The 44,045-nt window shown below is 46.9% G+C and carries 30 protein-coding genes and 2 pseudogenes; 15 read left to right on the forward strand and 17 right to left on the reverse strand.

Annotation, left to right across the window (positions count from 1 at the left end; all coding sequences use genetic code 11):
• Window positions 1–85: 85 nt before the first annotated feature.
• Window positions 86–349 (reverse strand): response regulator, encoded by a 264-nt coding sequence (locus tag H6F88_RS30570; protein ID WP_206756475.1) that lies wholly within the window; start codon window positions 347–349, stop codon window positions 86–88.
• Between the two features lie 405 nt (window positions 350–754).
• Here H6F88_RS30570 and H6F88_RS30575 point away from each other — a divergent pair, with 405 nt between their 5' ends.
• From H6F88_RS30575 to H6F88_RS30585, 3 genes are all read left to right on the forward strand, one after another.
• On the forward strand, window positions 755–1,165 hold the full coding sequence (locus H6F88_RS30575) for an NUDIX hydrolase (protein ID WP_190646600.1): 411 nt from the start codon (window positions 755–757) through the stop codon (window positions 1,163–1,165).
• 1,124 nt (window positions 1,166–2,289) lie between these two features.
• The gene (locus H6F88_RS30580; RefSeq protein ID WP_190646601.1) at window positions 2,290–6,915 is read left to right on the forward strand and encodes a PAS domain S-box protein; all 4,626 of its coding nucleotides are present in this window, start codon (window positions 2,290–2,292) and stop codon (window positions 6,913–6,915) included.
• A 216-nt stretch (window positions 6,916–7,131) separates the two neighbouring features.
• Window positions 7,132–7,545 (forward strand): response regulator, encoded by a 414-nt coding sequence (locus H6F88_RS30585; RefSeq protein ID WP_190646602.1) that lies wholly within the window; start codon window positions 7,132–7,134, stop codon window positions 7,543–7,545.
• Window positions 7,546–8,155: 610 nt separating this feature from the next.
• On the opposite strand, the gene H6F88_RS30590 is transcribed toward H6F88_RS30585, so the two are convergent.
• The 3 genes and pseudogenes from H6F88_RS30590 to H6F88_RS30595 form a co-directional block, all read right to left on the reverse strand.
• Window positions 8,156–8,401, reverse strand: coding sequence for a hypothetical protein (locus H6F88_RS30590; protein ID WP_190646603.1), 246 nt, complete (start codon window positions 8,399–8,401; stop codon window positions 8,156–8,158).
• A 187-nt stretch (window positions 8,402–8,588) separates the two neighbouring features.
• A pseudogene (locus H6F88_RS33715) lies at window positions 8,589–8,758 on the reverse strand (NYN domain-containing protein); the annotation flags it as partial.
• 41 nt (window positions 8,759–8,799) lie between these two features.
• On the reverse strand, window positions 8,800–9,777 hold the full coding sequence (locus H6F88_RS30595) for a tyrosine-type recombinase/integrase (RefSeq protein ID WP_190646604.1): 978 nt from the start codon (window positions 9,775–9,777) through the stop codon (window positions 8,800–8,802).
• 186 nt (window positions 9,778–9,963) lie between these two features.
• Between H6F88_RS30595 and H6F88_RS30600 the strand changes: the two genes are divergently transcribed.
• From H6F88_RS30600 to H6F88_RS30615, 4 genes are all read left to right on the forward strand, one after another.
• On the forward strand, window positions 9,964–11,037 hold the full coding sequence (locus H6F88_RS30600) for a PDDEXK nuclease domain-containing protein (RefSeq protein WP_190646605.1): 1,074 nt from the start codon (window positions 9,964–9,966) through the stop codon (window positions 11,035–11,037).
• 122 nt (window positions 11,038–11,159) lie between these two features.
• Entirely contained in the window at window positions 11,160–12,353 is a 1,194-nt protein-coding gene (locus H6F88_RS30605) for a metallohydrolase (RefSeq protein WP_190646606.1), read from the forward strand.
• The gene (locus H6F88_RS30610) at window positions 12,304–14,655 is read left to right on the forward strand and encodes a Mov34/MPN/PAD-1 family protein (protein WP_190646607.1); all 2,352 of its coding nucleotides are present in this window, start codon (window positions 12,304–12,306) and stop codon (window positions 14,653–14,655) included. Before H6F88_RS30605 ends, H6F88_RS30610 begins: the two co-directional genes overlap by 50 nt.
• A gap of 29 nt (window positions 14,656–14,684) precedes the next feature.
• Window positions 14,685–15,347: a hypothetical protein gene (locus H6F88_RS30615; RefSeq protein ID WP_190646608.1), complete on the forward strand. Its 663-nt coding sequence runs from the start codon at window positions 14,685–14,687 to the stop codon at window positions 15,345–15,347.
• Window positions 15,348–15,387: 40 nt separating this feature from the next.
• Here H6F88_RS30615 and H6F88_RS30620 read toward each other — a convergent pair whose 3' ends face one another.
• From H6F88_RS30620 to H6F88_RS30665, 10 genes are all read right to left on the reverse strand, one after another.
• Window positions 15,388–15,666 carry a hypothetical protein gene (locus H6F88_RS30620; RefSeq protein WP_190646609.1) on the reverse strand — a complete coding sequence of 93 codons (279 nt, stop codon included), beginning with the start codon at window positions 15,664–15,666 and terminating at the stop codon, window positions 15,388–15,390.
• 89 nt (window positions 15,667–15,755) lie between these two features.
• Window positions 15,756–16,082 carry a hypothetical protein gene (locus tag H6F88_RS30625; protein WP_242050778.1) on the reverse strand — a complete coding sequence of 109 codons (327 nt, stop codon included), beginning with the start codon at window positions 16,080–16,082 and terminating at the stop codon, window positions 15,756–15,758.
• Between the two features lie 67 nt (window positions 16,083–16,149).
• Complete coding sequence (locus H6F88_RS30630; RefSeq protein ID WP_190646610.1) at window positions 16,150–16,464, reverse strand: hypothetical protein; 315 nt, start codon at window positions 16,462–16,464, stop codon at window positions 16,150–16,152.
• 239 nt (window positions 16,465–16,703) lie between these two features.
• Window positions 16,704–17,579, reverse strand: coding sequence for a pentapeptide repeat-containing protein (locus H6F88_RS30635; RefSeq protein ID WP_190646611.1), 876 nt, complete (start codon window positions 17,577–17,579; stop codon window positions 16,704–16,706).
• Window positions 17,512–18,117, reverse strand: coding sequence for a hypothetical protein (locus tag H6F88_RS30640; RefSeq protein WP_190646612.1), 606 nt, complete (start codon window positions 18,115–18,117; stop codon window positions 17,512–17,514). The genes H6F88_RS30635 and H6F88_RS30640 overlap by 68 nt, the downstream gene beginning before the upstream one ends.
• A 45-nt stretch (window positions 18,118–18,162) precedes the next feature.
• On the reverse strand, window positions 18,163–19,374 hold the full coding sequence (locus tag H6F88_RS30645) for a hypothetical protein (protein WP_190646613.1): 1,212 nt from the start codon (window positions 19,372–19,374) through the stop codon (window positions 18,163–18,165).
• An 84-nt stretch (window positions 19,375–19,458) separates the two neighbouring features.
• On the reverse strand, window positions 19,459–21,375 hold the full coding sequence (locus H6F88_RS30650) for a type IV secretion system DNA-binding domain-containing protein (protein ID WP_190646614.1): 1,917 nt from the start codon (window positions 21,373–21,375) through the stop codon (window positions 19,459–19,461).
• A gap of 12 nt (window positions 21,376–21,387) precedes the next feature.
• A complete protein-coding gene (locus H6F88_RS30655) occupies window positions 21,388–21,825 on the reverse strand; it encodes a hypothetical protein (RefSeq protein ID WP_190646615.1) in 438 nt (145 codons plus the stop codon).
• Window positions 21,826–22,373: 548 nt separating this feature from the next.
• Window positions 22,374–23,087, reverse strand: a complete 714-nt coding sequence (locus tag H6F88_RS30660) for a mobilization protein (RefSeq protein WP_190646616.1) — start codon at window positions 23,085–23,087, stop codon at window positions 22,374–22,376.
• A gap of 23 nt (window positions 23,088–23,110) precedes the next feature.
• Window positions 23,111–23,548 (reverse strand): hypothetical protein, encoded by a 438-nt coding sequence (locus tag H6F88_RS30665; protein ID WP_190646617.1) that lies wholly within the window; start codon window positions 23,546–23,548, stop codon window positions 23,111–23,113.
• Between the two features lie 530 nt (window positions 23,549–24,078).
• Between H6F88_RS30665 and H6F88_RS30670 the strand changes: the two genes are divergently transcribed.
• Window positions 24,079–27,525: an NB-ARC domain-containing protein gene (locus tag H6F88_RS30670; protein ID WP_190646618.1), complete on the forward strand. Its 3,447-nt coding sequence runs from the start codon at window positions 24,079–24,081 to the stop codon at window positions 27,523–27,525.
• 11 nt (window positions 27,526–27,536) lie between these two features.
• Here the strand turns inward: H6F88_RS30670 and mobF are convergent, their stop codons facing one another.
• Window positions 27,537–30,065, reverse strand: a complete 2,529-nt coding sequence (gene mobF, locus H6F88_RS30675; protein WP_277882255.1) for a MobF family relaxase — start codon at window positions 30,063–30,065, stop codon at window positions 27,537–27,539.
• Window positions 30,066–30,667: 602 nt separating this feature from the next.
• On the opposite strand from mobF, the gene H6F88_RS30680 reads away from it, so the two are divergent.
• The 3 genes from H6F88_RS30680 to H6F88_RS30690 all read left to right on the forward strand — a co-directional run bounded on the left by H6F88_RS30680 (window position 30,668) and on the right by H6F88_RS30690 (window position 32,463).
• A complete protein-coding gene (locus H6F88_RS30680; protein ID WP_190646620.1) occupies window positions 30,668–31,075 on the forward strand; it encodes a hypothetical protein in 408 nt (135 codons plus the stop codon).
• Between the two features lie 358 nt (window positions 31,076–31,433).
• Window positions 31,434–31,925, forward strand: a complete 492-nt coding sequence (locus tag H6F88_RS30685; protein ID WP_190646621.1) for a hypothetical protein — start codon at window positions 31,434–31,436, stop codon at window positions 31,923–31,925.
• Window positions 31,926–32,019: 94 nt separating this feature from the next.
• Complete coding sequence (locus H6F88_RS30690; protein WP_190646622.1) at window positions 32,020–32,463, forward strand: DUF6876 family protein; 444 nt, start codon at window positions 32,020–32,022, stop codon at window positions 32,461–32,463.
• A 442-nt stretch (window positions 32,464–32,905) separates the two neighbouring features.
• Here the strand turns inward: H6F88_RS30690 and H6F88_RS30695 are convergent, their stop codons facing one another.
• On the reverse strand, window positions 32,906–33,148 hold the full coding sequence (locus H6F88_RS30695; RefSeq protein ID WP_190646623.1) for a hypothetical protein: 243 nt from the start codon (window positions 33,146–33,148) through the stop codon (window positions 32,906–32,908).
• 727 nt (window positions 33,149–33,875) lie between these two features.
• Here H6F88_RS30695 and H6F88_RS32880 point away from each other — a divergent pair.
• The 4 genes from H6F88_RS32880 to H6F88_RS30725 are packed head-to-tail and all read left to right on the forward strand — an operon-like array spanning window position 33,876 to window position 43,937.
• The gene (locus H6F88_RS32880) at window positions 33,876–37,982 is read left to right on the forward strand and encodes a PAS domain S-box protein (protein WP_199333871.1); all 4,107 of its coding nucleotides are present in this window, start codon (window positions 33,876–33,878) and stop codon (window positions 37,980–37,982) included.
• Window positions 37,979–38,179, forward strand: a complete 201-nt coding sequence (locus tag H6F88_RS30715) for a hypothetical protein (RefSeq protein WP_190646624.1) — start codon at window positions 37,979–37,981, stop codon at window positions 38,177–38,179. Before H6F88_RS32880 ends, H6F88_RS30715 begins: the two co-directional genes overlap by 4 nt.
• A complete protein-coding gene (locus H6F88_RS30720) occupies window positions 38,176–41,589 on the forward strand; it encodes an ATP-binding protein (RefSeq protein WP_206756476.1) in 3,414 nt (1,137 codons plus the stop codon). Before H6F88_RS30715 ends, H6F88_RS30720 begins: the two co-directional genes overlap by 4 nt.
• Window positions 41,586–43,937 (forward strand): PAS domain S-box protein, encoded by a 2,352-nt coding sequence (locus H6F88_RS30725; RefSeq protein WP_190646626.1) that lies wholly within the window; start codon window positions 41,586–41,588, stop codon window positions 43,935–43,937. Before H6F88_RS30720 ends, H6F88_RS30725 begins: the two co-directional genes overlap by 4 nt.
• A 3-nt stretch (window positions 43,938–43,940) precedes the next feature.
• Here the strand turns inward: H6F88_RS30725 and H6F88_RS30730 are convergent.
• Window positions 43,941–44,045: pseudogene (locus H6F88_RS30730) on the reverse strand (IS1 family transposase); the annotation flags it as partial.

The raw sequence follows: 44,045 nt of genomic DNA on the forward strand, positions 1-44,045 counted from the left end.
TGCTCGCTTGCCTTGTTCTTGCAGACGAATTGCTTGTTGGCGCAAGTAGTCTTGGGTAGTGGGATTGAGTAATCGAGCGTCTGGCTTATTCATACTCCGATTCTACCGATTTTACCTCTCGTCCTGTAGGCTCTTCGATTGCCGGGTTAATAACTAGAATGTCTGGTTGCCGTTGTCCTAATTCTCCCAAAGCTTCAAGCGCAGAGTTCGCAAGGACAACCTCTGCTCCGTACTCTTCCAGAATGAACGTAAAAAGTTCAGCAATATCAGGTTCATCCTCAACGAGAAGCACTGTCAGTCCTGCCAACAGAAACCTTTGAGAATGAGGCTCATTCTTTGTATTTCGCATAGCTGTAGTAGAGAGTACAACTGCCTTCATGAAGGCTTACAAGGCAGTTGTCCTGTCTCTCCTATCCGATAGAGATCGCAAAATACTGGGTTAAAAATTGTGACTAGCAAATGTCTCGTCTAGGCACCTTACACTTCACCACTGCGGATAAGGCTGGCACCACAACTGATCACCCTTGATGTCAGTGTGCATGAGAATTGTTGTACGGCAACCTCGCTTATAATTGTAAATTGCAGCGCACTATACTCTGCTCTGTGTAACTAACGAAACTGAGAGACTGGAATGCAGTTGAGGACGATGGATTCACGTTTAAAGGAATCCTCATGTTGTCGCTGGGAACCAATAGCAGGTTGGGGATCACTAAATGTCTGTCTCTACTACTGACGCAATACATACGCGAGAAACATGCCCACAGTTTGGCAATCGGGGATCATTCCCTATCGAATTAATCAGGGAAAGATAGAAGTATTACTTATTACTACTTCCAGCGGTAAACATTGGGTGATTCCTAAAGGTTGGATCGCGCCCTGGATGACATCATCGTCCTCTGCGGCAAAAGAAGCGATAGAAGAAGCAGGAGTTATCGGAACGGTTACTACCCCTGCAATTGGTCGCTACTCTACTCAAAAATTGGGATATTCCTATCAGATCGAGGTGTTTTCCATGCGAGTGGAGGAAGAGCTAGAAACCTACCCTGAAGCTAAGCGCCGACAGCGTCAATGGATGAGTCCTTCTCAGGCAGTTAAAAAGGTGCGATCGCTTGAGCTAAAGCGCCTTCTTATACAATTCCGTGAATCCTATACGAGTGGTGAATAAACTACGAGAACAGCGTTGCATCGCATTGCCTTCTCAATTCTAAGACTTCTACAGTCGCAGTTAGTTGTGTCATCACCGATTGCAACTCTTGACTTTATATCTTGGCTAGATCCCTATAAGAAACTCCAACAAGCAACCGTTGGTCTGACGCTACACAAACCAATAAGTGACCAACCGGATTAATCGCAGTAACAGTCAAAATTCTTCTTCCGTAGTCTGAAGCGACTTTAGGGTCATTGCCAACGTAGCAAACCTGGTCACCTCTCTGGAAACAAGTTGGCTTTGAAGACATAATGAGTCAGATAACACATCTGAAACTCATTGTTAGCTCTTGTCAAAGCATCAACATTCACCTTCAGAGGTAAAGATCAGATTAAGGTTTTTTCTGATAAAAGTTCAATAGAGTTAGTTGTCCATATTCTCACACCCGTCATATTCAGCCACCAATGCAGCTTCAATTAGCAGAGTCACCGCAAAGCTGCTGCTAATTCTGCACTCAATTGTCCATGACATCGCCCCGCAGCCTCTGTGATACGCTATGGAACACCTCAACGATGAGTTTAGGCGTGATGGGCTAAAAGGAGCGTAGATTTATATTGTTCTAAGAGATTTGAAGCAGTAGACAAGGCTTCACTTGTGAGATTCAGTAGCTCTAGTTCATCAAAGTCAATGTTGAAAACCAACCGTGCTAAAGCATCATTATTCGATGGATAGTGCATCTATCTGAAGATAGATAATTCAACATATAAATTTTGGCATTCCTGAATCTGCATCAGCTTATTTAGTTTCGTGCTGAAGGAAATAACCGTGCTAAAGCAGATCGCAAGTTGCTGTCCTAATTCGCCGCCTTCTAGCAATCAGCAACGCTCAGCCAGTAGCGGTTTGTAACAGTGCTAGAAACCGCTTATAGCATCGTGCGTTAAGAAGAAGTTGACATTCAACCCTTCACATTGGCGCTCAAGCTAATTAGCACTTTATTCTAAAGATCGAGCAATGCATTCAGCGGTATCTTCCAAGAGTAGGGACGAATCATCAGGGAAAAAATTCTCATAATACCCAGGCTCTATCGTCCACATGTTTTGCCCCTAAAGAGGTTTATTTTCTGAAGACGGAGTTGAGAGCGGATGACTGAGGGAAATTCAGAATTGTTTCGGGGTCTGCAAGTGCGAACGACAGCATTACCCGATCAACTGTTGCACCATGGTGTAGCGTTGCTATCAGTTGCCTTAGCCTTAGGAACTACTTTGCTGTTAGGCTCCTATCTTGAGACAACACCGACTTCACTATTTTTTGTCGCTGTGATGGTTAGTGCCTGGTATGGAGGGTTAAAGCCGGGAATCGTTGCGACGGTTTTGTCTACGCTTGCGATTAACTATTTTCTGACTGAGCCAATCTATGTGCTAAGTATCCCCGATTTAGGAACTTTAGTACGGCTAGGCGTTTTTGTGATGGCAGCGATTCTGATCAGCTCGCTCAATGCTGCACAACGACTCGCACAAAGAAGGGCTGAAGTAAATCTTAAGTCCCTGCGAGAAAGTGAAGCTCGGTTTGGCTGTTTAGCAGAGTCCAACATCATTGGGATGATGGTAGCGGAGTTGGACGGAGCCGTTCTAGAAGCCAACGATGCTTTTTTGCAAATGCTCGGCTATACCCAGGAAGAGCTGCGATCGGGGCGATTGCGTTGGAATGAGATGACCCCTCCAGAATCTTTAGAAGTGAGTAACAAAGCAGTTCAGGAACTGATTACGGCTGGAGCTTGTTCTCCATTTGAGAAGGAGTATGTTCGGAAGAATGGTTCTCGTGTTCCAGTTTTGCATGGGGCAATCATGACTGGCGAGACGACCATAACAGGGTTTGTGCTGGATTTAAGCGAACGTAAACGTGCCGAAGAAACACTTCAGCGCACGAATCAGACACTACAAACTCTGCTAGATGCTTGTCCAGTTGCCATTGCTTTTTTCGATCCACAAGGAATTGTCAGAGTGTGGAACCGGGCAGCCGAGCAAATCTTTGGTTGGAGCGCAGCAGAAGCGATCGGGCAGTTTATGCCGACCGTTCCCCATCGCCGCCAAGAATTTCTTGCCAGTATTCAAACCGTTTTAAGCGGACGATCGCTAAATGGATTAGAGGCTCAGCATCAGCACAAAGATGGGCGCATGGTGGATTTAGAGATTTGGGCAAATCTAGCGCATGATGCTGAAGGAAATCCAGGTTGCCTTGGTATTGCTTGGGACATTACCGAACGTAAGCAGGCAGAGAAAGCCTTGCGTCAAAGTGAAGCCAGGTTCCAAGTGCTCGTGAGCAATATGCCCGGAATGGTTTATCGCTATGCTCCCGGTGCTGATGGTGCGCCTACCTTTACCTACGTCAGTTCTGGTTCCCGCGAACTGGTTGAATTGGAACCCGAAACGATTCTTCAGAATTCAGATGCTTTCTTCAGATTGGTTCATCCCGATGATTTGCAATCCTTTCAAGATTCAGTAGCGATCGCCACTGAAAACTCTGCTGTCTGGCAATGGGAAGGGCGACTTATCACCCCATCAGGACACCTGAAGTGGGTTCAAGGTCGTTCTCGTCCACAGGAAACTGAATATGGAGAGGCTTGGGATGGTTTGCTATTTGATATCACAGAACGCAAACAAGCTGAAGAAGCTTTGCACCAGAGCGAAGAGCGGCTGCGCGTTGCCTTAAAAAGCTCCCCCATTACCGTTTTTAATCAGGATCAAGACTTGCGTTACACCTGGGTTTATAATCCAACGTTTGACTTCCACTCAACAGAAGTGATTGGTAAGCAGGATCAGGATTTTTTGCCAGAAGAAGATGCCACAATCCTCACTCGCATCAAGCGTCACGTTTTAGAAACAGGAAGCGGTGTGCGCGAAGAAATCAAAGTCACGATGCAAAATCAAGTTTTCTACTACGATTTGGCAGTTGAGCCATTGCAAGCTGAGGATGGAGAAACAGTTGGCGTTACCTGTGCTTCTGTAGACATCACAAAGCGAAAACAAATGGAATTGGCATTGCAGCAGAGCGAAACAACCCTCAATGCTTTAATTGCCAGTTCACCAATCGGCATTGCATTTTTTGATCGTGACTTACGCTATATCCATGTGAATGAAGCTTTGGCTGCAACGAACGGTATTCCCTTAAACGAACATATGGGACGAACACTTGGGGACGTACTGCCGCAGTGGGCACCCGCTATTACACCCGTTTTGCAACAGGTGATGGATACCCAAGAGCCATTGTTAAATCAAGAGATTGTAGGTGTCACTTATCCATCCGATCGGATGCGATATGCCTTGGTCAATTATTTCCCTGTTTGCCTGACCAATGGGGAGGTTTTGGGTGTAGGGGTGACATCAGTTGATATTAGCGATCGCAAGCGCATTGAGGACGAACGCAAACGAGTTCAGCAAGAACTCCAACAAACCTTGCAGACGTTACAGACGATCGTTGCTGCTTCGCCACTGCCGATTGTAGTGATTGAACCTGATATGACTGTGCAACTGTGGAACGCCGCCGCAGAGCAACTATTTGGTTGGAGTGAAGCTGAAGTTCTAGGTCAACTGCTGCCTCTAGTTCCAGAAGAAAAGCAGGAAGAATGTCGCCAGCTTCGAGAAGCAGTCACGAATGGAGAAGTCTTTTTTGGTGTGGAAACCTATCGCCGTAAGCGCGATGGCTCGAAGGTAATTCTGAATATCTCAGCCGCTCCACTGTATGACGATCCCGGTAGCGTTAATGCGATTTTGCTGATTTTGCAAGACATTACGGAACGACAGCGTGCAGAAGCCGCCCTGCGAGATAGTGAAGAACGGCTGCGGCTAGCATTAGTAGCAGCAGATCAGGGGCTTTACGATCTCAATGTCCAAACCGGAGATGCGATTGTCAGTCCAGCTTACGCTCAAATGCTGGGCTACGATCCAGATGAGTTTCAAGAAACCAATACTAAGTGGCGCGATCGCCTGCACCCTGATGATGTTGCGGTGGTCTATCAAGCCTATGAAGACTATGTTGCCGGAAAAATAGATACCTATCGAGTCGAGTTCCGTCAGCGCACGAAATCTGGAGATTGGAAATGGCTTCTTTCGATTGGCAAGATTGTTGCATGGGATACTGATGGGCAACCTCTACGAATGTTAGGAACTCATACTGACATGACTGATCGTAAACAATCTGAGGAAGCTCTACGACAGAGTGAGGAACGGTTGCGATTAGCATTAGATGCTGGCTGTATGGGAGCATGGGAATGGAATCTGGAAACAAACGTTCAGCAATGGGATGTGAATCAGTACAAACTATTTGGCATGGATAAAGACAGCAATCGGTTAAGTGCTGATGCTTTTTTCCAGTTCATTCATCCCGATGATCTGCCTCTTGCTCAACAACTGACAGAACAAGTGTTGGAGCAGGGAGGGAGTTTCCACACTGAATTTCGCATTGTTAGACCTGATGGAGGCGTGCGCTGGCTATCGAGCCAGGGAATTGTTGTTCAGGACAAGCACAATCAACCCGTTCGGATCATTGGTGTAAACTTCGATATCACTGAACGGAAGCGAGAGGAGGAGGAGCGGGAGCGGCTCTTAGCCAACGAACAGCTTGCAAGGCAGGAGGCAGAAGCCGCCAATCGCATTAAAGATGAATTTCTCGCCGTGTTATCTCATGAGTTGCGATCGCCACTCAATCCTATCTTGGGCTGGTCAAGGCTCTTGCAAACTCAGAAACTAGATGAACAGAAGACACGGCAGGCTTTAGCCACCATTGAACGAAACGCCAAACTACAAACCCAATTGATCGAGGATCTACTGGATGTTTCTCGGATTCTGCGCGGTAAGCTTGTGCTGAACATTACACCCGTCAGTCTGATTAACACCATCGAAGCTGCATTAGAAACAGTAAGACTTGCTGTAGAAGCCAAAGGAATTCAAATTCAAAGAACATTTAATCTGGATCTAGACCAAGTTATGGGAGATGCGGCTCGTCTGCAACAGGTAATCTGGAATTTGCTGACCAACGCCGTGAAGTTTACACCGGCCGGAGGAACCGTAGAGATTCGACTAGAGCAGAGCAATAACCAGATTCAAATTCAAGTCAAGGATACAGGTAAAGGCATCCGCTCTGACTTTTTACCCTACGTGTTTGATTACTTCCGGCAGGAAGACGGCACGACGACTCGCAAGTTTGGTGGATTAGGGTTGGGATTGGCGATCGTGCGTCACATCACCGAATTGCATGGTGGCACGGTCTGGGCAGAAAGTCCGGGTGAGGGCATGGGAGCTACGTTTACGGTGCAACTGCCTCTAATGCCATCCCCAGTCAGAGTTGATGAAGAAGATGAACCTTCAATCATCGCCAACCTGTCTGGATTGCGAGTTTTAGCCGTCGATGATGATAATGACATCCGCGAGTTGCTTGAATTCATCTTGCAACAAGCCGGAGCAGAGGTGCGTGTTGTGGCTTCTGCAACTGAGGCACTACAACAGTTAAAAGTGTTCTCACCAAAAGTACTGATTTCAGATGTGGGAATGCCTGATATTGACGGATATATGCTGATACGGCAAATCAGAACCCTTGCACCAGAGCAAGGAAAGATACCGGCAATCGCCTTAACTGCTTACGCCGGAGAAATTGACCAGCAACAGGCGATCGCCGCAGGTTTTCAGATGCACCTTGCTAAACCAATCGAGCCGGAGAGATTAATTAGCGGGATTACCAATCTTCTAAAGGAGAATAGCATCGGTGAACTTTAGCAGAATAACCTGGTAGCTTCTGAATTCACCAATTCATAACCGGAAAACCCCATGAGTAGCAATCAGTTATTCGATTAAATCGAGCAGGGTAGTAGAATCAACGATACTAAACACAACAACCTTTAGATAGAAAAGCTCATTCTTAAGTGAGAGTGAACTGAGCAACTCCAATGGTGAGAATGGAGTTGTTTCCTCTGTCCAATTTGTGATTGTTTGATGAACAGCCCGTCGTTTGAATCCGTTACTAATGGCGACCGCATCTTAGTGGTTGATGATCTGCCTGATAACTACGTTCTACTACAAACGGTTTTAGAGACTGAGGGTTATCAGGTCGAAGTTGCTGATAATGGTCATGCAGCACTACAAAGGATTGCATCTTATCCACCAGATTTAGTGTTGCTCGATGTCATGATGCCGGGGATGAATGGGTTTGAAGTTACTCGTCGGATTCGACAAAACCCATCTCTCCCGTTTATTCCCATCCTCCTAGTAACAGGCTACAGTGAACCTACGCCCGCAGATGGATTTGATGCCGGAGCCGATGGTTTCATTCGCAAACCTATTGACTTTGACGATTTACTTAAAAGAGTCCAGACAATCCTACAGCCCAAGCAACTCATTGATCCATAAGGTTAAAGGGGTAAGCAGGGGTTCAACACCCTCTTCGGTATCGGACAGAAGGGCAACTATAGTATTCAATTGCAGATGAAAAAAGATTGCCTAAACCGACAAGATTTAATTACTCTCTAATTCTTGTCAGTAATCCCTTAACAAACTGAACTTCAAGTCAAGCTTTTGCTACAGCAAGTATCATGAATAATTCGTATCAGGATAACTTTACTCTAAAGCATTTGATATTGAGTTCTAACTTAAAAGAGTTTTCACAGCGCATACAACATATTTGCTGCTTACTCGACTACGGGGAGATGACTGAAGAAGAAGCAGAAACGGAAATTGAGAAGCTTTATCAACAGTTAAAAGGAAGTGCAGAACACTTGAGAATTGAGTTTTAGCGTAGGCTTGTGTCACCAATTGGCGGTTGAGTATTTTCTAGTTTGATGAATTCACAAAAAAGGCAGTCCTCCTCAAGACTGCCCCATGACCACAACGGCGACGCGAACGCGCTACCATCGTCTTCATCGTTTAATACTTCTTTGACATCACTTGGTTAAAATTAAAGTGAAATCCTTTCGTAATTCTAACTTTGTCCTGTTTGAGTGATTTCACCAACGGGCCTGAACTAAGCGCTGATTGCTAACTCAGAGGAAAAGGTCACTGTTTGAGGAGTCAAATCAACCTCATTCAATAGAATAGTCGTTTCGTAGCCAATTCTACTCATTTCTAGCTCTGGTCCCATATCCATTTCAACTGCATAGGTCCAGCTACTCGCTTCTAGTTGGTAGCTCTTAATGGTGCCAACTCCGCCCGCAAACCTAACTCTCTCACCTTTGCGAAACTGGGGTACTTTTGTAATAGTTGCAGCCATAATGACCTCATCCTCGTGAAGTGATGTCCTCATAGCTAATGTTGTACTGGTTAAGCCAGCTTTTCTTTCTCTATCAAGAGCGTCACTTTTAATTGGGGATCGTATTACCTTAGAAGCAATTTACATTCGTGGCGGACTGTAGCAATCTCAAATTAACTGTAAAACTCTACAACACTATGTAGCTCCCCTACCGTTTGTGAATCTGCTCTTTTATTTGCGCTAAATCGATATGAGCATCTGCTACAGTCAGTAACGAGTCACTTGTCATGGAGCGAAGACTAACAACTTCTACCCGTACTCCCAGGTAGCTGACGTTATCACTGCATAGGTGAGCATTCCGTTACCACTGACTAAAATTTGTAAAAGGTGAATGATGGAGTGTTTAGATCCACTAACACCTACAATCGAATCTGCTCAATCTCATCAAGACTGATAGTATCTCCACGTCGGTCATAGAGTGCAGTAGTACGGATGTCTTCATGTGCTGCTATCCGTTGCGCTGAATCTCTGCTGCCGCCATTCCGAAGAAAGTTAGTGATGCCACTTGCTCGGAAGGAGTGGTTACATGCATCCGTAGTCACTCCAGCCCTGCTTGCCCGTCGCTTAATCATAGCCCATGCTTCCTGGCGCTGAAGGCGATCGCCCGTCAGCTTCCGGCTCTTACCAGGAGAGGTTTGAAAAAGGGGAGCATCCTTTTGCTCTCGTAAACCTGCTTCGTCCAGGTAAAGGTCAAGATATTCCTCAGCCTTGTGATGCACGGGCAGCTCATGATACCGGCCGCCCTTCTCGTGGAGTCGAAACCAATAGCGCTTTCCCTTGGGAAAATAGTCCTTCACGTTCATTCCTAAAACTGCACTGATTCGAGCAAAGCTGTAGAACATCGCGCCAATCAAGGCGCGATCGCGAAGCCCAATAACAGATGAAGTATCAATACTTCCTAGAAGCTCTACCATCTCTTTATCAGAAAGCACTGGGGTCTTCCCACACTTCACCCGATGTTTCACGCCTCGCACTTCTTCCCCTGCATTACTGCTCAAAACCTGCCCCTCTACTAACCAGGCAAAAAGAGAGCGAATTGCAGAGAGATGCTGGTTGACCGTTGGTGGAGAGCCTAGATGACGTTCTATATAGGCAGCGATCGCCAGTGAACTTATATCCGTAAGTTCCATTCCCCGTCCTTCACACCACTCAAGGAACTGTCTGATTGCCTGTGCATAAGCTGCTCGTGTGTTTTCATTGCGAATGCTAACCAGGAAGAACTCGACAAAGCGGCGGCTTGCTCGCTCACCCGCATTCAGAACGATTGGCGGAATAGCAGAACGAACATCTTTGTACGTTACGGAATGAGAAGAATGTATTACAGGTTCGTGAACCATAAGCGCCCTTTGAAAGAGGTAAATTTCTTACGGGTAGAGACTATTACATAAAGAGGGATTATGTAAGAGAAAAATGTCGTGAAGAGGCTGGTGACGATGGATTAGGGAAATAACAAACTTCTACCAATGCTCCTCTTTGAGAGCTGTCGGCAGAGTTATAGATAGTCTGCTGAACAATTGACTGCTATGGTCAACACCATGCCTCGACAGTCATCTCTCTTTCTCGATAGTCACTACGCCGATTTTCTGGATGGGCTAAAACAGCGTATCCGGTCGGCTCAAGTGAAGGCGGCACTTGCAGTTAATCGTGAGCTAGTCTTGCTCTATTGGCAGATTGGACAGGAGATTCTCAGTCGCCAACAAAGGAATGGCTGGGGTGCGAAGATAATTGACCAACTGGCGAAAGACCTAAAACGAGAATTCCCTGATGTTAACGGCTTTTCGTCTAGGAATCTCAAGTACATGCGAGCGTTTGCAGAGGCGTATCCCGATGAGCTAATTGTGCAAGAGGTGCTTGCACAAATTCCCTGGTACCACAACATAGCTCTGCTAGAAAAGCTGAAATCTAGGGAGCAGCGTCTATGGTATGCCCAAGAGACGGTGAGTAATGGCTGGAGCCGCAATGTTTTGGTACTTCAAATTGAGAGTAACTTGTATCAGCGCCAAGGAGATGCAATCACCAATTTTGATCGCGTCCTTCCCTCTCCTCAGTCCGATCTAGCTCACCAGCTCATCAAAAGTCCCTACAATTTTGATTTTTTGACCATCAGTAAAGACGCTTACGAGCGAGAACTTGAGCGTGGTTTGACTGATCACATTCGTGACTTTTTGCTAGAGCTTGGGCTTGGTTTCTCCTTCCTGGGCAGTCAATATCCTTTAGTGGTGAGTGATAAGGAATATAGACTCGACCTCCTCTTCTATCACGTCCGACTTCACTGCTATATCGTGATCGATCTCAAAATGGGCGAATTTGAGCCGCAGCATTCAGGACAGATGAGCTTTTACGTGGCTGCTGTCGATAACTTGCTTCGGGGCGATCGCGATGATCCCACAATCGGTATTATTCTCTGCAAATCAAAAGACAAGACAATAGTAGAGTATGCGCTTCAGGGAAGCCAGCAGCCCATTGGCGTTTCAACCTATCAACTTCAAGTTCAATTGCCGCCCAACATTCAAGAAAATCTTCCTACCGTTGAGCAACTTGAGATGGAATTGAGCAATGCTGTAAAGGCAGTTGAGGACAATCCAGAAGACGAGTAACAGGAAGTTCAGTAGTTTTGCTTTGCTTGTTCGGAAATCCACACTACATCAAGCGGAACCATTTGTACTAATACGCTATATATTGACCATAACTAAATTAGCTCTGTTGAGGATAAAAAGCGATGGCAGCAAAGCTTTCTTTCTTTCCAGTAGACAATGGGGACATGACGCTCATCAAGTTTGATAGCGGTAAAACGATTCTGATCGATGTTAAGATTCGCACTGCTGCTGATGATACCGAGGACGACACTCCCGACGTGGCATCTAAATTAAGAGAACGTCTACAGAAGGATCAAAAGGGGCGTTATTACGTAGATGTATTTCTTTTAACTCATCCTGACCAAGATCACTGTTCAGGCTTATCCAAGCACTTTCACTTAGGCTCCCCACCCGACTACAATAAGAAGGATGATAAGATTTTCATCCGGGAAATTTGGTCATCCCCAATTATCTTCCGCAGAAAAGAACGGCAAGCTAAAGCGGAAGGTATCGTTTTATGTGACGATGCCCTAGCCTTTTGGTCTGAGGCAAGACGACGAGTAACCTACTTCCGTGAACACAGTAAAAGTGATATCGGAGATGGCAATCGGATCTTGATCTTAGGAGAAGATGAAGATGGCAAGACCGACAATCTATTGGACATTGTCATCAAAATTGATGAACTCATTACCACGATCAATGGTGTACAAGATTCGTCTATGACTGCGAGGTTGTTAGGGCCTCTGCCAAAATCGAATGACGAAGATGAAGAAGAAGCATTAGAAAAAAATCGTTCAAGCGTCATCTTGGCTTTTTCTTTTAATATCAACCAAACTACCGATGTCTGCCGTTTTCTCACTGGTGGTGATGCAGAAGTAGCAGTTTGGGAAAGGCTTTGGAAGAAACACAAAAATAAAGGCTGGCTTCAGTACCATATTCTTCAAACTCCCCATCACTGTTCCTGGCGTTCTCTCTCTTCTGATAGCTGGAGTGATTTAGGTGAGAATGCCAAGGTTAATCAAGATGCCCTCAACGCTCTTTCTCAAGCCAAGGATGGGGCACACATTATTGCCAGCAGTAAACCAGTAAAAGCAGAAGATTCTGATCCTCCGTGCATTCGAGCAAAACGCGAGTATCAATCTATTGTTAAGCGGGTCTCTGGTGCTTTCAAATGTACAGGAGAATATCCGAGTGAAGGTAACCCGGATGTCATGGAATTTGAGATTACCGAGAACGGCCCTCGACTACAAAGCCAATCAATGAAGGCACCCGCAATCATCTCAAGCGGTGCGATCGGAAGACAGCCCTTATCTCACGGTCAATCGCTATTGCAATAACCAAGGAGAATGTCTTCTGGATACTGTAACAAACAAAGCGATAAGAAGGGCAATCCAGTCAATTGCAGATCTCTATTTAGTAGAACAAATCTCTAACATCGAAGTAAATTCTGAGACTGGAATAGTAAAGGTCACAGCCTACATCAATCTGGGGCTTCCTTTTCAGTGGCTTGCCCAGGGACAAAGCCCTAATGGTGTTCTGGCTATTGAACCCGTCACTTTTTCCTTCCCCCCAACTTATCCAGTTCATGCTCCAACGGTCATGCTTCGGGATGATTTTAATCGTGCTCTTGCACATGTACAACCAGGAGCTGCAAGCGGGCCTGTTTTCCCCTGCGTATATGAAGGAAATGTAGATGAATTACTGCATTCAGAGGGACTTGTTGCCATTGTAGATCAGGTGGTTTCATGGCTTGAAAATGCCGCGTTGAACAAACTTATCGATCCTCAGCAAGGATGGGAACCAGTTCGCCGGGACAACCTTAAAGATTTTGTCATTGCTGATGCTCAGCATTTGAAAGGGCTGATCTCAAGACGTGAAGAGTACTTTTTCTTTCCCTTTGAATATACGAAGATCACTTCATCTGACAGTCAAAAAGAATTCTGGATTCACGGTGAAATAGGCACTAAGCAGACCAAACTTAATAGTGAAATAAATGAGCTGTTCTCCTACTGGAAGCCTGGTAAACACCTTCTTTTTGGAAAGAGCCTTGCTCTGGTGATTACGCCAGGGAAACTCCCCTCAGGAAAGCTTATAGTTGCAGACCAATATCGGCCAGAGACAGTTACTAATTTTACGGAACTCTCGGAGCGTGCCAAAGAATATGGTTGTCTCAATGCACTTCAGGCAGGCTTTCAGTCATTAACGAACCGTTTGAAAGGTTTTCAGACACTTAAAAACGATGGAATTCCACTAGTGCTAGTTCTTTGTGTTCGTCGTCCCTATCCTCTCATAGGAGACTCCTCGAATATTGAACTTGTCCCTTACACCTTAAACATTCATGCTCCAACGCTCTTACCGCAGGAAGGTTCAACTCCTGTATTTCCTACTGGTCATCTGCATTCGATTACGCCAAAGTTGCTTCACGCACTATCTGGCGAAGCATCACTCCCTGATAACCGTGATCTAGTTCTCCTAGGCTGTGGAAGCCTTGGTTCAAAAATAGGAATCCATTTAGCTCGATCTGGTAAAGCTCCCAGAAATGCCATCGATAAAAGTTACTTGTCTCCCCATAACGCTGCTCGTCATGCGTTGCTTCCTGACTCTGTAAACAATCATCTTGTATGGCTTAAATCGAAAGCAAAGGCCCTCTCTTCAGCGATCGCTGGGCTTGGTCAAGATACAACTTCGTTTACTGAAGATATTACCAAAGCAGTAAGTGACACGAAATTACTCAGAAAATTGATACCTCACAAAACTTGGAGCATTATTAACGCCACAGCCGCCCTTCCTGTGAGGGAAGCTCTGGTGTCGGTAGGCATAAATCATCTTAAAGCACGAATTATTGAAGTAGCTCTTTTTGCCAACGGGCACGTCGGCACTCTTACGGTTGAGGGACCAGAACGAAATCCTAACTCAGTAGATTTAATCGCCCATTTCTATGAAACTGTTCGCCAAGACGCGCATCTTCGTGACCTAATCTTCACTAAGGACAGCCCAATGCAACAGCGATCCATCGGACATGGATGCAGTTCGACCACGATGGCTATTTCTGATGCTCGAATATCTTTATTTGCTGCTGCTATGGCTGAAGGAATTGCAAAGCTGCGAACCGACAACTTTTCAGATAGTGCTGGAAAAATCTTACTAGGAGAGTTGGCAGATGAAGGAATGGGTTTGCGATGGCGCTCTATCACTGTATCTCCGGTTAGAATTATATCAACTGAAGGCAAGTCTTCTTGGACTGTCCGGCTCTCAGAACATGCTCACCAGCAAATTTTGGAAGAGTGCGCTCGTTATCCCTCGGTTGAGACAGGAGGCATCCTGATGGGCAGAGTCTCAGAAAGCCAACATGCGTTTCTTGTGACCAATATCCTTCCAGCTCCGCCCGATAGTCATCGTTCTACCTCTAAGTTCAACTTGGGTAGGAAAGGGGTGAAAATTCAAATTGAAGAATATGTTAAATCTTGCAACTATACCTTATACAGCTTAGGCACATGGCATAGTCATCTTGGTGACTCTCGCCCTTCACAAGCTGACTTTCAGACAGCGACAACACTTGCAGACGGACGAGTTACCCCCTCTGTTATGCTGATTCGATCGCCAACAGAGTATCGTGCAATACTTGCTACAAAAGAGTAAAGCCACTCTCTATCTATCCTCAAATCGCTATGTCGAATGAGCAAAAAACACTAAAGCAACAAAACAGCTTACAAATTGGTGCTTATGTAGTAATCAATGTCCTAGTTTTTTGGGGCTTAGCTAACGGAATTGGAATTAACTTTCAGGATTCAAATTCCTTGCCAGAGCAGCTATTTACATCAGCGTTATGGTCGGTCGTCATTGGTACGTTGACCACAATCTTAAGTGGTCAAATGGATCAAAACTTCAAATATTTCTTGATTTTTTGGAGACTGAAAGATAGGCTTCCTGCATGTCGAGCCTTCTCATATTTTATGATTCAAGATCCGAGAATCGATCCTAAAACTATTGAAGCAAAGTTGACTACTATCCCCACTGATCCAACTGAACAAAATCGCACTTGGTACAAAATTTACAAGAAACATCAGGACAAAAACTCTGTCATAGATGCCCATAAGAATTTCTTGCTTACAAGAGAGATCACTGGGCTAAGCTTTCTACTTTTAATCACACTAGGCTCAGCAAGCTTCTTCCTCTTTCCTAGTTGGAAACTAAGGATCTTTTATTTAATTGGCCTTCTAGTTTTATTCCTTCTAGCCTCTCAAGCAGGAAGAAACTATGGTGCTAGGTTTGTGACAAACGTTCTCGCTGAGGAATGTACCGATACGAGTACAAGTACAGCAAAACCATAAATTCCTCAGTTAGCTTATGATGTTTACGAATTTGCAATTCCTACTTCAGATCAAAATCCTTAGAGAGCTCTTTCAATAGCTCATTTAGTTTTGTGAGCGCCTCTTCTGAGGGGCGTGATTCTCCGGTTAGTTCAATTCGCACTTTGAATTCGAGTTCCAGTTCACTTTCCGTTGCTGCCCGTTGGAGATCATCAAGTTGCTCCTCAAGGTTCTGGATCTCGTTGGTCTTGTCCGGTTCCCCCACTCGGTGTGGGGTTAGGGGGGTGGGGAGCCGCGTTGGGAGCGCAGGACGGCAAAATCGTCTGTCACTCAGAAACACAAACTCTCAAGCCGTCCGAGTACCCAATACAATCAATCAGCGGAGCAGAGCGACGGCCCTATCCAGTGCGGCGGGAATCAAAACCTACGCTACCTCTGCCTCCCTCGCTTCTTCGCTCGTTTGCTCGATTGAGCATGAAGATAGAACTCAATCGTGCGCTGATGCTGTTCAGGATCAGCACGAGTTGCAACCCAATCGGAGAGAAGCTCCACATTGTAGAGAATCGTGCGGCGGCCAGAATTTACGTACACCCAGTGAATGCCCTCAATCAGAAACTTCTTCTTAAGGCGATAATTCTTCAGGCAGGAGGGTGAAAGCCCAATCAGTTTAGCAGCATCGGCTGTTTTTATCCATGCTGAGTGAGTTGTTGTGGGCTGATTAGCCGGTGCTGCTGGAGATGTGCGAAGCCTGGTCATGTATCTTCCTGGTTGAAGCAGAACCCAATGCAAAAAACAAAGTAGAAAGCATTCTCCTCAGCACTTTTCAACTTCGGAGATTTGTAGCAATCCAGCTTTGAGCCTCCTCTGGATCTAGATCCGTTAATTCAGTCAAGAATTTGTAGAGCACCCAGGAAAGATCGTGTCGTAGGTCACTAATCGCCGCGTCAATGTCTTGCATATCGCTTTGCAAATCAATCACCTGATCGCGTAGGTCTCTCTCCGCCAAAGCATCAAGAAACAAATTGCGTGCGTATTCATGCAGACTCTGCCGTTGCGAGAGACCTTTCTTCTTCAGCTCATTGGCAAGTGTGCTGTCAATCCGAAAACTAATTGTTGTAGACGAAGGTTGTTTCTTCATCGAAAAAAACATGCAAGCACGGTAAAAGCCTTGATGGTGATGCAATGAGGAGTGTGAAAATCGAATCTGTGTGCAGCGTGCAAGCACCCTACAGGCAACACAGAGTGAGGATTGCGAGGATCGCACGAGAGGTGCATCAGGTGTCCTCCCAATCCAACTCTTTCCTTCCGCTTCGTTCTCTAGGAATGTTCTCAGGAAGAGAACCAAGTCCAGTTCACAAATAGTGATATTGTGATTAGCTAAGAACCTTTCCTTCTCGATTTCCTCGAATAGATTCCGAAGAAAATTTCCCACAGGCTAGGACTAGGATTAGCGGTGCGTTTTACCGATGCATCTCCTGAGTCAGTCTGTACCTGCGGCAGGTTTACATCTCTGATGTGGGTGCGGGACAAATCAGCTTGGAACAGTCGAGCTTGGTTCATCTCAGAGCCAGAGAGGTCAGCGTTTGTGAGGTTTGCAAAACTCAAATCAGCATGGGACAAGTTTGTGTCATTGAGTAATGCATCACTTAAATTTGCCCCGATTAGCCGTGCTCCACTCAAGTTTGATTCAGAGAAAACGGACTCGGAGCAATTGGCATAATCAAGCACTGCATTGCTGAAGTTTGCGCCTGTGCAATCTGCTTCAGTCAGGTTTGTCGCTCGAAGAATTGCGCGACTCAGACCTGCTCCTTCAAGTCGTGCCTTGCTTAAGATGGCTTCTTCAAGGTTTGCTCTCGCGAGACACGTATGACTCAGATCTGTTGCTGAGAGGTTGACTCCTTGCAGATCAACCTGAGTCAAATTTGCGCCTTTTAGCAGTGCCTCATGCAGGTTGAGCGCCTGTCGCAAATTAGCTCCCTGAACATTAATGCTCGATAGGTCAATGCCCCTTAGATCCACAGCCAAAAACTGAAGTCGTCGGAAGTCCCGATTTCCACCCTGATACCGCTTGTGAAACTCCCAGTCACGAATTGAGGCTCTACAGAAGCATTTTCGGTACAGTTTGAGGCACAGCAGCCAAAGGTTCAGGAGCGGGAAACGAGGTTCAGGAGGGGAAGAACGCATTCTAGGGAACGATTCCGAGCGCGATCGCGGCTTCGGTAATCCTGGTAAGAAGGGTTTGCGAAAGCTCATGGACAGACTCCTGAAGTTCAGAGATGTATTGAGAGCAGCGTTGTGCGGTTTGCGGGTGAGACAAAAGTTTTTGGGTTGCGGTCTTACCAAGCAGGTATCTCCCGGTAAACGAGAGCGTTTTCAGCGGTTGCGTTAGCTCTTCGTCGGAAATCTGAGGCACAGGAGGGCTAAGCGCTTTCAGCAGTGTTTGAACCCCTTGGGCTTCCATTTCAAGCGCACGGATTTCGATCGCTACCCCGTGAAGGAGCAACTGAATCTGTGGGGGATGGTGCTGAACACCCAGAGTCTGAAGAGAACCCAAGGCAGCGCTCGCATTATTGTATGAGGCAGAGATCTTCCAGTGGTGGTAGCCGAGTACAATGTGAGGTCTCGTCTTCCAGTGGCATCCGCCCGACGTTTCGTATCTCTCAATCAGCTCGATAAGGGGTGGGTAAGCACAGCTCCCCGATCGCCGCATCTGCTCAGCACAAAGTGAGAGAAATCGAAGTTGATGTTTCAGCGTTTCGTTACTCGATACAGAACTTTCCTCAGTCATCATGGTTTGTGTGCGATCGACAGGACATAAGGTAATTTTGATGAGACGTTAGCGGCGATTTCTCAGTCCCCGCTCAATGGCTCGAAACATCTCTTCTCTGATCTGGTAGAGGGAATCGTCGTAGCTCAAGGCTACGTCTTTACGCTTTGCGTAAGTTGCAAGGTTGTAAGCAGCAACTCCACTCGTTGTCAGACTGATGACAAAGAAAAACACGGCAAAACCAAGGGATGCCCATTGTCCTGTGACCAGCCTTGACCAAAAACTCTCATGAGCTACACGACTCAGTTCCAGCCCCGACTTGACATTCCCTTGAACATCGAAATGTGCGGAATAAATTTCGCCTCTTGTCTCCTTGAGGAAAATAAGGGGTCCAAGCTGGTTAATCTGAGCATTGATCGCCTCTAGGTTCGTATCAATCTGCTGTTCAAGCTGAGCTACTTCGTCACGTGCTCGATCTGCTTTTCTACAAATCGGCAGGAGCGAATCATCAACCTGCGTCCAATTGCGATCGCGCTCAGCCCAAGTGCCATAGGCACGGTTGTAAAGCAGATCTCGATTCGGAGCGCCTGGTGGCAGTGCTTCCAACTTTTCTACAACGTCATCGCACTCAGCCTGAAGCGACAATACATTTTCTTTTTGACGCAGAGCGTTTTCTCGCTGAAGTGAAAACTCAGCGAGAAAACGCTCCTCAATTAATTCCTGTGCTCTCTCTTCAGCAAGCATCGACTGATTAAGCAAAAGCTCTGTCCCTGGTCCAGCCGTCAAACTCAAAATCAGATTGAGAGCCGTAAATCCCCAGAGTGCAACCTTGGCTCCAGGACGATCTCGTGCAGTTCGAGACACGACCGCAACGCCAACCTCATTACTTACAACCAGAAGTAAGACCCCTGTCACTGCGGTAAGTCCTGTACTGATTAAACCCATGCCCGCAAAGCTAAATTGTAGGAAGGGATAGGTTGTTAGGATATTGATCAGGGTTGCGGTACTGACGATAGTTGCAGTACTTTTTGCATCCTTGGTCAAGGTATCATCTACATGAGCAGAACCGTGAAGCGTATTTGAATCAACCCACAGAAGTTGCTTAATTGTTCCCAGAAGTTTGTTTTTGAGCGGCTTTGACGAAAGGTTAGGCTCTTTGTTAGAAGCAGCAAGTTTCCTTAGCGGCGCGTATTCTGGCTGCATTTCTAGCCACTCTATAAAGTCCTCAGGATGGCATTCAATCTCCTGAATAAATCTTTCAATCAAGGGAAATTGAGACATGGCAATTATGAGTGTAGTGAGTAGGAGAGAAATACTTATTTGATGCGTCTGAGATATTTCTTCTTTGGCTTAGGACGAGTTGGCTTATTTCTTCTTTGGCTTAGGACGAGTTGGAGGTGTGTGAGTTGAGCTACTCTCACGTTGCACGGGAAGCCCCAGTGCTTTTCTTTCTTCCTCTGACCAAGGTTTCAGTGTGAGTGACGGATCGGTCTCGCTCACTCTAAGGTATGCAGAAAAGTCCTGAATCCGTTCAACCCGTCGCTCCTGAATCTCTTGCCAAGAATAGGTGTGGCGATGAATCCCTTTATCAGAAGCGATGAAATAGGCTGTTAAACCATTTTTAGGTCCAGGTTGGGGAAGATTCATATCCATCAGTTCCTGTGGCATGACAGTACGACGAGTCGCTCTTTTGTAGTTTGTGCCATTGGAACTGCTGACTTCCTTGCCGTAGGAGGTTGATTCGTTGTACCCCTGCTCTACATATTCGTACTCGCCGATATACTCAGAGATAATCTTTGCTGAATCTGAGTCCAGTCCAAGAATAGCTTTGTGGCGGCACGTGCCAAAGATCAACTTGAAGCGGGATTCCCCATACTCCTTGATAAACTCAGCGACACTGTGAAAAGCTATAACCACACAAATCCCTGCTGAGCGACCCAAGCCAACAATATTCTCCAACCTATCAAATCTTGCTCCAGTGCTCGCCTCGTCAATAAAGATCCATACCCTACGATCTGGCTCATCAGAAGAGAGGTTGTTCAAGCAAGCGACTACAAATCGAAAGAGGAGTGTATTTGTTTTCTTGATCGTGTCTTGGTAGAGATGGTCAGAGCCAAGCACAAGAATGTATTCATCTTTAATCCAATCCTTAAAGGTAAACGTTTCCTTGGCATTCTCCCATCGGGCAGCGATCGAGTTAAATTGCTGAAGCCGTGACTGGATTGTTGTCAGCACTTCGTTCTGACCCTGCTTTTTACTCTTGAAAAACTCATCATACGCACTAGGTTGAGGGTGATGCTTGTGAATCAAGTCAGCAAGATCTTCCTTGTTGCTCACAGCAAGGATGAGATCACGGAGTGTCCAGTTACCTACCTTTGCATGTTGCAGACTAATGATTGCTGCGGTGAGTACAATTCTTCCCGCATCATTGAAATACCTATTATTGTTATTTCCGTCCTCTTCATCTGGTATCAGAACAGCAGCAAGTTCAGATGCCATTGCATCTCCCTCGATCTCGTGCCCGATACGCCATGCTGTACATCGTTCATCGAGTGGGTTTAGGATCTTGTATGGAGCACCAAGAGCTTCTAAAAACGGCACAATATCCCGCTTAGAGTCAAACACGAGGCCCCTCACATTTGGAACGACACCGATTTCGGTGAGCGTGGGAGTCATCATCATTTCTAGTAAGGTGCTCTTGCCTGTTCCGATATTGCCGATGATGCCAAAGTGAAGGGGTTCATCCTTCTTCTCAATCACCAAGGCACCCCACGGTAAACTCCTTTGTCCTTTTTCACTCAATAACTGTTCAGCAGTCGGTCTTGGCTGCTGTAATTTTGCGCCTCGAATAACTTTATTCCAGGGAATTGTATTGGATCTGATCAACACAAAGCCTAAAAGCAAAGCAGTAAAGATTGAGAGTAGAAATGCAAGTTGCAGCGTAATTGCAGGAATAAAAACAATGCTTGCCACAAAAACGGCTATCCCTACCCCTGCAACATGAGCAGCAGGAAACATCGAAGCTGTAAAAGCGGTTATTAAACCTCTCCAGCTCAAACTCCTCCTTGAGAGAAAAGCTTCAGTTGTCTTTGCAATACCAAAGAGGGCGATTGCAACACAGAAGATACCGACCAAAGCTCCAATCCAGTTTGCTGGATTCCACTGACTAAGCTGAAAGCGAATGAGCAGCGAAGCTGTAACCGTAGCTCCCAACCAGTAGAGCAGAGGGGCAAGTACCACAGCGATCCCCATGAGGATGCCCCACGTTATCAAGCGTTCCATTGTTTATTCCTCCTAAGAAAAACGAGCCTGATTAGTAATGTCAGCGGCTCTTAAGTCGGGGTATATCCAGCCAACAAAGAGGCGATTGATGAAAAGAAATAGGCTGGTAACAACAGTTAACCAGTGAGGGGTGTCGGTGTAATGAAGCAATCCGTAATACATCGAAACACCAATAAATGGAGGAAGGAGTAGATTCCAAACTCCAATGATTAGCCATCTCAGTCCACACACAAAGATTTGGAGCGGGAAGAACTTAAACGAATCGCATTCGTGAAAGAAGCCATCGGCATAACGGTAAAACCAAAAGGTGAGGAAGAGTAGAAGCCCAATTCGGAAGAAACTATTGTTGAGATATTGGGCTGCAAGAACAGCAGCAATCCACGGATAAAGAAAATACCAGAGGATAATGAGACCAGGAGTAATAAAGCAAAGGCGAAAGAATTGAATCATATCCTCCCCTTGGGGCAGAATCTGGTGAATTAGCGTCGATGGTAGGGTATAGTGAGTGATCTTGTGACTCGTCGAATGAGAGATTTGAGAAAAGAGTCGAAACAGGTGGAAGAGTAAACGGCTGATTGCTAGCCATGAGAATCACGAGCGCAACGAGCGTAGCAACGAACGCTCCCGCGAAAAATGAACCGAGGCAGTAACGGAGAAACATACCAAGCGAAACAAAATTCTTCGGACCTTGAGATGCCCTTTCTCGAAGAAGATTGGCAACGCGGTCAGCAGCAAGTCGCAGATCGTAGGCAGTCGCCTTAAAGTCACTGAGGTCTTGTTGAAATCGCTCAAACTGCTCTGGCAAAGGTATCACAGCAATTTGACACTGAGTGACCACCAGAAGGGACAAGAACATCGGATCATCGGGTTCTACTCCTGTGCGCTGGATGATCTGTAAGATTTTTGATTTCTGCTCCTCGCTCTGCCCCTCTAAAACGAGATCAATAAGGTAGCGATCGCGATTACGCTCTGATTCCTGATTGTGTGGATTTTGGGAGTTATGCTGATTCTGCATGATTGAACAATCCAGTGCGTTCTATGCCAGCAAAAACGTCTCGCATGAAATTCTTAATCCGTTGCCTTGAAACAAGGCTTAAGCTCTGGTGAGCAAGGGCATCGGTTAAAGTGAGTTGATGCGCTTCGACAAAGTTTCGCTCGGCGTAAGGGAATTTAGGCAAATCAATGACAGAAACTTGATACTCACGAATAGCATCCTGAATTTCTTCATCCTCATCTACATGCCTCCAGTCATCGCAGAGACCCCAGTTTCTAACTAGAACGTGGGGCATCCATTCACCCAGGTCGCGCAGCGTTTTGCTGAAAAATTTGACGGAATCATATCCACCGTTAGTGACATACCAGTGGCAAAAACTCACCCCATGTTCCTGACCTAATTCGTACAGACCATCTTCGATAAACCATGCCCGTAACGCTTCGTGGACGTTAGCAGGCAAATTGGCAATCACGAGAGATTCGATCGCACTGCTAAACAGTCGGTCTGCTTTCGACCGCTGAGTCGGATCTTCAGTAAAGTAAGCAAGAATGGTTTCTACCGATGAGCGGTAGGTACGGGCAACATCTGGGGTCTCACGATCGCACTCCGCAAGTACGAAAGTAATGGTGTAGGCTAAGCAAAATTCAACCAGACTTCGACTCGTAAGCGATTTACCTACACCACCCTTGTTGCCCCCAATCAGATGGAGACGTGCCATAAGAGCAATGACCTCTTTTGTGGTTAACTTAAGTTTGAGAACTGCGATTCGATATCGTCATCAGATATCGTCTTACGATTGGTAAGACGTGCTTGACGATCAGGGGAAAGCTTGGGATTCGGTTTTTGAGGAGCAGGTAGTAAAGCCGAACGAGATGGAGACTTAGCAGGTTTCGCTGAAGCAGTACCCTGCTCTTTTTTGGCCTTCGCCATGTACTTTCTCAGCGTTCCAGCCGTAATGCTGATTCCTGCCTCAGAGGAGATAAGTTCTACAAGTTCGTCGTAGGTATAGCCCTTATCGTGGGCGCTCTTTAGGTGTGGATACCATGTAGCGATTAATTCCATATGGGTTGATCTTGTTCGGTTCCTGCGAGTTTTTGAGGGTAAATCAGCCAGTTTCTTGAAAAAGGCTTCCTGGTAGTTTTCCCCATCATCAGAAGCAGGTTGGGAATGAATAGCCATATCATCAGGATTAGATAATCAATGACTGGACGTAATCGGTAAGTTCCCTCTCAGACGGGTAGATTCATTCGCTCTGAAATCATCAGCCAAATCAAAGAAGTGTAAATACCCCTCGAACTGTTTCAGATCGTTCTTTGTTTGTAGTTCAGTCAGCATTTCTCTCTTCTTCGTTTAGTTATTCCTGTGTCGGTTGGTAGTCAGTGAGCACTTATATACCGTGATAGCAACGTGTTGTCTGGCTTAATGTCGGACTAATGTCGGACTTTCTTCCGACACGGTAAGAAGGAAGAATTGCTGGAAATGCGACATGAGAGAAATAGCCCGATGAAACATAGGAATACGTCAGTATACTGGCCAGTCTAGTAACAAAAACGTTCCTATTTAAGAAAGATATTTAGGAGAATCTACGGATTCCACGACCTTTCCTTGAAGAATTCCAAAGAGCACGCTGGAAAAAGTTTTTCATGCATTCAGAGAATAGAAATAGAAGAAATCGTTCGCTGAAAGTTCGTGAAAATAAGAAGGAGGAAGTGAAAAGAGTATTTAATCGGAATAACACGACCATAGGCAGGCTTGCTGAAGAATTGGAGCGTAGCCGAGATACGTTAAGTAGATTCTTTAATGGTCATTCAGTAGACCGAACGACCTTTGAAGAAATTTGTTCAAAACTAGGGCTTAATTGGCAAGACGTTGCTGACGTAGAGGAACCAGAACTTCGTCAAGATTGGGGCACTGCACCTGATGTAACCTCTTTGCTAGGACGTGATAGAGAGCTTCATACCCTTAAAAAATGGATTACAACCGATCGCTGCCGTCTTGTTTCTATTCTTGGCATGGGTGGTCTCGGTAAAACGAGTTTAGGCACCCTAGCGGCAAAGACATTTGTGCCTGATTTTCAGTACGTAATTTGGCGGTCGCTTCTGAACAGACCACCCCTTGAGCAAATCTTGCTTAGTCTTATTACGTTCGTTTCAAACGAGAAGGAAAGTAAACTACCAGAGACAAGTGATGCACAGCTAGAGCTGCTGCTTCACTACCTGCAAAAGCATCGCTGCCTCATCGTGATTGATAATCTCGAAAGGATTTTGGAGGGTGAATTTCCCCACGTTGTTTACCGTTCGGGCTATGAAGAATACAGTCAATTTCTTCAGGTAATTGGTCAAACTGCTCATCAAAGCTGCTTGCTTCTGACAAGCCGTGAAGAACCCCAAGAACTTTCACGATTAGAGCAATTAGAGCAGGTTTGCACATTACACTTAGCCGGCTTACCTGCACTTGAAGCAAAAGAGATTTTTACTAAAATTGGCTCCTTCTCCATCCAGTCAGATGATGAGTGGAATAGGCTTATTGCTTTCTATAATGGCAACCCTCTCGCTTTAACCTTTGTCGCACGACATATTAAAGAGGTATTTTTTAGTAATATCACTACATTTCTTGAGGCTGAGAAGCATCTTTTTCCTGATATTTGGCAGTTGATTAATGAGCACTTTGAACGCCTGACCGAAGAAGAGCAGGAACTTTTGTTCTGGCTTGCTATTGCGAGTGAACCAATGTCTTCTACTGACCTGAAGGCAAATATCTTAATTCGGGCAAGAAAAGATGCCGTTGAATCGACTTTGAAGTTGTTGACGCGGCGGGTACCATTGGAAAAACAAGAAGCCGATCGCACGTTCTCGCTTCAGCCCATGCTAATTGAGTTTATGCTCGAAAAGCTCGTTCAACAGGCATGTGAAGAACTTCTAGATAAAAATATAGCGCTTCTCAAAAGTCATGCCCTGCTTAAAGCCGAAGCAAAAGAGTACGTGCGGGAAACGCAGATTCGCTTGATTGTGAGAGCGATCATTGAGAGGCTGTCTCCGAGATTCGATAGCGACAAGGCGTTTGCAGCCTATCTTCAAGACATTCTATCTTCGCTTCGTAATCACAGTGAACACCAAGCAGGATATGCATCCGGCAATATCATCAATCTCCTCTGCTGTCTGAGTAAGACTCACTCTAAAATTACGCTCAGAGGCGCTAATTTTTCTCATCTCTATATTCGAGAAGCGTATCTTCAGCAGACTGAATTGCAAGAAGTGAACTTCTCAAACTCTAGCTTTGTCCACTCCACGTTTACACAATCGTTCGGCACGATTATGTCGGTAGCATTTAGTGTCGATGGAGAATATCTTGCTATTGGTGAGGGCAACGGTGTTATCCAAATATGGAACATCAAAAGGAGACAGCTCATTCGATTGCTCCGGGCAAATGAGAATGACAGAATTTGGTCTCTTGCATTTAGCCCAGAGAGCAACATGCTTGCCAGCGGAAGTGAAAGTAAAGCAATCCGTCTCTGGAACATTCACACCGGACAATGCCTCAAAACTTTCTATGACCATCAAATGGTTATGGCAGTGGCTTTTAGTCCAAATGGAGAAATTGTCGCAAGCGGAAGTGCTTATCGAACAATCAAGCTTTGGCGGGTTGAAACGGGCGAATGCATCAGGGTTTTACAAGGACACGCCAGTCTGGTTCTATCCGTTGCCTTCAGTAGGGATGGTGAACTCCTCGTAAGTAGTTCTTATGATCGAACAGTGCGACTCTGGGACGTACAGACAGGTGAGTGTATCAGAATATTGAGGGAAGCAACGGATGCACTTTGGTCAGTTGCTTTCAGCCCCGATAGTCAGCACATTGCAGGGGGATGTGATGATCAGGCTGTACGACTGTGGGATACCAAAACAGGCAGATGTACTCAAACATTACAAGGGCACACCGATAGAATCAGAGCCATTTCATTTAATCATGATGGGACTGTCCTTGCGAGCGGCAGCGGTGACAGAACAATCAAGCTTTGGAGTGTAGAAACCGGTGAGTGCTATAGAACTCTAACCGGACATACAAACATGCTCCAAGCCATTGCCTTTCATGGCAAAACGATTGCCAGTGGTGGATACGATCAAACGGTGAGGGTTTGGAACGCACAAACCGGACAAACCCTGAGAGTTCTGCAAGGATACAGCAATTGGATTATGGCAGTCGCCTGTCATCCTCGTGCTGAACTACTTGCTAGTGGCGGCAGTGATGGAACAATCAAGCTCTGGGATACGAGTACAGGTACCTATCTCACCTCCTTACAGAGACATGCTGAATGGGTCATCTCGATCGCATTTAGTCCTGACGGGAAAATATTAGCGGGTGGTTGTGATGATCAAACCATTCGATTTTGGAGATTACATCGCGGAAGAGAATATCGCCCTGATGCGATGTCTATGACTGGACATGCAAATTGGGTGAGATCGCTTGCCTTCAGCCCTGATGGACAAAAGCTGGTCAGTGGAGGAGAAGATAAGACAGTGAAGGTCTGGAACGTGAGAAAAGGCGAGTGTTTATTTACCTTGCCAACTCAAGGAAGCGTATGGACGGTTGCTTTTAGTCCCGATGGTGAGATGATTGCTGGAGCAGGTGAGGATGGAATCGTGTGGGTTTGGAATCCTCACACTGGCAGGAGCTTGATCAACTTAAAAGGACATACAAATATTATCGGGACAATTGCATTTAGTCCTGATAGTAAAACGCTTATCAGTGCCTGTGGAGATCAAACCATTAGAATTTGGGATATCCGTCAGGGTACCTGTCTCAGAACGTTTCAGGATGACAACCTAGTCATGGCAGCAGCCTTCAGTGTGGACGGACAAAGGATTGCTAGTGGTAATGGCAATGGAGTCTTAAAACTGTGGGATGTTGCTACGGGCGAATGTCTTCATGCTGTTCAAGAGCACACGAGCTGGATTCGATCCATTGCGTTTAGTCCAGACGGAACGAAAATTGTTACGGGCAGCAACGATAGCACAATTCGAGTTTGGGATACTGTAACCCACCAGTGCCACCAGGTCTTGAGGGCGGAAAGACCGTATGAGCAGATGAACATTACAGGGGTTACAGGGCTGACTCAATCTCAATTACAGAGTCTTCAAACGCTTGGAGCCTTTGATTAATACCCTTAAAGCTATCTGCTCCTTTCCTGCTCCTGTACGTGCTGATGCAGTCTACTCGCAAATCTATCCTCTCTTTGAAGTGCCATGCGAGTACTCATTTTGTAAGAAGGATTCATGGACTCCTGCTCCTGCTTTGACATGTAGGAATAGACCCGCGTACTCACTCTGGCTCGTGACATCTGAGCCAGGGTTTTGTCTCGTCCAATCCCCTGGGTAAAAACGTAGACGTGGCGAGTTTCTAGGTCTCGTGCGTCGGTTGTTGCCACCGCATACGCTAAATCAATTGCCTTGAAATGTCTGAAATTAACCAGCCTTGATTTTCCATCATCCAGCTCGACTAGGGCGATCTTGGTGAGCGGTTCGATTGTCTTAACTGTCCCCAAGGCTCCCTTGGTAATGCCGTAGGTAAAATCAGTTTCTCGGAAAATAATCCGCTCCCCTGAATGGACATGCTCAGTTCCTACCTTGACGGAAGTTCTACCAAGCACTTCTGCCTCCTTCCTCTTAGATTGGGCCAGATGGTTAAGGATGCGAGCTTCAGATGAATTATCCGTAATCATTAGGTGATCTTGAGGGCGCATCACTCCTCTCTTACTCCATTCCTTGACCAGGGCATCCATCGCCTCTTCCTGAGTTAAAGCAATTGATAAAAGCCCCTTCTCAGCTAACGTCTCTAATGCTGTGCGGCTTCTACCCTCTGCAACGTTTCTCACTACGCCCCTAGCCCAAGCTGCTTCCTGCCTCTGAACTGCGACGAGTTCCATCGTATCCACACTCTGGGCGATCGCCTCTAATGCGCCGCTGTGCCGATAGGCTTGAGGTTGTTTCAGGTCGCCAGAGAGAATCAGCTTTGCACCCGCGTTTCGGGCTTCGTCGAGCAGTCGCTTCATGTCACTTGCGCCAATTGCCTGAGCATCATCAGCAATCACGACCGTTCTCCTTGAAAACGGTGACTTCGCAGCAGAATAACGGCCGTATCGCCGGTACCCTTCCTCTGCTCGATCAATTTGGGAGAAAAATTGCCAGAGACTCATACTCTGTCCCTTCTCCTGAAAGAGAAGTTTGGACAACGTGCTCTGCTCGCCGATCCCTGTTTTCTCTTGAAGCTTTTCTGCCCCGCGACGAGAGGGAGACACTCCAATCACCTGATATCCACCTCTTTCAAACATCTCCCGTGCAGCACGAAGCGTATAGGTTTTTCCCGTGCCGGAGATTCCAGAGAGAACTTTGAGATTACCCCGCTCAGCGATAAACCGTAGAGCTTTTTGCTGCTCCTCTACCAGGTTATGCCGCGCTGCCACAGCCTCTATCCGTTTTTCTGCTACGCGAACCGAGCGATCGCGCCCCAGGGTGATTGCTTGAGCAATTAACTGCTTTTCAAGCTGATAGAGCCGCTTATTGGCAAACCGTTCCTCCCCATCAATTTGACCAAGCGCCATGACATGACGTGAACTGAGGTATTTTTCGGAGAGCCGAAGTACGTCGGCGCTATCTAGCCCTCTAGTTTGCGCTGCGACTGCGATCGCTTCTACCATCTTTCGCCAGGTAAAATGGCTCTGATGATAAACGACCTGCGTTGCTGCTTCTCGTACCGCTCTCCATTCCTGAAATTTTCGCAGGAGCGAGAAATGCTCCCTGCCCCGCCCAACGAGTCGCTGTGCGTGCCTTGAACCAAAGCCGTACTTCGTTCCAGTCTTTTGCCAGTTCGCAAAGAGCGCCATCCGCGATGGAAGTGGTTCCTTCTCTTTTCGCGTTTGATAGGCTACAACCTGAGCCTGGGCAGAAGTAGCGGGATGTTGTGCCTCGATCTCTTCCCGCCTTGATGACCAGAGATTCATTAAAGCTTTGTACTTCCCGCTCTGGCGCGAAAATCCCTTCAGTTCAAACCAACTCTTCTCTCGTTCTAAGGAAAGCCCTAATTCCCGCTGTAGTCCCGCTGCTAGCTCTGCACGGTAGATCGCACCTGCTGCCATCTTGTGTTGATAGAGCAGCCTGGAATGAACTGCTCCGGTTGAACCATCGTCTCTGACAGAAACATTGAGGACGAGCGCATGAGTGTGGAGGTAGGGTTCTTGATTGCGATTAGTGCCATGCTGGAAGGTTGCAACCACGAATCGAGTTTTTTCACACTCACTTCCTGCACTTCCTCGGCGGCTACCAGAATTGACTTCAAGATACTGGAGCGCTTTTACTACCGCTTGATGATGAACGTGTTCAATAGCATGTTGAATGTGGGCATTTGAGATAGCCCAGAGAATTGAGACACTTTTAGAGGGTGCAAAGACACAATCCCAACCCGGTATCCGATCTCTGTCTCCAGCATTCTGAACTAGGTGCTGTCCATCCGATGAGAAACCAGAAAATAACGCAAGAAAATCGTCCCTTCTAAGCCTTCCAACCAAACCGAGTGCCGCTGCACCACTACCCTCCCAGTATCCTGGCGGCTCACCGGATTTTGTGCAGTCAAATTCTCTTTGTTCTTGAGCTAAATTTGCGTAGTAAAATGCGCTTCGCCTTCCCATCTTTGCGATTGTGATCATGTAGGAAAGCCTTAAGCTCGACAATCAAAATCTTAACACAGACAGGGTAATTAAATAGGTTTATACAACGCTTTTTTCCTGAGAATTGTTATTAATTAAATACAGAATTAACTAGTTTGCACGAAAACATCATCTGAATTAACACAGGAATAATTCATGTCACGTCTTACTGAGAATTTTTAACTCAAAAGATATCGGAAACTAAATCAACTAAAAATTCCGCACTCGATTTCATGAATTTCTCTATGAAAGAATTCCTTACTTCATTCTCCTTTTGATTGTTGGAATAATTCTGCCTTTTCTACACATTAGTTAACCAAGTTCAGCACAATTACTGCAAGATCTAATGCAGAGAAAGGATTGCTAACCAGCCATCAAAAACACGACAAGAAATTAAATTGAAAACCCTCTCAATCAAAGTTTGTTTGCTACAATAAAGATGTTTTTGTGATGCTTCGTTTTGCTTTGCCATCGATAGTCTGATTCGAGAGGAATCTGTTCCCAAAAAGCATCACTTGTCTGCGTTTCGTATAGATATTCCTCTCACCAATTCCAGGGTTTCTTCCTGCGAATACCTGCATTCCACTAAGCACATTTTCAGTTTGCAAAAAAAGTTCTTCACAAGGAGGTGTAAGAGAATCAACAGGATTTCTGTTTCACAGGATGTGGTCAGAGTCCTTTTTAATGGAGAAAAAATGGAAACATACATGGAAATTCTCACTTACAGAGTCCCAGTTTGGGGATCTGGAGTGATTGTTGGCAGGCTGCTGCTGCCGTTTATTTCACTCTGGATTTCGGAGTGGGTGAAACAGATTCATGGACTCCTTGAAGGGGTACTTCCGGGACGAAAGGTCAGGAAGCTTTCAAGGGGAAATGAGTTACTGACAGAACGAGTAGAGAAGATAGAGTCTGATATCGACAATATCAGGAAACTTCTCATAGAACGTCTGGACTCAGATAAGAAAGAAGCTGCTACCCCATCTAAAAATGGAATAGCAACTCCGCAATAACTTATAAAGCTATCAACTGTTCCCGCAGTTGGTAGCTCCTTTTTATGGAACTGAATATGAAGGATACAAAATTACTTCACGCATTACAAACTATTCTTGATTATCTCGCCGATGACTTCAAGGACTATGAGATCAGAAAACAAGAGGGAATCGAGCAAGAGAATCATATCGGAACATCACTCGTGATTCTTCTGCGATATCTCAGAAGGCACTACCAAGAGGAGTTCTAAACTCACTACAAACTTCGGCAGTTAGCAATCCCGCCAACTGTCACCACTAAACAAAAATATCAGCAAACGGGGCGTTCACTCTTTCACCGGAGTGGATGCCCCGTTTCTGTTTTAAGCAGGAAAATCCTATGAACTATTTTATTGGAGCTACCACCGTTGAAGAAATCAAAGCCCGATATCGACGGTTAGCGATGAGCCACCACCCTGATCGAGGGGGTGATACTGAAGTCATGAAAGCGCTTAACCGCGAGTACCATGAAGCCCTCCGCAGGTGTCATGGCACTACGACAAAGGGAAGCGAGGGAACAGAGCACACCTACTACTACAACGAAACAGTTGAGCAGGCTGTCATGGACAAGCTCGCCCAACTGATCGGTTTTAGTTTCCCCAATGTTCGCATTCTGCTCGTTGGCACCTGGATATGGGTAGATGGAGCAACTAAGCCAGTGAAAGAGCAACTCAAAGCGGCCGGACTCCATTGGCATTCGCAGCGCGAGAAGTGGTACTGGCACGCAGGGCGCTACCGTCGCGGCAAAAGCAATGCCGACTTTGAAGCGATCGCAGTGAAGTACGGCTACCGAGAATTCAAAAGCAGTAAACGGAAAGAGCTGGACCTCTAAAACCCCATAGCTTTCCCAATCGCTTCAGCTAACACGGAGGTTCATCAATTGCTCAGATGGTTGAACCTCCATTTCTACAACGGAGAGAATAACAATGACATTAACAAAAGCAAAGGAAATTTTGAGTGCCGAAGACCTAACTCAATTCATTGGCACTACACAGTATTGGAATCTAAGTCCCCTTTATCCCTTTCTCTGCACTGACGGAGTTCACTTCCTTGCAGAACAGGGCGGTGCGTTCTGGTTGCTAGATGCGATCGCAGCTTGGCAAATTGATCCGAGAGTCAGAGATGCTCAGAATCTAAAAGACATTCAGTTTTGGAAACTGATCGTGAACGAAAGCCAATCAGCAAAGCTTATCTGTGAACGAGACAAAGGAGATATTGTTGTCACTCAGAAAATTGTATGGACTGACTTTCCACTTCCAGAGATAAAGCTCTATCTCTGCAATATGTGGTGCTTTTGGGAGCATGTCCAAACGGGTAGCTCACGCAGTGTTCACAATTACGCTGTACTGATGTTGCCATCGGAGTATTAGGAACCCCAAGCCGCTTCTTCCGAAGCGGCTTTTTTAATGGTCATAGAACAATGCATCCAATACAGCAAAGAGGGTTCTACCTTGAAACTTAGGGATAGCCCTGATTTAGAAAGATAGGCTTGAGACAGGTTCTAAACTAACCTGGTAGCCTGACTGCTAAATACGGTTGCACATTCGCTTGAGCAAATGATCTTTGTGATGCTCATCCAAATGGGTTGATCCCTAGATCATGGAAGAGTTGCTGCTTGCTGAGCATATGATAAATAGCAATTAAGATCCTTGCTCCGACTTACAAAAAAGGCAGCCCTATCAAGACTGTCCATGACCACAACAGCAGCACAACCGCGCAACCGTCGTCTTCATCGCTTTAATCTTTCAGCGTTACCGCTTTACCAGAGACCTAGCTTGCTCATATCATTTAGGTCGTTTACTCACAGTCGCGCTAAGCGCTGGCCAATTCAGGGAAACAACTATCCTTCCGCAAGCTCATATCTACCTGAGTTAGCAAAATTGTGGTCTCATAGCCAATTCTGCCCATTTCTGGTTCCTGTTCCATTTCCATCTCGACCAAATAAGACCAGCCTTCAGCCTCCGGTTGATAGCTTTTAATGGTGCCAGTTCCGCCAATAAAACTCACTTTCTGCTCCTTGCGAAATTGAGGTGCTGTTGCAATTGTTACAGCCATGATCACCCCATCAACTTACTTTCAAGTGGTAATTGTCATTAGTTATCGTTGTAACTACCAAGTAAGCTTTTAGTTCTCTATCAGTAGTACTACGGTTGTATGGGGATCGTATCGCTAAGGAAAGAATTCGCTAATGCAGTCAGGTTACAAGGCAAATCCTAACAGCGACTGACTCTAAAGTGATTATCATGCGTCTCCAGTGCGATCCATGTCTTAACCAGGCTCTCGATTGAGCAGCACTGCTAGCGCTAAAACGCCCATAGCGATCGCCCCCATCTAGTGACGTGATTTATGTCGAGCAATGTGGTTAGACTGGGCTGAATCTTACCTTGAAAATCGCCCTGAGGGCGGTTGAGGTATGCATCGAGAGAAGACTTCTGACTCCAGATAGATAGACAGAAAGGCAATCTCCATCAAGAGTGGTATGTAGCTCTAGATATCGCTTACTGAAATACTCCTTAAAGGCAGACCGCGTCAAATACAGCAGCCTGCGATCGCTCAATTAGTACGAGAACTGCGCGCTACGATGCACCTATCCCAGGAAAAGTTCGCCGACGAATTAGGCATGACCTTTGCTACGATTGATCGTTAGGAAAATAGACGTGCCACGCCTTCTCCTTTAGCACTCAAGTAAATTTATACACTCCTGAATTAGCTAGGAGGCGAAGGTGAGGTGCTGCGAACCAGATATGCTCCAAAGAATTAGAAGAGGGAAGGGACGCACGGCATGACTGACCCAGACCCTCAAAAACTTTTAACTACACCGATTCCAACAAACGAAGCTGAGCGATTGGCAGCGCTGCATCGCTACAAAATTCTCGATACACCTCCTGAAGCGGCGTTCGATCGCATTACCCGACTGGCGGCACGGCTGTTTGACATGCCCATTGCCCTCATCTCGTTGGTGGATGAGTCGAGAGCCTGGTTTAAGTCTTGCGTTGGCTTTGGTGCCAATGAAGTGCCGCGTGATGATACTCTGTGCAGCTTTGCTGTGTTAACCGATGAGCCACTGATTATTCCCGATGCCCGACTCGACGATCGCTTTGCCTGCAATCCTTTTGTGCAGGCTGAACCAGGTGTGCGATTCTATGCGGGTGCACCCCTGCTCAGTCATGATGGCTTTAATTTAGGAACATTATGTCTGCTTGACAGTCAACCCCACGACCCATTAACTCCAAAGCAGCAAGCAACCTTGGTTGACTTAGCCGCAATGGTGGTGGATGAGTTGGAACTCAGATTAGCGGCTCATCGAGTCGTTCAAGTCGATGCTGCGCTGCTAGAGGTAATGCAAGGTGTTTCCGCCGTGACGGGCAATGCGTTTTTCCCCGCCCTGGTGCAACATCTGACTAAAGCATTGGGCATGAGCTACGCCTGTATTAGTCTGTTGGTGAACGAGCACCCAGAGGCGGTAGAAACAATTGCCTTTTGTGCTCAGGGTCAAATCACGGACAACGTGGAATATTGGTTGCAAGATACGCCTTGCTTGGAAGCGATTCAGCAACAGAAGCTGTGTTGCTACCCACAGAGAGTCCAGGCTTTGTTTCCCAAAGATCACTTCTTGGCTTCGCTTAGCATTGAGAGCTATGCCGCCATTCCGTTTTTCGATTCAACGGGTAAACCGTTAGGACTGCTGAGTGTGATGGACGGCAAGCCTCTGGAGAATCTTCAGCTTGTTCAAGCCTTGCTGACCATTTTTGCTGTGCGAATTGCCGCCGAACTAGAACGGCAACAGGCTGCGGAGCACCTGCAACTTTATGCTGATGTAGTTCGCAATGCTCAAATCGGTGTCGTCGTTTGGCAACTCGAAGACCTCAACGATCCAGGGTCCTTCCGCTTGCTCATTGCCAATCCTGCGGCTTCAGAGACAACAGGGTTTAATTTTGAGCCACTCATTGGTCGGACAATGGGGGAGGGCTTCCCGATGCTGTTGCAATCGCCACTGGTACATCAGTACATGGAGGTGGTTCGTGATGGACAAGCACTAGACCTGGGCGAAGTCTCCTACGGCGAAGATGGCATTGCTGCTGGGGTTTATAGCTTGAAAGCGTTTCCATTACCTGATCGCTGTTTGGGTTTGGCGTTTGAGAATATTACTACCCGCAAGCGCACTGAAATTCAGTTACAGGAGAGCCAACGCTATAACCAACAAGTTGCAGAAGCCATGCCAGGTATTCTATTTGTGCATGACTTAATTGAACAGCGCAATGTCTACACGAATCGCCAAATTACCGACTTCCTGGGATACACCTCTGAGCAAGTGCAGGGAATGGGAGCCGACGTTATCCCTACGCTGATTCACCCGGACGATTTAGAGCGAGTATTGAGATACTTCGAGTCCTTTCGTTCTGCTCCAGAAGATACGGTTCTAGAGATTGAGTATCAAGCGCGTCATGCCAATGGTGAGTGGCGTTGGCTGCATTCACAATCTGTAGTCTTTGATCGAACAGCGGAGGGGTTAGCGCATCAAATCTTAGGCGTTGCAATCGATATTACCGCTCGCAAACAAGCTGAAGCCGCCCTACGAAACAGCGAGGAGCGTTTCCGCACCCTGGCAGATAATATGTCTCAACTCGCATGGATGGCAGACGAGACGGGTTGGATCTTCTGGTACAACCAGCGATGGTTTGACTACACAGGGACAACGTTAGAGGAAATGCAAGGCTGGGGCTGGCAACAGGTGCATCATTCGGATCAGGTCGATCGCGTGGTTAAGCATTTCCGTCACTGCCTTGAAACGGGTGAGCAGTGGGAGGACACCTTTCCACTCCGGGGTAGAGACGGAACCTATCGTTGGTTTCTGTCTCGTGCCATCCCGATTCGAGACGAGCAAGGACGGATTTTGCGCTGGTTTGGCACGAACACTGATATCACAGATCGCAAACAAGCAGAAACCAACTTGCACGACAGTGAAACAAAACTGCGGCTGTTTATTGAACAAGCTCCAGCGACTGTTGCCATGCTTGACCACGAGATGCGCTATCTCCTGGTCAGTCAACGGTGGGTCGATACGTATCATCTAGAATCGATTGCAGCCGTAATTGGGCGATCTCACTACGACCTGTTTCCTAACTTACCTGATCACTGGATCAAGATTCATCAGCGATGTTTAACGGGTGAAAGTGAGAAGTGCGAGGAGGATTGGTTTTTACTTCCTGACGGTTCAGAACAATGGTTATTCTGGGAAATTGTCCCTTGGTATACAAGCACAGGCACGGTCGGTGGCATTCTAATTTTTGTTGAAGACATTACCAGTCGCAAGCAAACCGAAATCGAACTGCGACAAAAGAATGCCATTTTGGATGTGATTAACGAATCAGCACCGACACCGATTTTTGTTAAAGATCGGCAGGGGCGAATTATTTATGCCAACCCTGCCACGCTTGAAGTGTTAGGCAAATCAGCGGCTGAAGTGATTGGCTACCGCGATTGCGATCTCTACCCAAACCCTAAGGATGCTGCCAGCGTCATGGAAAACGATCGGCGCATCATGGAATTGGGACAAATGGAAGTCGTAGAAGAATCTCCCGATGGGATTCGGACATTCTTGGGAATGAAAGTTCCTTACCGGAATGAAGCAGGAGAAGTCATTGGGCTAATTGGTATTTCCAACGATATTACCGATCGCGTTCAACTTGAACGCGATCGTGAGCGAATTCTACAACAAGAACAAGCGGCACGAGAAACAGCAGAAAACGCCAATCGGATTAAAGATGAATTTTTAGCGGTGCTGTCGCATGAACTGCGATCGCCCCTCAACCCCATTCTCGGCTGGACGCGCCTTTTACAAAACGGAAAACTCGACGCAGCCCGTCAACATGAAGCCCTGGCGACGATCGAACGCAATGCCAAATTACAAACACAATTGATTGACGATTTACTCGACATCTCCCGCATCATGCAGGGTAAGTTGAGCTTAACAGTAACTCCCGTTAGTTTGACGTTTGTGATTACAGCAGCAGTCGAAACGGTTCGGTTGTCCGCAGAAGCAAAAAACATTCAAATCTTGCTTGATCTCCCGACTGCAATCGCTCCTGTTTCTGGCGATGCGGCTCGGTTACAACAAGTAGTTTGGAATTTGCTGACAAACGCCGTCAAGTTCACGTCAAGTGGTGGAAAAGTAACGGTTGAATTGCGACAACTCGATCACTTCGCTCAAATTCGCGTAACAGATACTGGAAAAGGCATCGATCCACAGTTCTTACCACATGTGTTTGAGTATTTCCGTCAGGCAGATGCCACAACAACCCGGAAATTTGGTGGATTGGGGTTAGGATTGGCAATCGTAAAGCAAATTGTGGAAATGCATGGAGGAACCGTTTGGGCCGAGAGCGAGGGAGAAAACCGAGGGGCAATCTTTACCGTGCAGCTACCCCTTAGTTCGCAAGCACCATTGAGGGATTCTGATGCATCCCGCGACAATTTTACTACAGAGGCTGCTTTGAGCGATCTACAAATTTTGCTAGTGGAGGATGAGACTGATACTCGTGAATTTCAAACGTTTCTACTAGAACAAAATGGAGCGAAAGTAACAGCCGTTGCCTCTGGGACTGAGGCACTGCAAGTCCTTGATCAGTTCATTCCCGATGTGATGATTAGCGATGTAGGCATGGCGGAAATGGATGGTTATATGCTGATGCAACAAATTCGCTCGCGCCCTCCTGAGATAGGTGGAAGAATTCCGGCGATCGCTCTAACAGCTTACGCGAGAGATTTTGACCAACAAAAGGCGTTACAAGCTGGCTTTCAAACACATCTAAGCAAACCCGTAGAGCCAGAAGCGTTAGTGCAGGCAATTATCTGTTTATGTGAGCGAAATAGAGGAAACGCAGGATGAATCAGGAGCGTGAAGTAGCTGAGCAGCTATGTATGGGCAGTAGTGAGATGGCGATATTGCATCCGGTTGTCAAGGTCAAACTGATTGCAGATCTAATTCAACAATTCAAGGTCAACGTCACCCTATCTAGTCCCACTCCTGCCAACCTGAACCAGGAGATGCTTCCCAGCACGAAGGAGAGGGAGGACGGCGAATGAACGGACAGATTCTCTTCCCCCAGTTTGGGGAGATGGGAACACGCATGCAAGTATTGGATTGGACACAAACTCCAGTAGGAGCTGTTGAATCCTGGCCACAAAGCCTAAAATCAACCGTTCGCACACTGCTAGGCTCGCGTTACCCCATGATTTTGCTATGGGAGCAGGAGCTGATTCAGATTTATAACGATGCTTACATTAACCTGATTGGAACCAAACATCCCTATGCGCTGGGACGATCGATCCGAGAAACTCAAGCCGAATCCTGGGATGTAATCGGCCCAATGATCACTGAAGTAATGACCACTGGAATTCCCAATTGGGTGGAAGACCAGATGCTAGCGGTGAACCGCTCCGGCTATAACGAGGAAGCACACTTTAGCCTGTCTTACAGTGCTATTGAAGATGACACAGGTGTGATTCGCGGGATGCTCTGTGTCTGTAGCGAAGTGACCCAGCAAGTATTAGGGGAGCGGCGCTTGCGCTTGCAGCGTGACTTATCAGCAAAGGCAGGTGGGACGCGCAGTGTGGACGCGACCTGTCAGGATATTCTGGCGGCGATCGCCGAGTATCCGCTGGATTTACCGTTTGCCCTGATCTACTTGCATGACTCGGATGACCAAACTCTGCGGCTCTGTGGCAGTGTGCGGGTGAATGGCAGTCAAGAGATTGTTCCAACGATTGTCTCGCTAGCAGAGTCAACCGATCGATGGTCTTTAGCGAAAGCCATGACCGGGCAAACAGCGATTGTAGCAGGACTTGACCGTGACCTCGTGATTCCTAGCGGACCTTGGAATGAAAGCGTCCATCAAGCGATCACGTTGCCCATTCCCTCGTCCAATGTGGCTGTGCCCTTGGGTGTGCTAGTTTGTGGCATCAGTCCTAACTGTGCTCTGGATGAAGGCTATCAGTCATTCTACGAGCTTCTAGCTGGACAAGTTTCGGTATCCATCCGCAATGCTCAAGCGTATGAAGAGGAACGCCGTCGCGCTGAGATGTTGGCGGAAATCGATCGCGCTAAAACTACCTTCTTCAACAACGTCAGCCATGAATTCCGCACGCCGCTAACGCTGATGCTGGGTCCACTGGAGGATGCGTTGGCAAGCCTCGAGGAAGATGGGAGAGATCGATCACTTACCTCCTCACTTTCTCCATCCTCTCTGAAGGAACAACTCCAACTCGTCTATCGCAATAGCCAGCGATTGCTGAAGCTCGTTAACACCTTGCTCGATTTTTCCCGCATTGAAGCCGGTCGCATTCAAGCCAATTATGAACTTACGGATCTATCAAGCTACACGGCTGAATTAGCTAGCGTGTTTCGTTCGACGATTGAAAGTGCAGGAATGTCATTTATCGTTGATTGTCCTCCACTACCAGATCCCGTCTACGTTGATCGCGAGATGTGGGAAAAGATTGTTCTCAATCTGCTCTCAAATGCGTTCAAGTTCACATTTACGGGAGCAATTGCAATTGCTACAAAAGCCAAGGAAAACGCAGTTGAACTAACGGTGCGTGACACAGGCACAGGCATTCCAGCTTTAGAATTACCGCACTTGTTTGAACGATTTTATCGAGTCAAAGGGGCACGAGGACGCAGCTATGAGGGTTCAGGTATCGGGCTATCGCTGGTGCAAGAACTGGTCAATTTACACGGTGGCACGATCGATGTAGCTAGCGAAGTGGACCACGGCACCAGCTTCTGCGTCACTATTCCCACTGGAACCGCTCATCTACCAGTTGAGCAGATTGGTGTCACCTCAACATTGGCATCTACAGCAATCAAGGCAAGCGCGTTTATAGAAGAAGCTTTGCGTTGGCTTCCTGAGAAAAGTTCTGAGTTCTCAGTTCTAAGTTCTGAGTTAACTCAAACTTCAACTCAACATGCAAAACTCAACACTCAAAATCCTCACACTGTCCGAATTCTCCTCGCCGATGACAACGCCGACATGCGGGACTATGTGAAACGCCTATTAAGCCAGCAGTATGAGGTGGAAGCAGTCACCGATGGTGCTGCTGCGTTGGCTTCTGCTCAACAATGTCCACCTGACCTTGTATTAACCGATGTGATGATGCCAAGGCTTGATGGATTTGAGTTATTGCAGGCACTACGGGCCGATCCGCATACCAGGGAGATCCCCATTATTTTGCTTTCTGCACGTGCGGGAGAAGAAGCACGAGTGGAAGGATTAGAAACAGGCGCAGATGACTATCTGACAAAACCTTTCTCTGCACGTGAGTTACTAGCACATGTCGATGCCAATCTAAAACTGGGACAACTGCGACGAGAAGCGATGCAGCGACGGGTGCAGAACATTTTAGAAAGCATCACTGATGGATTTATTGCTCTAAATCATGAGTGGCACTATATCTACGTCAACCAGAAAGCTGAGACGCTTTTACATAGACGACAGTCCGATTTATTGGGTAGAACAATCTGGGAGACATTTCCCGATATCATTAGCTCACCAATGGAAACGAGCGTGCGTCGAGCGGTAGCCGAGCAAGTCACCGTTGATTTAGAGTTTTTCTATGCCCCCTTCGCTACTTGGTTTGAAATTCACTGCTACCCCTTAAGCGAAGGATTATCGATTTATTTTCGAGACATTAGCGATCGCAAGTGCATTGAGGACGAACGCCAACAGGCCGTCTCGGCGCTGCGTGAACTCAACGAGACGTTAGAGCACCGAGTCAACCAGCGCACGGCTCAGCTGGAAGCAATCAACCGGGAACTAGAGGCATTTTCCCGGTCGGTATCCCATGACCTGCGAGCACCCCTACGCTATATCAACGGCTTTGCTGAACAGCTTCGAAGCAAGCTTGACCCCTCCCAACTGGATGAGACCAGCCTCCGATATCTAAACATCATCTCCCACTCTGCGGTTGAAGCTGGAAAAATGGTAGATGACCTGCTGGAGTTTTCGCGCACGGGACAGACGGAAATGCGTCTCACACTCGTTCCAATGAATCAACTAGTGCAAGAGGTGCGAGAGCAGTTGCAACCAGAACTGGTGGGACGAATTATTGACTGGCAGATCGAGCCATTGTCAATGGTACAGGGTGATCCGGCAATGCTGCGGTTGGTGTGGCAGAATCTGCTTGCAAATGCCATCAAATACACACGAAATCGCGTTGAAGCCAGAATCACGATCGGTAGCAGAGAACATGAGCAGGAAGTCGTTTTTTTGGTGAGAGACAACGGGGCAGGGTTTGACCCTAAATACCGCGATCGCTTGTTCATTATTTTCCAACGGTTGCATTCGCAGGAGCAATTTGCGGGAACTGGGGTAGGACTCGCCAATGTTCGGCGGATTATTCATCGACATGGTGGCCGCACTTGGGCTGAAGGCGCGATCGATCAGGGTGCAACGTTTTACTTCTCGCTACCGAAACAGCAGGAGAATCAATCATGACAGCCCTCCGATTTCTCCTGCTAGAGGATAACCCCCTCGATGCAGAGGTGGTGCAAGCTACGCTGATTGATGGCGGCATTGACTGCGATCTGCTGCGGGTGGACACTCGTACCGACTTTGTAACAGCATTAAGAACCGACACGTTTGACTTGATTCTGGCAGATTACACCCTGCCTGGTTTTGATGGTCGGTCGGCGTTAGAGATTGCCTGTAACCTTTGTCCTGACACGCCATTCATTTTTGTCTCTGCCAGCTTAGGTGAAGAATTGGCGATCGAAACGCTGAAGCAAGGGGCCACCGATTACGTCTTGAAGCAACGATTGGAACGATTGATTCCTGCTGTGAATCGGGCATTGCGAGAGGCACAGAAACAGCGCGAACGCCAACGGGCAGAACAGATGCTGATTGAGCAGAAGCGACTGCTAGAGTTAATCGCAACAGGGCATCGGTTAGATGAATGTCTCGCTGCCGTGTGCGCCTCAATTTCTCAGTTGAGTCCCCACATCCGCGCCTGCTTCCTGCTCACCGATGCCCAGCGACAGGACTTTCCTCGCCTCATTACCCCAGATTTTCCGCCATCCTTTGAGCAAGGACTCAAGGACGCGCCCATTAATGATCTTTGCATGGGAACGTGCGGCGAGGCAGGGTATCGGGGTGAACCGATTACCTGCTCAGACATTGCCAACGACGATCGCTGGTCGAAAGAATGGCGAGATGTCTGCGTTGCTCACAGCATTTTCGCCTGTCATTCCCAGTCAGTCATGGGCATGGATGGGTTACCCCTCAGTTCGCTAATGCTGTGCTTGAGTGAAGCACGAATGCCAACTGAATGGGAATATCAACTTGCCGCCTTTGGAACTCAGGTCGCTAGCATTGCGTTTGAGCGCGATCGCTCTGATCGTGCCCTGCTCGAGAGTGAAGCTCGCTTCCGCCTCATCATGGAAAGTGTGAAAGATTATGCCATCTTCACCCTTGACCTCAACGGCAAAATTACAAGCTGGAATTCGGGTGCAGAACGGTTATTGGGTTACACCGAAGCAGAGGCGATCGGCTCTGACGGTCGGAGGCTCTTCACGCCAGAAGACAACGAGCAGGGACGAGCCGATTGGGAGATGCAAACTGCCCTAACCCAAGGACGAGTCGAGAACGAACGCTGGCATCTGCGGAAAGATGGCAACCGCTTTTGGGCGAGTGGTTTGACGATGCCGTTGCAGCCGGAAGCAGGCAACGTGCAAGGGTTTGTCACAATTATGCAGGACAAAACTGTCGAGCGGCAGTCCCATGAGCGTCTCCAGTTGCTGTATGACACCACCAGCGATTTGCTCGCCACCGAACAACCGCTGACGCTAATGCACAACTTGTTCAACAAACTCTCCGTTCAACTAGAGTTGCACTGCTACTACAACTTCCTTGTGGAGAAAAAAGACAACCAAACGATGCTGCATCTGAGAAATTATCAGGGCATTTCTGAAACTGTAGCAAAGGCAATCGAGTGGATTGAATTCGGTGAACATCTCTGTGGACTGGTGGCACAAGAGCAACAACAAACCGTCCTGGGACAGGAGCAAATTGCCACTCATCCCAATGCGAAATTTGCTGACTCACTCGGCATCACCGCTTACGCCTGTCAACCACTCATTGCTCAAGGACGGTTATTGGGGTCACTCTCCTTTGGCAGTTTTACCCGGACTCATTTTACGCCCGAGGAAATTGACCTGCTGCAATCCACCTGCGACCAGATTGCCATTGCGCTCGATCGGGCAAATTTAATTGCCTCAATCCAGCAGCAAGCGGAACAATTGCGGCAAGCCAGCCGGATTAAGGATGAATTTCTCGCCGTATTGTCCCATGAGTTGCGCTCACCCCTCAACCCCATCTTGGGTTGGGCAAAGCTGCTCTTAGATAAGAAACTAGACGAAACAAGGACTAGACAAGCCTTGATGACGATTCAGCGCAACGCCAAACTACAATCGGAACTGATTGAAGATTTGCTGGATGTCTCGCGCATTCTGCAAGGCAAATTGAGCATTAATATTAGCTCAGTCAATCTCACTAGAACAATTGGCGCAGCAATCGAAACCGTTCGGCTAGCAGCCGAAGCCAAATCAGTGACGGTAGAAGCACATCTCGACGCTGAAGTCGGACAGGTTTTAGGAGATTCAACTCGCTTACAGCAAGTGGTGTGGAACTTACTCTCGAATGCGGTCAAGTTCACACCCGCAGGTGGTCGAGTGGAGGTGCGGCTAGAACAAATCGACCGTCAAGCTCAAATCACTGTTCGTGATACAGGTAAAGGCATTGGTTCTGACTTTCTGCCCTATGTATTTGAGGCGTTGCTGAAACCGTAATGGTTAAGTAGGTAGAGGAATAGCTCGATACTTCAAATAGTGAAGCAGCAAACGGAGTGAACATTTCAACATCTCAAGGGATTTGGAGTAGCACAAGGTTTTACGGTG

It is taken from the genome of Oculatella sp. FACHB-28 (assembly GCF_014696015.1).
In the GTDB taxonomy this organism is placed as follows: Bacteria; Cyanobacteriota; Cyanobacteriia; order Elainellales; family Elainellaceae; genus JAAUTN01.

Excerpts from the sequence above, each read along its gene's own strand:
- H6F88_RS30570 (WP_206756475.1), bottom strand. The coding sequence starts at position 349 with ATGCGAAATACAAAGAATGAGCCTCATTCTCAAAGGTTTCTGTTGGCA.
- H6F88_RS30575 (WP_190646600.1), top strand. The coding sequence starts at position 755 with ATGCCCACAGTTTGGCAATCGGGGATCATTCCCTATCGAATTAATCAG.
- H6F88_RS30580 (WP_190646601.1), top strand. The coding sequence starts at position 2,290 with ATGACTGAGGGAAATTCAGAATTGTTTCGGGGTCTGCAAGTGCGAACG.
- H6F88_RS30585 (WP_190646602.1), top strand. The coding sequence starts at position 7,132 with ATGAACAGCCCGTCGTTTGAATCCGTTACTAATGGCGACCGCATCTTA.
- H6F88_RS30590 (WP_190646603.1), bottom strand. The coding sequence starts at position 8,401 with ATGGCTGCAACTATTACAAAAGTACCCCAGTTTCGCAAAGGTGAGAGA.
- H6F88_RS30595 (WP_190646604.1), bottom strand. The coding sequence starts at position 9,777 with ATGGTTCACGAACCTGTAATACATTCTTCTCATTCCGTAACGTACAAA.
- H6F88_RS30600 (WP_190646605.1), top strand. The coding sequence starts at position 9,964 with ATGGTCAACACCATGCCTCGACAGTCATCTCTCTTTCTCGATAGTCAC.
- H6F88_RS30605 (WP_190646606.1), top strand. The coding sequence starts at position 11,160 with ATGGCAGCAAAGCTTTCTTTCTTTCCAGTAGACAATGGGGACATGACG.
- H6F88_RS30615 (WP_190646608.1), top strand. The coding sequence starts at position 14,685 with ATGTCGAATGAGCAAAAAACACTAAAGCAACAAAACAGCTTACAAATT.
- H6F88_RS30625 (WP_242050778.1), bottom strand. The coding sequence starts at position 16,082 with ATGACCAGGCTTCGCACATCTCCAGCAGCACCGGCTAATCAGCCCACA.
- H6F88_RS30630 (WP_190646610.1), bottom strand. The coding sequence starts at position 16,464 with ATGAAGAAACAACCTTCGTCTACAACAATTAGTTTTCGGATTGACAGC.
- H6F88_RS30635 (WP_190646611.1), bottom strand. The coding sequence starts at position 17,579 with ATGAGCTTTCGCAAACCCTTCTTACCAGGATTACCGAAGCCGCGATCG.
- H6F88_RS30640 (WP_190646612.1), bottom strand. The coding sequence starts at position 18,117 with ATGATGACTGAGGAAAGTTCTGTATCGAGTAACGAAACGCTGAAACAT.
- H6F88_RS30645 (WP_190646613.1), bottom strand. The coding sequence starts at position 19,374 with ATGTCTCAATTTCCCTTGATTGAAAGATTTATTCAGGAGATTGAATGC.
- H6F88_RS30650 (WP_190646614.1), bottom strand. The coding sequence starts at position 21,375 with ATGGAACGCTTGATAACGTGGGGCATCCTCATGGGGATCGCTGTGGTA.
- H6F88_RS30655 (WP_190646615.1), bottom strand. The coding sequence starts at position 21,825 with ATGATTCAATTCTTTCGCCTTTGCTTTATTACTCCTGGTCTCATTATC.
- H6F88_RS30660 (WP_190646616.1), bottom strand. The coding sequence starts at position 23,087 with ATGGCACGTCTCCATCTGATTGGGGGCAACAAGGGTGGTGTAGGTAAA.
- H6F88_RS30665 (WP_190646617.1), bottom strand. The coding sequence starts at position 23,548 with ATGGCTATTCATTCCCAACCTGCTTCTGATGATGGGGAAAACTACCAG.
- mobF (WP_277882255.1), bottom strand. The coding sequence starts at position 30,065 with ATGATCACAATCGCAAAGATGGGAAGGCGAAGCGCATTTTACTACGCA.
- H6F88_RS30685 (WP_190646621.1), top strand. The coding sequence starts at position 31,434 with ATGAACTATTTTATTGGAGCTACCACCGTTGAAGAAATCAAAGCCCGA.
- H6F88_RS30690 (WP_190646622.1), top strand. The coding sequence starts at position 32,020 with ATGACATTAACAAAAGCAAAGGAAATTTTGAGTGCCGAAGACCTAACT.
- H6F88_RS30695 (WP_190646623.1), bottom strand. The coding sequence starts at position 33,148 with ATGGCTGTAACAATTGCAACAGCACCTCAATTTCGCAAGGAGCAGAAA.
- H6F88_RS32880 (WP_199333871.1), top strand. The coding sequence starts at position 33,876 with ATGACTGACCCAGACCCTCAAAAACTTTTAACTACACCGATTCCAACA.
- H6F88_RS30715 (WP_190646624.1), top strand. The coding sequence starts at position 37,979 with ATGAATCAGGAGCGTGAAGTAGCTGAGCAGCTATGTATGGGCAGTAGT.
- H6F88_RS30720 (WP_206756476.1), top strand. The coding sequence starts at position 38,176 with ATGAACGGACAGATTCTCTTCCCCCAGTTTGGGGAGATGGGAACACGC.
- H6F88_RS30725 (WP_190646626.1), top strand. The coding sequence starts at position 41,586 with ATGACAGCCCTCCGATTTCTCCTGCTAGAGGATAACCCCCTCGATGCA.